This window comes from Exobacillus caeni (genome assembly GCF_005747095.1).
In the GTDB taxonomy this organism is placed as follows: domain Bacteria; phylum Bacillota; class Bacilli; order Bacillales; family Guptibacillaceae; genus Exobacillus; species Exobacillus caeni.
This window is the reverse complement of record NZ_SWLG01000024.1, coordinates 1-51,146: the sequence shown is the minus strand read 5'-3', so window position 1 is coordinate 51,146 and position 51,146 is coordinate 1. Positions and strand designations below refer to the sequence as shown.

Here is a 51,146-nt window from a genome sequence, read left to right as displayed (position 1 = left end):
AAGATCAGGGAGCAAGCTCCCATCTCTTCGCTCGACTTGCATGTATTAGGCACGCCGCCAGCGTTCGTCCTGAGCCAGGATCAAACTCTCCGATAAAAGATAAGTTCAATCTAGCTTTAAAGCTTAATTCGCTTGGCGTTTTGTTCAGTTTTCAAAGATCAATTTATTCAAAACATTGTCGTCAACAGCGACTTTATTAATATAACACAGCATCAAAAACGATGTCAACAACTTTTTAAAATGTTTTTGTGCGCCACTTCTTTGTTGTGAAGCAACATCAACTATCTTACTAGACCGTAACTCTATCGTCAATACCTTTTTTTGAGGAAATACAGGATATAAGCAAACATCTTCGACCATTATCTTTTTATAAGCATATCTGCTTGATTCTAGAGAGGGAAAATCGAAATAAAAAAAGGGCAGCCAAAAGCTGCCCCGATAAGAAACTGTTTTTATGCAAGAAAAGCAAAGTAAGCTATAAAGATAAAGAACAATGCATACATAATAGGATGTATTTCTTTTCCGCGCCCTTTTACTAGCATTGTGATCGGATACATCACGAAGCCAAGCGCAATACCGGTTGCGATGCTGTATGTTAATGGCATTGCGATGATTGTAAGGAACGCAGGAACCGCGATTTCAAATCGCTTCCAATCGATGTTCCCGAGTACAGAAACCATTAGGACTCCTACAATAATCAATACAGGTGCAGTTACTGAAGCAGTAACTACAGATAAAAGCGGAGAAAACAACAATGCTAGAAGGAAGAATCCAGCTGTAACAACTGAAGTAAATCCAGTTCTTCCGCCAGCGGCAACTCCTGATGATGATTCAATGTAAGCAGTGGTTGTTGATGTTCCAAGTGCTGCTCCGATAACGGTAGCAGATGAATCCGCGAGCAAAGCTCTTCCGGCTCTTGGAAGTTTATTGTCTTTCATTAGTCCAGCCTGCGTTGCAACAGCCATAAGTGTTCCGGCTGTATCAAAAAAGTCGACAAACAAGAACGTAAGAACAACTACTAGCATTTGAACGGTGAAAATTTCATCAAGATGCCCAAACGCTGCTCCAAATGTAGGTTCAAGGCTAGGTACAGATCCGACGATCCCATCAGGCAGGCCGATCAAACCAAAGATCATTCCGACGACTGAGGTGATGACCATTCCGTAGAAAATTCCGCCTCTAACATTTCGAACCATTAAGATAACTGTAACCACTAGTCCAAAGACAGCAAGTAAAGTTGGACCGGAAAGGAGATCACCCAGCATAACAAGGGTAGCGTCACTTTGTACGACTATTCCGGCATTTTTCAAACCGATAAATGCAATGAAAAGCCCGATTCCACATGCAGCTGCATATTTTAATTCCTGTGGTATAGCATTGATGATTGTTTCCCTTACTTTTAAAAGTGTAATAAGAATAAAAACAAGTCCAGATACCATTACCCCCGCGAGTGCCGTTTCCCACGGTACTCCCATTACTGTCACTACCGAATACGTAAAGAATGCGTTTAATCCCATTCCCGGTGCAAGCGCGATCGGATAGTTAGCCAGCACACCCATTATTAATGTTCCGGCTGCTGCAGCCACCGCGGTCGCTGTAAAAACAGCCCCCTGGTCCATACCAGCATCACTTAAGATAGCAGGATTGACAAATAAGATATATGCCATTGATAGAAAGGTTGTTAACCCGGCTATAAATTCTTTTCGAATGTTTGTGTCATTCTCCTGAAAACGAAAATAACGTTCCATTCTATTTTCCCCCTTTACCCGTACACCTGGTTTTCAGCTCTAAAATAAAAAAGTAGCTTCAGGCTTAATCTACCCGAAGCTACTACGTTTAATTAGGAAATAGGAAAACAAATAACAAGATGAGCTTAACGCTTCCTTGCCGTTTATTGTCCTGTCCCCTCGTAGTCAAGCCATTTACGGTAGCCTGGTAGAAACTCTCGAGCCTTATTCCCGATATTATACGACGGATTTCGATATAATTTTTCTCACATGGAACATTGTATCAGCAAGGATCATAAAGGTCAATAATAAATCCGAACATTTATATATAAAATAATTTATTCGTTCGTGTTTTACTCCCACTCGATTGTTGCAGGCGGTTTTGAAGTAATATCATACACGACCCTGTTAACATGATCTACTTCGTTAACAATACGAGTAGAGATTTTCTCAAGTATATCAAACGGAATACGTGCCCAATCGGATGTCATGCCGTCAATGGAAGTTACCGCACGGATTCCCACTGTATAGTCATAGGTACGCGCATCCCCCATGACGCCAACACTTCGGAAGTCAGGAAGCGCCGTGAAATATTGCCAGATCTCGCGGTCGAGGCCTGCTTTTTTAATCTCGTCACGCAGGATCGCGTCAGATTCCCGAACAACTTCTAATTTTTCTTCTGTTATTTCACCGATAACACGGATTCCAAGACCAGGTCCCGGGAACGGTTGTCTCCAGACAATTTCATCTGGAATTCCGAGTTCTGTTCCTACTTTTCGCACTTCATCTTTAAATAGCATGTTAAGCGGTTCAATTAAATCCAGTTTCATTTCTTCAGGCAAGCCGCCAACGTTATGGTGCGATTTGATCGTTTGGGCAGTTGCAGTTCCGCTTTCCACGATATCTGTGTAAAGCGTTCCCTGAGCAAGGAAAGACATGTCCTCCAGCTTTTCTGATTCTTCTTCAAACACATAGATAAACTCGTTCCCGATAATCTTCCTTTTCTTCTCAGGGTCTTTTACGCCTTTTAGCTTATTTAGGAAACGGTCTTTCGCATCGATCTTGATCACGTTCATATCAAAGCCTTCGCCGAATGTTTTCATGACACTGTCCGCTTCATTTTTTCGAAGCAGCCCGTGATCTACGAAAATACATGTCAGCTGGTCGCCGATCGCTTTATGGATTAGTACAGCAACGACAGAGGAATCAACGCCTCCGCTCAACGCACATAACACCTTTTTGTTCCCGACGTTTTCACGGATTGTCTTGATCTGTTCTTCTACAAAGTTTTCCATGGACCAGTTGCCGTTACATTCACATACGTTAAAGACAAAATTTTTCAACAGTTCGATTCCATGCTCGGTATGGCGCACTTCCGGATGGAATTGAACGCCGTAAAGGTTTCTGGATGGGTCGCTCATCGCCGCTACAGGGCATGATGGGTTATTGGCAGCAACTTCAAATCCTTCAGGAGGAGCAACGACAAGATCACCATGGCTCATCCAAACACTTTGTTCGTCAGGAAGTCCAGCGTATAAAGGAGACTGGTGTGTAACAGTTAACAGGGCTTTTCCATATTCACGATGGCGAGCCCGTTCCACTTGCCCGCCAAAATGGACAGTCATCAACTGCATGCCATAGCAAATTCCAAGAATCGGAATACCTAAATCAAAGATTCGCTCATCACAACGCGGCGCACCTTCGCCGTATACGCTGTTAGGCCCCCCAGAGAAAATGATCCCCTTTGGATTCATTTCTTTGATCTCTTCTGCTGTGATAGTGTTTGGGTGCAGTTCACTGTATACACCCAGGTCACGAATTCTTCGTGCGATCAACTGGTTATACTGGCCGCCAAAGTCCAACACGATTACTAATTCTTGCTCTTGCAACATGTTTTCCATCTTAATCTCTCCTATCCTAAACAGGAACTCCTGCCTCTATTATTTTCGGAAGCTGTGCTTTTATGCGAAAAGAACTTCACTATTAAAAAAAACTAGAATCCACCTGTATAAAGGCAGAATTCTAGTTTTCGAACAAACTATCTTCTGCCTTCATAGTCAGATCATTTACGGTGATCCGGTAGAGACTCTTGAGCCGTATTCTCAAGGATATATGAAGGAACATTCTAATTCGCTTAAACTATGGATACATTCTATCAACCCGCGTTATACCGGTCAAGATTGTAACTTACTTATTAAATTTTCCCATAATTTACGCAAATCATTCCAAGAGGAAGAAGATGGTTCATTTCGGTAGTAAGTTCGTTCATAATTCTTCGTTAAAGTTTTCATATCACTGGTTCCAAGGGCCCTGTCGACCTCTACTGCGTATTCCCTCAAGGTCTGGTCCTGCCCTTTCTTGATGCCGTGCTTATCAAGCAGCCACAGCAATCGAAGATAAGCATCGCTGAATGCATCACTGTCTTTTCTTCGATTAAACCGGAAAAGCACAAATCTCTTCAATAATTTTTTGTAGTTTTTAAACAAGATATATACAAGGACGACCAACAGTGCCACCAGTGCCAATGTATGCCATTTCGTCCAGGTGAAGGAAAAAGAGAATCCGCTTGAGCTGTCGTTTTCAGAGTTCGCCTGCAGATCTTCTTCTGGCTTTTCTTCTGGCTTTTCCGGAGTCGGCATTTCTGTATCTGTATTATTTTCCATGTTATAGTCCCGAACGAAATCAGCCCTGTTCGTAAAGCTCCTTGTCGGTTCAAACGGTACCCAGCCAACGCCAGGGAAGTATGCTTCTGGCCAGGAGTGGGCATTGGAGTTCTTGATTTCATATCTTCTGAACTCTCCCGCAGGTTCTACGAATTCGCCTTCGGTAAACCCTTTAACCCAGCGAGCCGGAATACCGATGCTTCTGAGCATAACCGTCATGGAAGTGGAATAGTTATCACAGTAGCCCATCTTTGTCTCAAAAAGAAATTGATCGACATAGTCTTCATCTTTCGCCGGTACAGCGACATCCTTCGTTTCATACACATAACCGTTTCCGATAAAATAGTTTTCGATAGCTCTGGCTTTATCATACGCATTCGTCTCTTCACTGGTTATCTCTTCTGCAAGGTCCTTGATTCTTCCGGGAAGCGAATCAGGCAGTTGCAAATATTGGCCTGAAACAGTGTCAGGATACTCCTGTCCGCTTTCGCGCAGTTCTTTTTCCGAAAAAGTAGGCGAATCGTATTTCAGCGTGTATTCGTCTAAGACGATTTCCTCTCCAAGGCTTTTCGTTGTTATTTTGCCTGTTACTTTATTTTCGTTAAGCTCCACGTTTTCCCGATCTGGTATCACTTCATTAGTCTGGCCCGGGTGAATGATAAATGGATACTTTTCTTCACCAGTCGGCATAACTTTAGCCTGTTTTTCTTCGGTTTCTACACTTCCATCGTACAGACGCTGGGTACCGCCTTCCATGTAAATAGAAGTATTATCGGATGTTTCCCAGCCTTTTCCTGTGTAAATATCTTTTGTTTCAACACGCCAGTAATGGATGTCATCGATATCGGCCTGAAAAACCGGCGTCTCATCCATAATGAAAGGACCGCCGAGGCGGCTATCATCTTCACCATAGCCGATCTTGCTGACGAAGTTCCCTTTCCTTCCGCTGTCTTCCTCGTATACGTTCGCGGTCTTTTTAATAAACGGAACAGGGTCCGGCCACTGTGGGTCTGCTTTTGGTGCGACATAACCGATCATGGAAGAAAAGCCAATGACAAGAACGAGCGGCACTAGCCAGTGGATCGGAAAGCGCGCATTATCAAAAATGACTCCTTCCTGTTCCTGTATTCTTAGAATCTGCAATAATCCCAACAAAACGAATCCAATGACGACGATACGAATGATTGCCGTTTCCGCACTGTAGGCTGTGAACGTATCGATCACCGTTATATACACGATCGTCACAAGAAGGAACAAAAAGATTCTTCTCGTCTGGATGAGCCAGTATTGCATCAAATAACTGATCAACCATAACAAAATAAAGAACAAAAGCGTCCTGTATACGCTGGATAAGCTGTTCCAATTCGCATCAAACACAAAACCGGTATTGCGTATAAAATCGGAAATCAAATAATCGAGCCATTCCCTGTCAAAAAAGGAGCCCGGGAAAAACAGGGCATGGATCGAATACAGCAATGCGACTGCTTTTAAAGGAATGGAAATCCAGACAGGCATCTGAAAATAAGACAGCAAAAACAGAAATGCTGTGAATAAAATGAATATTTCCGTCTGGTTTGTATCTGTAATCACGGTTAACGGCCTGAGCCACTCCCAGAACAATAGGAACCCAAGGGCGTATAACAATAGAGAGTTGGCCCAATCCATATTTCGATTAACTTGTTGCACGATTGCCACCTGCCTTTAAGGCCTCGTTGAAGTCATTGCCCGCTATCTCAAAGACATGGACGCCGTATTTTCTAAGCCGCATCAATGCGTTTTGGTCATCAAGAGAGCGGAACGTGTTATCGCTAATGTAGAAAAATTCGACCTGGACTTTCCTGGATACAAGCTCCTGCAACACTGCAGTCAAAGATTTCTCAAGAGACGGGCTGATGACGATCATCCCTGTTCCCGCTGGAAAATGATGGGCCTCCCTTTTAATGATTGTAGAAAAAGGCGTTTGCCCATCCGCCCATATTTTAGCCAGATGATGAAAAATCCTTCTTTTCTGCGCTTTCCCTCCATTAACCGATAGGACGGAATAATCCTTTCCTGCCGACACAAGCCCGAGCATCGAGTTCTGGTTCAATGCAGCATTTGCAATCGAAGCGGTTAAACGAACTGCTCTTTCAAACAGAGGCGAATCTTCCTCCTGGTAGTGAACCTTCGTTCGGTCAAGGAACACCATGAAATCCTGGCTGATCTGGCGCTCAAACTCCTTGGTTAATAACTTGTTGGATTTGGCCGTCGCTTTCCAGTCAATCCAGGACAACTTATCCCCCGGCACATACTCTCTCACACTGACGGCAGTCGTGACATCAAAGTTTGCCTGTCTGGAGGATTGCTTCGACCCTGATAGGTTACGCTTATATGGAACCCAGTTCAATTCCTGATAGGAAGGCAAAACATAAACGGCATGCTCGCTGTTAATGGTGCGCTCTTTCTGCACAAATCCAAACATATCTCCCGTTTTGCAGGAGATAGCATCAAGATAATACTCGCCTCGAGGCATAGCCTTAATTTTATAAGTAAAAGAAAGATGTTTTTTAAACATAGGAAGCAATAGCGCGAGCGCTCCTTTTTGGTAGTGGTCGCCGCTTCCGGTCGCAAGGCTTCTTAATCGCCTCGGCAATTCATCCTGCACAATAAGGTAAAACAGCGGGAACATGTTTTCTCTTGTGATTCGAATCGTAACTTCTAGCTCCTGTCCTTCTGTCAGCTCTCCGACTTTCACTTCCCGCTCGACCTCGAGATTGGACATCGGGTAAAACAATAAGAAAAACGTATAGACGACAAGAGGGATAAAACTGTAAAACAAAAACCAGCTGACGAATCCTCCCTGGAACATTGCATAAGCAAATGTGCTTAAAACAAGGATAAGCAGGAAAATAAACTTTAGGATTCGGTTTTGGCCGAAACGAAATTTTCTCATTTAACCCTCTCTTCTCTTCTAAGCGGCACACGGACCCGCTGAATGATCTCACCTATAATCTGTTCAGCCTGAATTCCCTCGAATGTCGCTTCTGATTTTAAGATGATCCGATGCGATAAAACAAATGGAGCAAGGTACTTCACATCATCCGGAATCACGTAGTCCCTGTTATGCATAAACGCATATGCCTGGGCAGTCTTCATCAATGCGAGTGAACCACGCGGACTTGCTCCGAGATAGACAGAACGGTTACTCCTTGTACGGTTCACGATATCAACGATGTAGCGCTTAACAGACTCTTCTACATAAACTTCTTTTACCTTCGATTGCATGTCTAATAAATCATCGATATCAAGCACCGTGTCAAGTTGATCGATCGGATGCTCGTGCTCGGTCCTGTTCAATACTTCCAGTTCCTGTTCCGGAGTTGGATAACCCATCTTCATTTTCAAAAGGAATCTATCCAGCTGCGCCTCTGGAAGCGGATACGTTCCTTCATATTCAATCGGGTTCTGGGTAGCCATAACAAAGAATGGCTTCGGAAGGATATGCGTTTCGCCGTCAACGGTTACGCTGCCCTCTTCCATTCCCTCAAGCAACGCAGACTGTGTCTTTGGAGATGTACGGTTAATTTCATCCGCTAAAACGAGGTTTCCAAGCAATGGGCCTTTACGGAATTCAAATTGCATTTCACGCTGGTTATAGATACTGACCCCTGTTAAATCGGATGGCAGCAGGTCAGGAGTAAATTGGATACGGTTGAACTTCGCCCCAACAGACTTAGCGATGGCTCTGACCATCATCGTCTTACCTACACCGGGTACGTCTTCAAGCAATACGTGTCCGCTGCATAAAAGGGCAACAATGCTTAATTCGGTTACTTCCCTCTTACCTACGATTACTTTTTCAATATTATCTATGACTTTTTGCACAGTCGGCTGGTACGTGTCAAACTCGTAAGTTGATTTCATTCTATAATCCCCCATCTTTATCCTAGTAGCTTCTTTTATAACCTGTAAGCTAAGTAATTCGACAACTTTTAACGAATCTCTTTATTTCAATAGGAAAAATTTCAGAATACTCTATCCTATTTTAACAAAAAAAGGCCTATCCCTGTATATCAGAGATAGGATTTTCCAAGTTTTTTCAATTAATATATAGTCAAAAAGATCTATGCAAGCTTATCTTCCGGTTTAATTTGTATCTTTTATAACCTCACCATTAGAATTTTGATAATCAGGGTATACCATTTTACCTCCATAATGGCCGGTAACTGATAATGTAACTACCCCAGCAAGAGCGACTAATATAATCAGATAAGAAAAAGGTTTCGGGGAGCCCTTCCATAAGCTCCACAATTTAAGGACAAGGTAACCGCCGAAAGCGACCAGGGTTATAAGAGCGAATGTCTCATGGACTTCAACCAACGAGTGGACATCACTATGTAGATATCTTTCTGCATATTCTTCCGCCCCTTCTCCTGACAGATAAGCAAACACACCTGTAATCCAGCCTATCCCTATCAAATATAAACTCGCCTTATTAAAGAATTCTTTTTTGAAAAGCGCAATGATCTCCGTGATCGTACCGATGAATAATAAAGCAATTGGAAAATGAACCAACAGTGGGTGTAATGGTGTAGCAAGCATGTTATCCACTCCTTTGTATTTATCATTCCCATTATAGAAGAGAAATCTGAAAAGAACATGAAAAATAAAACAGAGAGACAGGTTCACTGTCCCTCAATCCTCTATAATTTCCATTGCTTTTATCTCTTCATCTGTCCCTATGAATTCCTGCAGCTCCTTAACTTTTTCTCCATCCAGCATATAGGAATATCCCTTCGTCTCCCCTTTGCCGTCTTCATTAATGGCGACATTTATTTCGTTTAATAAATCCTTGAGATACTCGTGTGCTTGCTCCATCCTGTCACTCGGTTCTTTCCATTGGTCTTTATAATCGTATGGATTTTCGTTGACTAACCCTAAATGGGCATACCTCTCTTTTTCTTCAAGTACCACGATGGCAGCAAGATTTTTTAAATTCCTGAAGTCTTTTTCGATCGCAGTTCCTTCCACCTTATAAGTTGTTTCTAACCAATAGTAAAGGGAACTCGCGCCTATTCCATAATAATGCATCGGATCATCTGCGTATTGTTCCGGAAGCGGCTGCTGGTAAATTTCATTATTTTGTGCAATGAATTCATTTGCATTTTTTGGATCATTTGGTGTAGAAAATTTTTCTGTTATCGTGCGGTCCTCCCAGGCCTTATCATCTGTTGGGCCAGAACTTCCATCGGCCGTTGTATCAGGTACATCTTTATCTATATCCGGCTTCGGGCCATCTTCGGCTTCATCCCGGGCAAGTGCCTCCTCGTCACTATTTTCAGGTTGATCTACAACAGCTTCCTGATTTTTTTGAACCTCCTGATAAACAAACGTCCCCATCCCTACTAAAACGATAGCCGCAGCAGCATTTAAAGCCAGCTTTTTGACCAGTGGCATTTTACTTTTTCGTCTTTTTTTAGCAGAGGTGACATTAACAAGAACACGTTCTTTTTCTTTTTGTGAAAAATTTATTTGGCTGTAAGTTTCACGATCAAGATGTCCTTTCAGTTTTAACTCATCTTTATTACTCATAGCTCAAACCTTCTCCTTTCCAGCTCTTTTTTTAATAATTGCTTTCCACGGCTCAATCTTGTTTTTACAGTCGCTTCTTTAAGACTGGTTACTTCGCTTATCTCCCTCAGCTTCAATTCTTCATAGTAAAAAAGGAAAAGTATTTCTCTATATTTAGAAGGTAATGTCATTAATGAATTGGTAACTACGTTTCGATTACTGTTATCTATCACCGTTAACTCCGTTGTTTTTTCTTTTGAATGCGATGCAACTTTTTTGAACGGCAATATCCGTTTATAGGCATTGCTTTTTAGAACATCCTTTGAGCGATTAACGGTAATTCGATAAATCCACGTTTTGTAGGAGGATTTTTCTTTAAATAAATGAAGATGGTCGTAGCATTTTATAAATACATCCTGAGCGATATCCTCAGCCAGATCGATGTCTTTTACGTATGTATAAGCTAGCTTTTTTACCAGGTCGCCATAAGAATCCATCAGCTGAACCAGCGTTTCTTCCCTTGATAAGGCCCCTTGTTTTTCAGACGCATTAAATTCTTTCAAAATGTAAGCACCTCCTCTTGAAAAAGTCATCCTTTAGACGACGAACGGATGAAAAGGTTTCAAGAATATTCCTAATAAAAAAACGTCATGGAAATTACTCCTGACGCTTTTCTAAATTATTTATAGGATTTTATCCCAGAGAACCAAAAATAGCCAGGTCCTGATAGTCAAGAATAAACGAATAGCCGCTCCATTTTAACCTATTTTGAATATAGCCTAACGAATCTGCATGGTATCTTCCTGCGATCTGTTGAAATGCTAGTAGCTCATACACTTTATTTGAGTCCAAATCGATCGGATATAAACCACTTATAGGATCTACCCAGCCGTTGATAGGCATCTTCAGTTTTCCGTTTGTATCGTATATTTCATTTAAATATTCTGGCCCTCGCAGTGATAGATCGATAAGGTATCTTGTGTTATTTATTTTGCTTACTACTTCGACCTTGTAGTTATCTTTATAAGTTACCTCATATTGATATTGCTGGTTATATACATCAGAGTCGAATAGCAAACGTGGTGTGTTGTTAACAAAGGAATAAATATAGTTATAGGTTGTTCCGCCACTGCCGCCTGTTGGTATGCTGATTAAAATGTCGTCTACTCCATCTCCTGTTAAGTCCCCTAAAAACAGATTGGGATTATATCCAGTACTTTCTTTCAGAGGAATACGAAGAAAATTTCCTGTCGCACCATCCTGGATCACAAGCGCCATATTTTGAACAATTGAAACTTCTGACGCTTTGAACCCAGTCACGTATATATTGTCAGGAACATTGTCGCCATTTACATCTCCCTTTGCAAAAGCGACAACAACCGAATGTCTCATGTTTGTATTAAAGTGATTTTTATACATTAGAAGGCTCCCTGCATAAATTTGGTTTATGCAATAACCTATGCATTGATCTGTACACAAGTCATTTATACGCTTTCCAACAAGAATACTAATACTATGCATAAATCATTTTCAATAAAAAACACTGACAGAACGCGTTTCGTTTGCCAGTGTTTTCACCAAAATGCCGCTTTTTTAAAGTCCTTTTCGTTGTTTTTCATGTTCAAGCACTTACTACATTAAATACTAAATCTCCACAAGAATCATTAGAATACCCACCTATCATAAAATAATAGGTTACTCCTGCTGAAGCAGCAAAACTGATTTTGGATGTTCGATTTCCGCCGCTATCATCATCACAGTCTATGAATTGTAAATTATCACATGATCCTGTAAAAACAGCAAGATAGGTATCGTAATCACTACCTACTGTATCAGCAGTAATCTGCATATCCTCCGCAGGTGTATAGGTATACCATACTGAAAAATAGTCACCAGTGTCACCTTCACCACATGGATTGTGATAGTCTAGTGTAGCAGTACAGGTATTCATTGTATCTGTAAATGGAAGGGCAGCGATCGGAGTAGCTGAGGTACATAAGTCATTAGGAGGCGGAATTAACTCTAAAACATTAAATACTAAATCTCCACATGAAACCTCAGAATAACCACCTATCATAAAATAATAGGTTACTCCTGCAGACGCAGCAAAACTGATTCTGGATGTTTGATTTCCGCCGCTATCATTATCACAATCTATGAATTGTAAATTATCACAAGATCCTGTAAAAACGGAAAGAACGGTATCGTAATCACTACCTACTGTATTAGCAGTAATCTGCATATCCGTTGTAGGTTTATAGGTATACCATACTGAAAAATAGTCACCTGTGTCACCATCCAAACAAGGACTATTATAATCTAGTGAAGCAGTACAGGTATTCGTTGTATCTGTAAATGGAAGGGCAGCGATCGGAGTAGCTGAAGTGCATAAGTCATTAGGAGGCGGAATTAACTCTAAAACATTAAATACTAAATCTCCACATGAAACCTCAAAATAACCACCTATCATAAAATAATAGGTTACTCCTGCAGACGCAGCAAAACTGATTGAAGAGGTGTAATTTCCTCCGCCATCATCATTACAGCCTACGAATTGTAAATTATCACATGATCCTGCAAAAACAGATAGAACGGTATCATAATCACTACCTACTGTATTAGCATTAATCTGCATATCCACCGCAGGTGTATAGGTATACCATACTGAAAAATAGTCACCTGTGTCATCACCAAAACAAGGACTGTTATAGTCTATTGTAGCAGTACAGGTATTCATTGTATCTGTAAATGGAAGAGCAGCAATCACAGTAGCTGAATTACATAGATCATTAGGAGGCGGTGTTGGACCAACTCCCATACAAATCACCTCTCTTCTTATTGGTTTATATTAATATATGACTTTATAAATTGAATGGTATGGGTACGAATTTATTTAATAGGGCATTCACTTCAAAAATCCATACCTGTCCCCGGGCAACAACCCTTAGAATCGGCTCTAGATATGCCATATGATACCAACTTCCATCTAATGTTCTTGAATCTAAACTCGTTTATAAGCAGCTTAATATCTTCCAATCTACCTTCATGTAATAGCAAATCAAGATGAACGGACATATTTACTTCTAGCATCAGAATTTTTACGATGTTCCACTTTTCAGCCTTGAATAAGACAGCAAATACAAAAAAAGGCCCTCCACCAGTTTAGTAAACTGATGAAAGACCTTCTCGAATTTTGATATTATTGTTTAAGTTTCAACCTTATTGTTCATCTTGACGGTCAGCCACTTTTACAAGGAGCTTTCCGGTATTGTTGCCTTTAAAGAGATCAAGGAATGCATTCGGGATATTTTCAAAACCTTCACGAATGGTTTCCTGATATTTGAGCTTATCTTCCTGCAGCCATTTCCCAAGCTGCATTGAACCTTCCTGGAAACGATCTGAATAATTACCTACCGTAAACCCTTGCATGAGCGCACTTTTCTTAATCAACGTTGTTTGTACACGAGGCCCGACATCCACACTTTCCAGATTATAAGCAGAAATCGCTCCACAAACAGGTACGCGCGCAAATCGGTTCAGATTCGCTAGAACTGCATCCGACACCTCTCCACCAACGTTGTCAAAGTAAACATCCACTCCGTTTGGACAGGCCTGGCCAATTTCTTTCTTCAAGTTCGTAGCTGTTTTGTAATTAACCGCTTCATCAAAGCCCAATTCATCCTTCAAGAATGAGATCTTGTCCTCCGATCCCGCAATTCCAACTACTCTGGCGCCTTTTATTTTGGCAATTTGCCCGACAACAGAGCCGACAGCTCCTGCAGCTCCAGAGACAACCACAGTTTCTCCTTCTTTTGGCTTCCCAATATCCAATAAACCAAAATAAGCAGTTAGCCCAGTCATTCCTAAAATACCTAAATGCGTCGTAATCGGTGCTAACGAAGGATCGATTTTTCTGACTTCCTTCTCTTTAGCGACATAAGACGTTTGCCAGCCAAACATCCCGATAACGATATCACCCTGTTGAAGGTTTTCCGACTTGGATTCCACAACTTCTCCGATGGAACCGCCCTCAATCACTTTATCCAGTTGAAAAGGTTCAATATACGACTCAGCATCTTGCATTCGGCCCCTCATATATGGATCAACAGAAACATAAAGCGTACGAAGTAAAACTTCCCCTTCCTTAAGCTCTCTAATGTCCTGTTCTTTAAATCTAAATGTCTCCTCATCAGGCATACCTTTAGGTCTTTTCTCTAATACGATTTGGCGGTTTGTTTTATTCATTGCAAAGCTCCTTTCTTTTTTAAATAGATCATGTTTAACTAAACCATTATTTTTTTCGTCATGAAAGTATCATCAATCTCTTTTTATTGTGATGGATTCTATATTCTTTATCAAACAATTGGATTTCAAATGAAAGGAAAACAAGATTTTATGCAAAAGAATTTCTTTTCCATGTTAAGGGGGATATTCATAAAGCGAAATTATACAAAATAAGAAAAAGAGGATTTCCAAAAGTTCACTGAACTAATGGAAATCCTCTTCTATTTATCCTATTCATAACGAAATGGAGAGCGGTTTTACATCATGCCGCCTATTCTCTCGGCTATTGCTAACGTCTGGGGCTTTATCCTTTATTAGCTATTTCCCCACTTTCTCATTCATCCGTTCAACCCATTGATGGAGAAGGTTATTATACTTAGTCAAATTTTTGTGGATTTTAATGGCCACTTCTTCATTATAGGTATGGACGGTCAAATTACGATCATTTACCATCTCCAAAGCTAGAACGGCCTCTTCATCCTCTAACAAGTGGACCTCCCTGCAACTGCGAATGACGCTCTTCGGAGAGCCGGCATCCACCCCTTCTATGTCATATAAATATTGTTTAGCCGCTTTCCAACTAGCCTCGAAAGAGAATTCAAATCGTTGAATCGCTGCATCTCTTTCCACATCGTTAGGGTTTTTAAGATTAGTCAGCTTTTCAAAGGCAGCCAACGCTTTTTCTGCTGCTTCTAATCGTTGGCGTAATCTTTCCATAAAATTCCCTCCTCTTTCACTTGTTGGACTAGAGAGTCTTTAGCATCATGTAAATCCACTACATCTACCTTGTAAGGAATGGTAGACTCTTCGATTTTCTCGATCAATTTATTCCATCTAAAAGGAGAGATCGGGGAGTGGGATTCGATAGCGATGTCGATATCCGAACTATGTTTTTCTTCCTGTCGGGCCCAGGAACCAAATAAGTAAACGCGCGCTTTTTCCTTGCCGAGTTGTTCATTCAAAATCGATTTTAGTTGTTCTAAAATTCGCTCCCGTAAATCTGCAGGACATCCCATAATATCCCTTCCTCTTTTTTGTCCCATTATAGCATATGTATATCATCTCTTTGTTGGATTTTCCTTCTCTACTTCCCCAATCAGAAATTAGATCGCTATCAGGTCCATTAATAACTACACCAGAACCTAAATGTGGTTTGCGTTATATTAAAGATAAGCCCCCAATTGTTGAACAAGTGTTATTCTTCTTCAATATCATCTCTCTTAATCAATGTATCATTTAATTGGGTAATTACAGTGCCTTTTGGTAAGTTGGAAATTAAATTATCTAGATTTGAATATTTCTCTTCATTTGAAAACAAGTGAAATCCAGCTCCATCGTGAAGAATTGTAATAAAAGTAGTTCCTTCATCTATATTAAAAATAGGTATTGACCGTTCTCTTTTCTTTTCCATTCTGTAACCGTATTTAATTTAAACGTTAAATTGTCAGAAATAGAAATAGAATAAAACTCATTTTGAGCTGGCAGCCAAAATGTTTCATCTATTACAAGAGCTAATGAATGTGCATCTGTAATGCTTACAGTGAAGCAAGGTGGATTATATTGATGTTTTCTAAAAAAAGTAAAATATGTTCTTTTTTCCTCAAGTTGGGTTAACGTAAAAGCAATTTTATTCTCATTAAAAAAATTTATATATTCGTCTGTTTGATCATCATAAACAATAAAAGTGATAAAAAAAGGATACTTATTTTGTGACAAAAAATTCCTTTTAAAAATTTTTATTTTGTTCTACGTAATCTTCACCGTCGGCACTAATAGTATAGATCGAGCCAAGGAAAAAATGGCATAATTAAACTAAATATAAATCCAAATAAATCGATATTTTTAAAGTTGAGCTCCGTGGGACACGGTCAGGTTCCTTCTTCAAGTGATCAAGTCGCCTAGACATTTTCACCTGATAAGCGTCACCTTTATATTTCCATGTTTCCGCAACAAAATAAAGTTCAACGTTATCATTGACCCATAATTCAGGTGGTTCTTGAATGTGTGCTACTTTAAAAATATCTTCCTGTTGTTGATACTTTATTATCTTATTTAACCATTTCATATATCTTTTCTCCTCATATAAAGCTAATTGTTACTTTTATTTTAAAAGAATATATGATAATCAACCACTAGAAGTATTTACATAAATGAACTTGTAGAACCACTTTTGGAGTTTTATTACACTAATTATATTTGTCTAAGAGAGAATGATTTTGTTTTTTCCTTTTATGAGAAATTAAAGAACATTTTATTAATCCTGGTGCCCGGTTCATATTTAAGAATAAATGAAAAGCCTCTCAAAAGTTTATAAACTCTTGAGAGGCTTGTAAATTTTAGTTGAGAATTTAAAAAACAGTCAAAATCCAGTTAAATTGTTCTCAAACCCTATGTTGAAAGGGTTTTGGGCGTTATTACATCATGCCGCCCACAATATGATAAGTTGTAATATCTTTCATGTTGGGTCCCAACAGTGCGGTAAATCAATGTTTTCAGATTTTCTAACTGTAACATCTTTAACGAGATGTTACAGTTTTTACTTAATTGCGTTAGCAAATGTTAGCATAAAATTTTTATATTTTTTCACATAACAATTGGTAATTGAGTTTACCTATTTTATTTTAAATAAGTTTTTATTAGTGACCAATCAAGACATACTTCTTTCAATTTAGTAGAAGTACTCTAACAATAAATTGTTACATATACTTTCGAAATTCAATTGCTCAGTATTAAAGTATAGATATTAATCTAGGGATGAATAATTTCACTAATTTATTTACTTTAAATAATAAAACCCTAATATTCCGGAGAGGGTCTTCTTTTAGTACTATAAAGCAACCTATATTATTCTTCTCTTTTTGGATAAATCAGGTTTACTGCTATTTTAAAGCCAGAACCTGAGGTCAATCCTGCAAATTGTCCCCCATTTTTCCAATCCTCTGCCCTTACTACGCTGGAACTTAGAATGGAAACAAAATCGTTCAGAACTTCACTTATTACCCTATCCCTAGCTGCAGTATTATTCATAGTAATCCTACTACCATCTTTTTCTTTATCTTTTAAGATCATCATAATAATACGCATTATAGCATTTGCCCCTGTTGTTTTTTGTAAATAAAATCCATCAGAATATCTATATCCATATTTATCAAGTTGAGAGGAATCTTTAAAACATAATCCCCACTTTTTCTCAACTTCTTCCCAAACCTTATCTATTAATTGTGCTAATTCAAAAGAAAACTCATTTAGCCGATCTATATTAATTTTTTCGTCTGTTTGTGCCATTTCTTTGATATATTCTTTTAGCTCGCTTCTATTATAAAAGAATCTTAAAATTGGAGAGATCGCTTTTTTAAAAGCAGATACTCCAATTATTCCTTCCGTTGCTTCTACACTTCCCACTAACTGAATTGCATTTCTCCAAACTCCATTTTTAAAAAATTCATCTTCATTTAGTAGATTCGCCACGTTCATCCCTATATAGTTTACAACTCCACTATCTTTTATCGGTATGGGAGTTTCTCCTAATAAAATATATTTTGCTCTCACTAACTCAATTAAATCTGTTTTAAGTTTCTTTTGAGTAGAATTAATATCATTGAATATATTAACCTCAATACTCCTTTGTTGATTTGGAATCACTAGAATAACTACATTTAGCTTGAAATTTATAAAAGAAGGATTATTCGTTTCATCATACGCTGCCCGTAAGCCAGCTAACCTATGTTGACCATCTACTATCCTAAACAATTCATTCCCCAAATTAGATTCCTCTAAGTCCAAGTTAATGAAATTACAATCTAAATCCACAAAGGGTTTTTCAATTTTGCATACATCTTTTTCATCTATACTAAGGATAATCGAAGTAGGCAACAATGTATTATCATTGTTAATTATATTCCTTTTTATTTTTTCTATATGTTTTTCATCCAATTCTCTTTGATAACCATATTGATCCTTACCATATATAAGAACTTTAGAATTTTCATGTATTGTTTTAACAGACATTACTGTACTTAAGAACCTCAGATTATGCTGAAAATATTCTATAGCAACTATATTCAAAGATTTCACCTCTTTATTAGGCTTATACAAACTTCCTGAACATCATTTAATAATGGATGTTGAGACTTATCAAAAGAAGCTATCAGAGTTTTGAACAATTCTTCTAATTTTGTTCTTATAATCGGATAATCAATATTTTCTATGCTTATCTGATATTTATGACCTAGTTGATAAGTATCATACTTCTTATATAATTTTTTTAATGCAAATACAAGGTTAATTGCTAACAGCCCTTCATGTAGATTTGGTTCCGAATTATCATCGAAATCTTCTTCATTTTCTATTTCATCCCCATCTTCATCTTTACTTTGATCTTCGGAAGTCTGTTCTAATAGTTCCCCAAAACTTTTTTCCCATTCATCATGAACTTGTCTAAAAAATGAGCTTATTTCGTAATATTTCGAAATACTTAAATATACATCTGACACGTTAATCTCTTTGAATAACATATACCAAAAGCACTTAAAATTATCTGCTAATGCCTCTAATTTAAAAGTACGAATCAATCCATCAAGAAAATGCTCATTAAACTGGGATATATAATCATCATATGAAAACTCCCCACAAAATTTATTTTTTGATTTATACCAGAGCAAAGAAATTGCTTCTAATATTTGGATTTGGAAATCAGTATCTCTTAGCGCAATATAATGAGAATGTTCCCCGCCTTCAATTGCAGGGGGAGTATATAAGAAACCTGATTTTATTATCTTTCTAATAGCTTCTTCATCAGGCTCAATTATATCATTTAGCATATATAGAGCACCGGAAACATTGGTTAGCATTGGCTCAGCGCTAATTGTTAAACTATTTTGAATGAATTCACTATAAATATCACCCAACGTTGCTGTAAAATCCAATCTTTCTTGAATCTCACTATATTCTTTCTCTGAATTTCTAATTTTAATTAATAACTCTTCAGTTTGGTAAATCAATTTTCCCACTTCATTCATAATAGGTTGACTAGTATTTCTTATAGGATTAAAAATAAAGTTTTTATAGTATTGTTGGTGCTCCATATCAGCCCATGCAGACATTAATTGACTTTTAATCTGAAGTTCAAAATTATAAACGGTAAATGGAGATATTTTCTTTGTGTATTGACAATCTATCCTGTAAATATCCAACCCATTTTCCATGGGTTGCGGTTGCTGACTTATTTCCTTAAATATGATTTTACTATATCTATCTTCAAAAAAAGCGGAGTTTTCTTCTATTAATTTGAAGATGTTTACTTCATCAAAGTGCAAATCTCCTAAGATCTTAATTCCTATTAAATCTGTGTATCTGCCTTTCAAAAATTCTGATATCTTTTCTACTAGTATTTCTCCGTTACATTCACTCTTGATTTTAAGTAAATCACTCTTCCTAACTAGTTTTTCACCTAGACTTTTGGATTCTTTTATCCTAGAACTAATACTATAATATTTACCTTCCTTTAAACCGACATTATGTAACAAATTATATTTCTCATTTTCTGATTGTAGAATGCTATAAAAAACGTCATCTAAGAGTGCAATAATTTCTTTTGCGATGGACTCTAAATCAGTGGTCATTTTGCTATATATAGCTTCAATCTCTTCTCTAAACTTTTTATTCGTTAGGTTCTTTTCAGTCATAATCAAAACACCTACCTTTACTTAAAACCTTTTTCATACATCTTTTTAGCTTTATTATTAATATAAATTAGGTAATTTCTTAAACTAACTTTTCAATCTCCAATCATCACTTAAACTAATCCTCGCTTCCGATAAGTTTAAAAGTCGTGGGATGGAGCCACCCTTTACATAAAATTTCGACAAAATTCATTTATATTCCTTCCTTATTTTGCAGATAATGGAATTTTAGGAACCAACATCAAGAATCGTGAGAGTTTGACGGTGGACGTTAAAGATAGTAAAAATAAGAAAGACACTCTACGAAACTTAACGTAGGGTGTCTTGTTATCAAGATAATATATGCTGTTAAATCTAATGTCTTGATAGAATCAACTTTTTCCTTTACCGCCTAATAAAACCTTAACAGCTATGCCTCCTACAACTGCAACAACAGTTAAAGCACCAGCTCCAATATTCTTAAACCCTCGTCCAACACATTTTGAGCAATATGATCCAAAAGAAACCATATTAATACAGCTATCATTATGACATTTATGCGAAATCGTTTTACATTTTTGGCACTTATATTTCTTATTATCAATTGATTCAAAAATGGTTTGTTGTTGGCATTTAGGACAATTAGCATTCATTAGCTTCATCTCCATCATGTTGTAATAGTAAAATCTCACGAGGCAACTCAAAAGTTATCAATGGACCATCAAGTAATTGTTGTTTTATTTGAAGGGTTTTGTTTATACCATTTATTTCATTGTCATTTGCGGTCTTTATTGCTGCTTTTATCGGAATTTGCCTTTTATCAATTAACGGCAATATGTCTATTACTTTTCTCTGAAAATCTACGCTTTCATCATTAATATCCAACAGAAAAATAAGTTTTTTGTATAACTCTTGTGATGAATAATTTATGAGATCTTCAATCCTATCATAATACTTTTTTGCTTTTTTGTATCCTTCTATTACCTGATAGCAACTCCCTAATAATGTTTCAGCCTGAATATAACAATCTATAAGAAAACTGTATTCTTCAAGTAACTCTCTTATTTCATTAACGAACTCCTCATTATATTCATCTTTATTTTTACCAAACCATGTAAACATGCTCTCCTTAAAGGAGGCCCAGACGCTTATTGTTATTCTTTTAGAGATGATATTTTCAATAGATAATCTGAAATAGTTCGATAGATTGCCAACTTCTAGTATAGCCAGATTTATCCTCGTTAATGCGTTGCTATCTGGCAATTCTAACAATCCATCATTAATCATTTCAGTTGCCGATTGTAAAGCTGCAATCTTTTCACGCCAACTATTCTCAATAATAGAATTTATCTTTTCATCAAGTACACCTATTTTTTGGCTAATTTCAGCTAACTGTACTTGACCAGATATTGAGCATATCGCTTTGGTAACATTTGAAAGACTCGTGACCGCTTTTGAAGAATCAGTTTTATTAACCTCTGTGGGTAGTTCTGATTTCTGTAGTGTTATTTTCCCTGCGTACCGGTTAGTGTTTGCATTCCGTAAATCAACCGAACAACCATCCCAAATCAATTTTCCTGAATCAATGCCTTCTTGCAGATCAGGTCGTAAAATAACCTTAAAAAGTTCACTGGGATCTTCACTTACCTTAATTAATTTTTGTGATGCAGGATTATTTTGTAATCCTTTTACGACAGCATCCAATAAAGAATTAGGTATTTTAATTGGTTCAGAATGCTCATCTGCACCTTCTGCAAAGGGAATTACAAGATCCCCTTTAACTTCAATTAACTCATTGTTCTCCATTTTGTCTTTCCCCCTCTTCCATTCTAAAGACTGGGGTATTTGAATCAGGTTCAACGCTAGGTTTCTTAACTTTTAGAATTAGAGGTACTTTAATTTCTGAACTTGAAACAATTAGTTCTCCTTGACCTAGTTCTGGTAAATAACTAATTATATCACTGTTAGCTGATGGCATTGCATTAATCACAATTTCTTTATCCCTTTGATTTATAAGACGATGTACCAAGAAAGTACCAATTTGACTTAATGTACCTATTGGAATATCTCGAGGGAGTTGAGTACATATACATAAAAATAACCCATACTTTCTTCCTTCTTTTGAAATATTATCAAAGGCTTCCATTTTAAATGATTCATAATCATTGTTTACAGTTTTATTTAAAAACTGATGAGCTTCATCAACAATTAAGACTGTTGGTTTAGAGGTGAATTTATCTTCTCTTGCATAAGAAAGTAACATCCTTCCAATTGAATTCGCGACTACCTCCCTTATATTAAAAGCGAAAGGTAAGTCACTTAAGTCAATATAAAATAAACATTTAGTATTTTCATTAACAAATTGCTCCAATAAATCACTCGCATCATCTGTTTCATTTTCACTTGTAAAATTAAAAACCCTGTTAAACTGCCTTTCATTAATTAGATTATTAATCCTTGTAATTAAAGTTGCACAGAAACCTAAACTGCTATTTTCAGTATCACCAAATGTATTTGAACCATTTCTAGCATTTTCCCAAAAACACTCATTTTCAATCTGTGTTGCTAAACTTCTAATATCAAAATTTAAATTATCTTGAGATACCTCATTAATATAATTGTTTAATACTTGTGTAAATGGTTGTTTAGGTTGATTCTTCTTTATAACAGTTCTATTCCCCTGTTGAAATGTATGAACATAAGATTGTATTTCTTCAGAGGCTATTTCAATTAATTTTAACGATTTAATCGCTTCCTTTAGTTTAGGTAATTGGGAATTGGCTGAGGGTTTAACAAGAAAAAGCAGATCCTCTAATGTCAATTTTTTATATGAAAAATGATGGTTTTGTCCCAAGATAATTTCTTGGGTTTTGTCATTATAAGTCTCTGCAATACTTTTATATTCACCTGTAGCATCAATTAATATTGCTTTTTGATTCTTCTCTATTATATTTATAATTAAGTTAGATGTTGTCCAACTTTTTCCACTACCGGTTGTTCCAACAACTGCTGTATGCCTACTAAAAATACTTTGTAAAGAAAGATCAACTTCAGCTTCATAGCTATTAATAAGCGAGGCAAATTTGTTTGTTTTTAACTGATGTTTAACGAATTCGATTTGTTCAATATATCTATTTACTATTTGTTTTCGAGCAATATAAATTTTTGCTCCGACATTCGGGAACTCTGAGATTGATTTTTTGAAATCCATATTAAAGTAATCAAAGCACGATAATATTTCTATTTTTACTAGAGGATGAAAATCCTTCTCTTTTAATGCTTCAGTAGATATTTCAATTCGTTCCTTTTCCGGTAATTCTGTTGAAATAATTCTTCCTAAAAAGCCTAAGTTTTCTCCTTCTATAATTACAAAACTATTGATTTGACCACCATGAAATTCTTCACCATTAAAATAAAATTTGCTTATATATCTTGAAGACGGTATGTGTGCGGATACAAAGTTTGTTGTAACTTTGTTTATAAAGCCCAAGAATAACTTTTGTTGGAATATTGAATTATTAGTCATGTGCATCACCATTATTTAAAAATAGTTCATCACTATAAGCATTTTGTTTGCGAAATTTGCTTACGAATTTATTGAAGGTTTCCCCATATAACATAATATTTGTGTACTTTTTTGCTCTATCAATAAAATCCCCATACTCCTCTTTTTCTAAATCAGGTGACACTATTAAAATATTTAACCCTAAATTATTTAATAATGCATTTTTTACAATTGACTTAATATGTTTATCAGCAAAACTAAAACCTATAACAATCAGAAGGGTATTATTTTTTCTTAATTCCAACTGAAATCTTGAAAACAAATCAAAATAAGGGTTTTCATAAGACTGTTCGAACTTTGCTCTTCTTGGATAAATCATTAACGGTAGATTTTGTTCATTTGCTCCTTGGCTTTTTATAACATCTCCATAGTCATTTTTCTGCCAATCAATCGACCCATGTATTTTAAATAAATGGACTACTTTATCAACGAATTCAGGTTCATCTATAATTTTATTCTCACCTCTAACAATAAAATCATAATCAAAATACCTAGAGTTAAATTTCCTTGGTGTCTCGTATGAAAAGCCATCCACTAGAATATACTCTTCCTGTTGTAATGCTTGTTCAAATAAAGTGTCATAGTTTGTAGTAAATATTTTCACTCTACTATGTGACTTTCTTTTGGTAACTAATTTATTTATAAATTCACCATGCTTGTGAAAGGTGCACAACTTAATATCACACAAATTCCTTATTACTTTCTCAATTTCTTCTATAGTATCATCAAATTTCTCTTTTTCTTCTCCTGGGATATAATCTCTTGCGGTTTCTACTTTTGATAACAAATCTTCAATATTAAAATATTCTTCTCCAGCGTAATATTTAACTCTATCCGCCAACTCCTCTAAGTTGAACCATGATGATAGTTGGTTTAAGCGATCCGCTATTTCATTCTTTAGCTCAACAACTGTTTTACCAGAATGGGAAGATATATCTATACCTTCGGTGATTTCTTCTTCGATATCATTATCTCGCAATATAGAACTCCCTGCTCCAGTTAAGATAATTGTATTTTCATATTGCCTATTCATAAAAGCATTTAATATTTCACTTATCTTTTCTTCAGCCTTTTCTTTAATAGATTTTCCTTCTGGTGCATGTTCCTCTTCTAATTTTTTATTATTAAAAATATATGAGCCTTCATGCTCTATTTCCTGTTCTACAGTATCAGAATTTGAAATAATTAATTTCTTTTTTGGAGCCATTTAATTAATCACCCTTCTTCTAACTTTGTTAGTTTGAAAATTACTATTAGAATATTATATAGGCATATTGCTTAGAAAATATCTTTAATAAAATAAAATGCCAGCCAATACATAAAAGTTCCATTTAACAAACTTTTATAGAAATGACTGACATTGAAGGTTATTATATGTTGTATTCGCCTTTTCCTTCAGCTGCCTGCACAGCTTCCCAGTTATCTACGTCTGTATGCTCTGCCATTAGCTCTGCTTGATGCATTACTATATCTAAAGCCTTTTTAGCCTGGTCTGGTGGATAATCATACTTCCTTAATAATCGCTTAACAATACGTCTCATCCCGGCCCGTGCGCTTTTTCGAACATGCCAATCAATGGTCATGTTATGCCTAATTGCTTGAGTTAACTCATTGGCAATTTTTCGTAATACTTCATCTTCCATTAGTTCTTTGACGATAGATTCAGAGGTTAAGGCATCATAGAATGCAATTTCATCATCATTTAATCCCAGATCTTCTTCCTCTTTATGAGCTTCTCTCATATCCTTAGCCATTTGAATTAATTCTTCCATTACTTCTGCGTTTGTAATAGCTTGATTCTTATATTTATTAAGGGATTTTTTTAGTTTTTCCGAGTATTTCTGTGATTTGACTAGATTACGTTTTTCCATTGTTTTGATGTTGCCTTCTAATAATTTTTTAAGCATTTCAACAGCTAAGTTTTTATGTTCATACTGACGTACTTCTTCTAAAAACTCTTCAGATAATATAGAAACATCAGGGTGTTCTAAGCCCATTACATCAAAAACATCAACTGCCTCTTCAGAAATAATAGAGCGTTCTAGTAATTGACTTACGCGAGATTCAACTTCTTTTTTGGACTTACGCTTTGGCTGTTTTTGTTGAAGCTTGTTTAAGCTTGCTTTAACAGCCTTGAAATAACTTACTTCCAATGCTACTTGTTTGCCTTCGTCCGATGCCGCGCATAGTGAATGTGCTTTTGCTAATTCTGTTGCAGTCTGCCTAAACTCTTTTTGTTCCTTTTCACTCTTACCAAAGATTACGTTCATACCGCCAGTAATTGCCCGAATACGTCCAGCTTGTGAAGAACCCATGTATGGGGAGTAATCAAATTCGTACATCATATCTTGTAAAACTTCAAGTTTTTCCTTCATTAATGCAATTGCTGCTGATGTATCGACACCTGTTGTTTTCTTATCGCTATCGGTATATTGATTTAAAGCCTTCTTTAAGCTTTCCAATATTCCGATATAATCAACTACGACTCCACCCGATTTATCTTTGAATACTCGATTAACTCGGGCAATGGCCTGCATTAAGTTATGGCCATGCATTGGCTTATCAATATACATCGTATGCATGGAAGGTACGTCAAATCCTGTTAGCCACATATCGCGTACAATAACGATTTTTAATTCATCACTATTGTCTTTCATTCGTTTAGCCAGTAAATCGCGACGTTTTTTACCACCAATATGTGGTTGTAGTGCATCTTCATCTCCAGCACTTCCTGTCATAACCACTTTAATTTTACCTTTATCATCATCATCAGAATGCCAATCTGGACGAAGATTGATTATTTCATCATATAGTGCCACACAGATTCGGCGACTCATACTAACAACCATTGCTTTTCCATCAATCGTTTTAGACTTTTCTTCATAATGATGGACGATATCTTTAGCTAATTGTTTAATCCGATTTGGTGATCCTACAATTGCTTCAAGTCGCGACCACTTAGACTTATATTTTTCTCGTGAGGATTCTTCCTGGTCCTCTGTAATTTCTTCAAATTCTTCATCAATCTTAGCTAGTTCTTCTTCATTGGCTTCTAAGCGGATAATGCGGTTCTCATAATAAATTTTAACCGTTGCTTCATCTTCCACTGCTCGAGTCATATCATAAATATCAATGTAATTACCGAAAACAGCTGGTGTCGATTTATCTTCTAACTCTATCGGTGTTCCGGTGAAACCGATGAATGAAGCATTTGGAAGTGCATCCCGCAAATGTTTAGCATATCCATATTTCACTTCACCAGTTTTAGTATTCGTTTTTGCTGAAAGACCATATTGACTACGGTGTGCCTCATCAGCAATTATAATAACATTTTTCCGATCAGTTAAAACCGTCATTTCATCTTCTTCTGGCTTAAATTTTTGTATAGTTGTAAAAATAATACCACCAGATTGACGGTCATTTAGTAAATCATACAACCCATTAACTTCTTTTGAGTTTTCACTAGCCTGTTGTTTTTTCTGTTGTTCGCTAAGCTTACGAACATCCGCTTGTTTAGGTATTTGCCTTAATATACCTTGTGACTTTGAAAACGTTGTATATAATTGATCATCTAAATCATTGCGATCCGTTATTACCAAAATCGTTGGATTGTTAAGGTTATTAACAAGCTGAGCTGTGTAAAACACCATTGAAAAACTCTTACCAGACCCTTGTGTATGCCAAATCACACCGATTTTACGGTCTCCATTTTCACTTGTAGCTGTTTTGGTATGAACTACTGCTTTTTTCACAGCAAAATATTGATGATAAGCAGCTAAAATTTTTGCAATGGTTTTCTTATCGCCAATTTTATTGCCCTCTTCATCATTTTCTTCTTCTTTCGATTCTTGAAAAAGAATAAAGTTTTGAATAATATCAATTAACCGGTCTTTTGACAACATACCTCTCAACAACACTTCATATTGCGGAACTTCAAGGGGCTCAATATTTTCACCATTAACAGTACGCCAATTCATAAACCGTTCTTGATTAGCAGTAATTGTGCCCGCTTTCGCATTAATCCCATCTGATAGAATGCAAAACGCATTGTAATAGAATAATGAAGGGATGTCTCGTTTATAAGTTTGAATCTGAGAAAAAGCATTATCAATACTGACGTTTTCATCAGATGCAGACTTCAGTTCGATGACAACAAAAGGAATACCGTTAATGAAAATAACTAGGTCAGGACGGCGTTCTTCTCTTTCAACAACTGTGAATTGATTAACGACAAGAAACTCATTTTTAGCCGGCTCTTCAAAATCAATTATAAGAGCCTTTTTTGTTTGATTATTTCCATCTCGGTGAAAAGAAACATCAATACCTTCCGTAATTAACCTGTGAAAGTGACGATTATTTTCCTCTAAACTTGGACTGTTTAAGGCAATGATTTGGCGAAACGCTTCGTCTAATGCTTCTTGTGGCAAATGACGGTTATGCTTAAATAAAGCATCTTTAATACGATCTTCTAAAATAACTGTACGATAGTCTTTACGTTCAGGATGTTCCCCGTCATAGCTGAGGTTAGGACCAAACAGATATTCATAGCCAAGCTCTTGGAGGATTTCAATTGCTGCTTCTTCCAGCCTATCTTCCGTAAAATTTTCTAGAAAGCTCATTTATCTCTCCCCTTTCTCAACTAGAATTAATGTCTTTACCTTAACTCTTTACTTCCAAAGCCTCATCATCTAGGGGAACACGGATTTCCCCAGACATTAGTTTGGGGAGAAGTCTATCCCTAACCTGTCCAAGCTTATCATTTTCTTTTAAACTTAAGTCAATTTGGGCAAAAAAAGGATTCACAATTCTGTTAAACCTATTAATAACGTTTAAAGGTTGTATTACAATTGGCATTTTATTCAATATAGCTGTTGTCATACTGGGTACTGCTGATCCGATATTCATAGATGCAAGATCTTTTGTTTTGAGAAAACAATAAATATACTTGGCAATATCTTGTTCCTTCATTTCTGTGTAAAACATAGTATCAACAGACCAAAAAGGATGGCTTGTGTACATAACATTATTTAATGTTCCCTTTCTAGGCACTAACACTGATTCGGATGTATATAAAGCAGTATCTACAAAACGCATCACACCACCTGACCCATAAACAGGTATATCGCCATCCCTTAACTTCTTATGGTCCTTTCCATATCGAATTTCTATTAAGTCGGATAGATGACCAACTTGCCAACCTTTTGGTATCATCCCCAACTCACTATCAACCATTTCTCCACCACTTGATTTGTATGGTTCCCCATTTTCATTCGGGAACTCAAAATCGATAAACCAATGTTTAAATAATGCCTGTGCCATTTCTTCTAGCTTTTCATTGATTTGATTATTGGTTTCGAGCTTTTCGTTTAGCGTTGAAAGAATGTTCGCTATGGTCTCTTGTTCTTCCAAGTCTGGTAAATCAATCTCCAATTCGCTGATTACACTTGGTTTTATTGATGGATATGCTGAAGTGCTTGACTCCGCAATTGATTGTAAATAGTTTATAATTGAATCTTGTGTTAAATACCAATATAAGTAATCTTGATTAACCTTATCTACTTTAGGGGATAACACTGTATATCCTGTAGAAACAATTAGGTTTTCCTGACCTTTTCTAATAATCCCATAATGTCTTTGGTTAGGTCGAACTGTTGAGATTAATATATCATTAATTTTCACTTTTCTTTTAGCTCGACTAGGAATCTTGTCTTTTCCAACAATATATTTTTGAATTTCGTTTATTGATCCTCTTGTTAAATTAGATGTATCAAGATAATGAATATATTTCAAATAATCATTTTTTGAAATATTTTCTGAATTTATCTCACACAAATCTTTAATCCTATATTTCAAACCCAATCCCCCCTAAATTCTCCTTGATCTTTACTTCTAGTCGGTGGGATTTTGCAAACAAATCTCTTAATTCACTAGTGATATTTTCCATATTTTCTTCAAATGGTATGCCGTCATCCTCTATCTCACTTAAACCTACATAACGCCCTGGAGTTAATACGTATTCATTTTGACGGACATCTTTCAGTGTGGCTGATTTACAGAACCCTTTGACATCCTCATATTCACCTTCTGATTTACGCCAGTTTCGGTATGTTTCTGCAATTTTTTGTATATCTTCTTCCGTTAATTCACGCAAACGTCGATCTACCATTTGACCTAAGTTCCGAGCATCAATAAATAATATTTCATTTTCACGGCTCTGATATCCTTGACCGCCTATCTTATTCCTATTTAAAATCCATAAACTAACTGGTATGCCTGTTGAATAGAATAGTTTTTCAGGCAAAGTAACAATTGCGTCTACTAAATCTGATTCTAGTAAGTTTTTACGAATTTCTCCTTCATTTGAAGTATTAGAGCTTAAAGAACCGTTTGCTAATACAATGCCAGCTGTTCCATTTGGTGCTAAGTGATAAATCATATGCTGTAACCATGCATAGTTCGCATTACTAGCAGGAGGTGCTCCGAATTTCCACCTTACATCATCTATTAATTCACTACCTCCCCAGTCGCTGATATTAAAGGGAGGGTTAGCCAAGATATAATCTGCCTTTAAGGTTTTGTGCAAGTCATTATGAAACGTATCGGCATGGTGTTCGCCAATATTTCCTTCCAACCCACGAATAGCAAGGTTCATTTTGCAAAGTTTCCAAGTCGTTGAATTTAACTCCTGACCATAAATGGATAAGTTTTCGATTTTTCCTTGACGACGTTCTACGAATTTTTCACTCTGTACAAACATTCCACCACTACCACAGCATGGGTCATAGATTCTGCCTTCATATGGTTCAATCATCTCAACTAATGTTTTTACTACACTTTGTGGTGTATAGAACTCACCGCCGCCTTTACCTTCTGCACTTGCAAATTTACCTAAGAAGTACTCATAAACACGTCCAAGAAGATCTTTTTCTTCTTTACTGTGTAGTTTAATCGTTGAGATCAAGTCAATTAGTTCACCTAAACGACGTTTATCAAGCTCTGGACGTGCATAGCGCTTATCTAATACACCTCTTAAAGATGGATTTTCTTTTTCAATTTCAATCATCGCTTCATCTATATATTGACCAATTTTCGGATCTTTTGCATGGTCTTTTATGAAACCCCAACGAGATTGTTTTGGTACCCAGAAGATGTTTTCATATGTATATTCATCCCGATCTTCTTCAAAGCCATCGCCTTCTTCAACTAACTCATTGTATTTCGTTTCAAATTTATCTGAGATATATTTTAAGAAAATTAAGCCTAAAGTTACGTGTTTATACTCCGAAGCATCCATACTTCCACGTAATTTATCCGCTGATTTCCAAAGAGTTTCCTCAAAACCTATCTTTGCTGTTTCCATTTTTAAAACCCCTTTAATAGTTATTGTCATCTAATATTTCAAATAACTCATTTTCAAATTCATCCTGTTCATGTCCTGTTGAAACCCAATCTGGTAAAACCTCTAAATAATGTGCTAATCCTTCAATCGTCTTATGAAAAATCGATTCATGCTGTGCTTTATCTAGAAGTTCAAGTATTAATTTAAAAGTATCTAAATACGGCTGTTGTTCTACACGAGTGAGCGTTTTCTGAAATTTTTCTATAAGCTTTGCCTTTTCAATACTATGTTCAATTTGATTCAGCTCTTCTTTATCATAGACAGGAACTTCCACAAGATCATTCTCTTCACCAATTAAGAATTGTCCTTCATGCTTAGTAATGACCGGTTGCAGATCACGCTTAAGTTTTTCTTTTTGGATTTCAAGCTTTTCTAACTCCGTTAACACTTTTGAAAAGTATATTGCTTCCACCCCAAAGATCTTCTCTAAGGTAGGTATGTGCTTTTTAGAAATGTTTTGTTTGCCTTTAATCCATAGATTAATATTTTGCTTTTTAATTCCAAGCTTCTCAGCAAGCTCAATCTGCTGCATTCCATATAGTTCAAGAATATATTCTAAACCTTTCAATTGATCACCTGCCAAATTATTGTCTTGGTCAATATTATTTTATTATGTAAATAAGTTCCAGTCAAGGTTTCATTAAAAACTCAACTTATATAAATAATGGAAGTTAATTAATATAGAATAGTAATACGAAAGTCGGTACTATTTAATAAATTAAAAAAGTGAGATAAAGTGTCTTTGTTGTGATGGAGAAGTTTCGTGAAGTGTACTACTGAAATCGAATATGGTCGACTTGATGAAGAAAATGCCCGCTTGGGAGAATGGGTGGATAACATGAAGCTGCAGAATTAAAATGTTATTTAGAATATAGGAACTATAGGGAAATTGAAAACAAGGTCTCAGAACTCACACGAGAAAAAAACAAACAATTGATAACATAATAAATAAAGAAACAGTTAAGCATTCAACGGAGTATTTACCTATGAATGGGGAAGATTGTGCTTTTGTTATGCAACTTTTGGTAGAGAAAAAAGTAGTATCGAAGTTAGAAAGGGAATATCAGAGATTGTTAGGTATATAAAGGGATAAACAAAAAATGCCTTAGATTGAAGTTCCTTCCAAGAGTCATTTATGTTTTTATTCTTAATTTATAAACAATAAATAGTATTCCCGTTAGATGGGAATACCCTCTCATGTCAGATTTCGAATTACTATACATCATTAAAGCATCTTAGTACTAAGCGTATCTATAGTCTCTATAGTTATCATCATATTCCAAGTTCTTATTTATTAATCAATCTTAAGAAATTGAAATTATAGATTTATCATATAAACATCTTAGGAAATCTATGCAAGAATGGGAGCTAAATGCTGATAATCGCTTAATTTAAGGTTAGGAAGATATTAATGTATTATTGTAAAATTATTTTTATAAAACTAGGGAGGCGATTTAATGAGCGTAATTCCTGTATATCGAAAGCCAAAAGCTGAATATACGGTGGTATCGAATCAAAGCAGAACGAGGCATTACAGGGTTTGTTTTGGAGAAGTAGATTGGGGAAGGAATGGAGAAACTGAATTTGCAGTATATACTCGTATAGTTCTTATTAAAAATGGTGAAGCAGAGTATCAAAATTATGCAGCACATATCTTAGTTACTCCTGGAGAAGATGGTAGAAGCGATCTAGACAATGTTATGGAAAAGTTAGAGCTTTTAAAAAATGAGCATCTAAGGTAGTTTAAAACATGAAAAAGATAAAGGCTGAAGTGGTTCTCACAATTCTCTAGAAGATGTTGTTCTTATATCAAAAGCAAAGTATGAAAAACGAAAGTGTAATTGATATAAAAAATAGTCGATTTGAGAAATATAGATTCTCCCTGTATCAAAATAAGGATAATGGATGTAGAATTTAAAGCAATCTAAATTCCAGGCCTGTCTGAGCTGCAAAACACTGTATAATAAACAATACAAAATAAAAAAGTCTCTTTATATTTTTTAAAATTGATCATAAAGAACATCCCCTCTATGAAACAGGAGTGATAGTATTGTTAAGTCAATGGTTAAATGAATCTAATTATACAGTTATATTTTCTGGTGCAGGAATGTCTACTGAAAGTGGATTACCTGATTTTCGATCTACAAATGGTTTATGGAATAAGAAAGATACAAGCCAAATTGCCAGTGTGGAGTCATTAAATCAAAATGTTGATGAATTTATAGAATTTTATAGAGAAAGGGTATTATATGTCAAGGAGTATAAGCCACATAGAGGTCACGAAATTCTTTCTAAATGGGAAAAGAAAGGGATTATTCAAACAATCATTACACAAAACGTTGATGGTTTTCATCAAGAAGCAGGCTCTCACCAAGTGGCAGAATTACATGGTACAATTCAAAAGTTGCATTGCCAGGACTGCAGAAAAGAATATAGTAGTGAGGAATATGTCAATCAGACTTATTATTGTGAATGCGGTGGTGTATTGCGCCCATCCATTGTATTATTCGGTGAAATGTTGCCAGAAATAGCTTTTCAATTTGCTTTTGAGGAATCTAAGAAAGCAGAACTATTTATTGTTTTGGGGTCTTCTTTAAGTGTGACACCCGCAAATCAATTTCCCTTAATCGCAAAGGATAATGGTGCAAAATTAGTAATTATCAATAAAGAAAAAACAGATTTTGATCGCTTTGCTGATCTTGTCATTAATGACAAAAAGATTGGCGACTTTTTACAAGAACTTGATATAAGGAACTAACATGCTAAACCATTCTTTATAAAGTGTATTTGGCATTTAATTAGGAAATGGCAGTATAATTTTTGCATAACTAAAAGACCAACAATTACAAGGAATGGATAAAACCTTGTATATTGATGGTCTTTTATATTACTTATTCCGTTAAAGCACCCGAATGTGGAATAACTAATTCACTTTTAGAAGAGTTACGCAGTATCGTTGTACTGCGCAATAAATATGTTGCTTTGGTCTTGCTTATTCAATTTAACGCCACTATTGTGCAAGAATAGAGTTATTCAGAAACTACTTGTAGCCCGACTCACCGTTATGTATCTAAATTAGTTTTTTAGACTCTCTGTTAATTGCATACTAAGACCTTCCACTCGTCTGTAAGCTAAGTTCCCCATGTCTAGATTATAATCAAGGTTTTGCCTTAACTCTGATTCAAGATGAACAGTATTTCGATATTTATATAGATTTATTAGGTCACCTTTTAGTGCAGAATCAATTAAGTTTAATTTAAAACAAGCCTCAACTTTTTGGTCATATCTTATTTTGGTTTTATCAACTGGCTTTTTTTCTTTGAAGTAAGTTAAGATTTCCTTACCATCATGAATTAATTCTCTTTTCAATTTTTCTTTTTTATGACTTGGAATCATAATCTGTGTAGTCCTATCTTGAAACAAGAGTTCCTGCACAGGATCTTTATCTTCTAATAAGTTAAAAAGAACATAATTAACTACAGCTTCCTGTATAGAAACATACATAATAACTTGTGTTTTTATTTGCGCTAATAATAATTCATCTTTTGCTTGAAGACCCTCAAAAATTTTATAAATAACACGACTATTTTTATACTCAACAATTAACCTTTCTCTCAAAGTTTCATCTGTTATAAATGTATAAAAATTTTCTTCATTCCACTCTTCTCCAGGTAGATGTCCATAGACATAATCTAAGATCTTTTCTTGTAATTCATCTGAAAACGGCACTGTTTTACCTCCTTGTCCTTCTACTATTAATCTTTAATAATTTGGTTGTCTAGATGTATTATTTCAATTAACTCATTTGAAACTTGTTCTTTATGAAAATAATCGGCCAGTAAGTTGAACCAGGATTCTTTTGCATTGAAACTACTATGCTTTTTATTTTCTAGTGCGTATTGTATATAATAATCAGACTTACTGATTATTATGGCAATAATCTTTATAAAAACCTCTAAGTCCGTCTTGCCTTTTGCACTTTCCTCAAACGGATCAATCTCATTTCTAAAAAAATAATCATCAATATAATCTAATCCATCATGGACGAATTCATTTCTCGATTTACATACTTTTTCAATTAGACTAGTTTGATTTAATCCCTCTAGGTTAACTAAATTATCTAACAAAAAAGTCAGTTTCTTTTTCCTAGTATGTCTATCTTCATTTTTCTTTAATAGCATTACTTCTGCTGCAATATTGATGTATAAAACAGCATCTGATTCACTGTCTAATGAGTTGGATCCTATACCGAAATTAATTGCCTTCATAAAAAACTTTATAGTTCTTAAAAATCTGTCCTTTAATTCATCAACACACCAAAAACGGTTGCATCAGCTCGAACCATTATCGTTGAAGAAGATGTCATTGAGGTACTTAAAGAATTGAAAGCGACTCAGGAAAAAGTTAAAGAACGCTTATGCGATGATTATGTGGATCAAAACTTTGTGTTTGCTAAAACGGAGCGACACCCAGGTTACCCTATCGTCATTAAGACGGTTGAAGACCGAATGAAGCGCTTATTAAAATTAGCAGGGTTAAATAAAACTTTAGCCCTGCATTCTCTGCGTCACACGCACACATCTCTTTTGGCAGAAGCCGAAGTTCCGTTAGAGGAATATCATGGAAAGACTGGGACATACCGATGACGACACCACACGACTTGTCTATCGTCATGTAACAAAAGAAATGAAGAAAAAGGCTTCCCGCAAGTTTGGTCAACTCTTGGGAAGCCTCCGTTAAGGCCATTTATGTTAGCAAAAATGTTAGCATTTTGCTTTTCATTACTTAAAAGCCTTATATATCAAGGGTTGAGGGGGCAGATTACATCATGCCGCCCATGCCACCCATGCCGCCCATGCCGCCCATGTCAGGCATGCCGCCGCCATCGTTTTCTTCAGGCTTATCTGCGATTACTGCTTCAGTAGTAAGAAGCATTGCAGATACGGATGCAGCGTTTTGAAGTGCAGAACGAGTTACTTTTGTAGGGTCAACGATACCAGCGTCAACCATGTTTACCCATTCGCCAGTAAGCGCGTTGAATCCTATGCCAACTTCTTCGCCTTTTAAGCGCTCAACAACAACAGATCCTTCAAGGCCAGCGTTGTGAGAGATCTGGCGGATTGGCTCTTCAAGCGCACGCAATACTAGTTTCACACCAGTTTTTTCGTCGCCTTCCGCTTGAACTTCTTGTACTGCTTTGATTACGTTAACAAGTGCAGTACCACCACCGGATACGATACCTTCTTCTACTGCAGCGCGAGTAGAGTTAAGGGCATCCTCGATGCGAAGCTTGCGTTCTTTTAGTTCTGTTTCAGTAGCAGCACCAACTTTGATTACTGCAACTCCGCCAGCTAGTTTAGCAAGGCGCTCTTGTAATTTTTCTTTATCGAATTCAGAAGTAGTTTCTTCTAATTGGCCGCGGATCTGGTTTACGCGAGCAGCGATTTTCTCAGAGTCGCCGTTTCCTTCAACGATTGTTGTGTTTTCTTTTGTAACAACAACTTTAGAAGCGCGTCCAAGTTGAGTGATGTTAGCAGATTTAAGGTCAAGGCCTAGATCTTCTGTGATCACCTCTCCGCCAGTTAGTGTAGAGATATCTTCAAGCATCGCTTTACGACGGTCACCGAATCCAGGAGCTTTAACAGCTACTGCATTGAATGTTCCGCGCAGTTTGTTCACTACTAATGTAGCAAGAGCTTCCCCTTCCACATCTTCAGCGATGATAAGGATCGGCCTACCCTGCTGTACTACCTGCTCAAGAACAGGAAGTACTTCCTGGATGCTTGCGATCTTCTTGTCAGTGATAAGGATGTAAGGATCTTCAAGTACAGCTTCCATCTTGTCGGAGTCTGTAACCATGTAAGGAGATGCATATCCGCGGTCGAACTGCATACCTTCTACTACTTCAAGCTCAGTAGCGAATCCTTTAGATTCTTCCACAGTGATAACGCCGTCGTTACCAACGCGTTCCATTGCTTCCGCGATCAATTGTCCGATTTCTTCTTCAGCAGCAGAGATCGCAGCAACCTGAGCGATTGATTCTTTGCCTTCGATCGGCTTAGAAATCTTTTTCAATTCTTCAACAGCTGCTTTTGTCGCTTTTTCGATACCTTTACGAAGGATCATCGGGTTAGCGCCGGATGCAACGTTTTTAAGACCTTCACGGATCATCGCTTGAGCAAGAACAGTCGCTGTAGTCGTACCGTCACCAGCAACGTCGTTCGTTTTGCTTGCTACTTCTGCAACCAGTTTTGCACCCATGTTTTCGAAAGCATCTTCAAGCTCGATTTCTTTCGCGATTGTTACACCGTCATTTGTGATTAAAGGAGATCCGAATTTCTTTTCAAGTACTACGTTACGGCCTTTTGGTCCAAGCGTTACTTTAACAGCATTTGCTAGAGTATCAACACCACGGAGCATCGCGCGGCGTGCGTCTTCACTAAACTTAATGTCTTTTGCCATTAATTTAAACCTCCCTAAAATTTATGTAGGCTATTTATTGTTTTAATTTTGATTTTTTTACTTTACTACAGCTAAAACGTCGTTTTCACGAAGGATTAAGTATTCTTTTCCGTCATACTTCAATTCTGTACCAGCGTACTTAGAGAAAATGACAGAATCGCCTTCAGCAACTTCCAATGCAACACGTTCACCATTGTCAGTTAAAACTCCGCTTCCAACAGCGATTACTTTGCCTTCTTGAGGCTTTTCTTTTGCTGTATCTGGAAGTACGATACCGCTTGAAGTTTTTTCTTCAGATTTTACAGGTTCTACAACTACACGATCACCTAAAGGCTTTAACAACTTAAACACCCTCCTCAGTGGATATAAAAAAATAGTTTTATTAGCACTCGCTCACGATGAGTGCTAACACAATTATTATAATAATGAATCAATCTTTCTTTTGCAAGTAGAAACCTTTCCTTTTTCTAAAAATTTTTTTACCCTGTGAGCCTTCCCGGGCACGTCCAAAAATAAGATGTGTTAAAATGGAACAAGTATGCGAAACTATATAAGAAAATCACTTGTTCAAAGGGAGAAAAACGTTGGCTAAAAATTACTGGGCTATACTTATAACTTATATACTCATGCAATTGTCAGGCTTTGTCGGCATTCCGTTAATGAACGGACTCGGAGTCAATAACCCGATTGTAATGTGGAGTGTCGTCAGTTTTCTTGGAGCACTGATCATCATTCTCTTTCTTATAAAAGCAACACCGAATGAACCTTTCATGCGATCGGATAGGATGCCTGTAGACAGAGCGATCCTCTGGAGCATCATCGGTGTATTCCTCGCCTATGCAGCCCAAATAGCTGCCGGTATTATTGAGACCGAGCTTCTGGGCATTAAACCAGGCTCAGAAAATACGCAAGCTTTAGTCGAGTATGCAAAAGCGGCACCGATCTTCATTGTTGTGACATCTGTTTTTGGCCCGATCCTGGAGGAGATCGTCTTTCGGAAGGTCATTTTCGGATCATTATATAAACGGTTTAACTTCTGGATATCGGCTTTATTAAGCTCCCTCATATTCGGTGCAATACACATGGAGCTGGTCCATCTATTGATGTATTTCTCTATGGGGCTCGTCTTTGCTTTCCTATATGTTAAAACAAAGCGCCTCATCGTACCTATCATTGCACACGTAACGATGAATACGATTGTCGTCCTGATCAATGTCTTTCTCGGCGACAAGATCATGGAGATGCAAAAACAACTCGAACAGTTGGAATCGTTTATTGGAGGCTTTTGGCTATGAGATTTTCACCAGTGTTTATGGGTATCTTTTACGGAGGGCTTGGAATGTTGTTTACGTTCCTTGCGATTCAAAGCGCGAACACTTCCGGGGACATGTGGAACTTCATCACTATCCTGCTGATGGTTCTCGCCACAGTGGACTTTGTTTACGCAGTCCGTTTCTTTATCCTTAAACGTAAAATAGATAAAATGAAGGGCAAGAAGTAATAGAAGCGATTGGCATAACGCCAATCGCTTCTTTTAATGTCCGTATAGCAATGTCTTTATTCGCTTGTTTCCATTTGTTCTTCCAGCTGCTGCTTCGCTTCAGCTTCCAACCTTTTTCGATAGGCATACCTGGAAACGATGATACTGAATTCATACAGCAATAACAGCGGCAGGGTTACCATCATATGCGACAAAAGGTCTGGCGGAGTTATGACCCCCGCAATAACAAGAAGAACGAAGTAAGCGATCCTTCTTGATTTTACAAGCAAACCGGGGCTTAAAATTCCAAGCCTGGTGAAAAACATGACGATAACAGGCAACTGAAATAGAAAGCCAAACGGCAGCGTTAATTGAAACAAGAAGGAAAAGTACTGGTTTATTCCGTACATCTCCTGAATATTCAGGCTTTCTGCAAGATTCCCTACAAAATGCACGATATAAGGGAACAGCACAAAGTATGCGAAAGACAGACCTGCCGCAAACAGTAAGACCGCTGCAGGAATATAAGATAGTGTTACTTTACGCTCGTTTTCATACAAACCCGGCGCAATAAAAGCCCATAATTGATAAAGAATGACAGGTGAAGTCACGATAAAAGCAATTAAGAAGGCAAATTGAAAGTAAACCTTTAAAGGATCGACCAGATGAAACGCGTTCATCGGTATATCCTGTGCCACCGGGGCCTGCTGCAAAAACAGTATGATTGGTTTTGCCAGAAAAAGGCCGCCAAACAAAGAAAGAACAAAGAAAGCGAAAGTAATAATGATCCGCTTTCTTAATTCTTCGATATGTTCATAGATGGATTGGGTACGCTCATCCATAATCTATCCGTCCTAACCGTTACTCTTTATCTTTCTTCTTATCATCATCTTCTTCATCATCCGCTAAGCCTTTTGTTGCATTCTTAAACTCGCGGAGTGTATTACCTGCTGCTTTACCAAGCTCAGGAAGTTTTTTCGGTCCAAAGATAATCAAGGCAACAATAGAAATGATAACAATGCTTCCAGCTCCTAAACCCATTACTGTCACCTCCTTAAAGTGCTTTTATCCAATCTTGTCAATCCATCGGATAATGTTTCATAAAATATACGAGTGCTTGAAGTTCAACGGCCAGATCAATATGGTGGACCCGTATGTGATCAGGGACCGTCAGTCTTGCTGGTGTAAAGTTAAGAATCCCTTTGATTCCGGAATCCACTATTTTATCGGCAATCGTTTGTGCAGCTGAAACCGGGACAGTCAAGATTGCAACGGTTACATCTTCACTTAATTTCTCTTTAAAGTCATCCATATGGTATATCGGCACGCCGCCGATCTCTTTTCCGACTTTTTCCGGTGAACTATCAAACGCCATTTCTATCTTTGTATTATTGTTCTTTGTGAAATTATAATGCAAAAATGCAGTTCCCAGGTTTCCGACGCCGATCAAGGCAACCTTCGTCACTTCGTCCTGGTTTAATGTCTTACGAAAAAATGATAACAAATAGTTAACGTTATACCCATAACCTTTTTTTCCCAGCGCCCCGAAATAAGAGAAATCCCGTCGAATCGTAGCCGAATCCACTTTAACGGCCTGGCTTAACTCGGCTGAGGAAACCCTCTGTTTTCCAGACATGCTCAGGTTTTTCAGGAAACGATAATATAATGGTAACCGCTTAGCAGTTGCCTGCGGAATTTTTGTTTGATCTATATCCATAAACACCCTCCGCAATAATGAGTGACCGTATTTTTTTAATGGTCCTCTCTACGGTAGTCACCGCTTTTGCCTCCGGTTTTTTCAACCAGGTAGGTAGGACCAATCACCATTCCTTTGTCTACGGCCTTGCACATGTCATATACTGTGAGTGCCGTTGCTGAAGCTGCAGTCAGGGCTTCCATTTCAACGCCTGTGCTCCCTTTCGTTTTCACTTCAACCGTTATATACAAGAGAAACTCTTCTTCAGAAGTTTTCCAATCAAAGGAAATATCCACACCCGTCAAAGACAGCGGATGGCACATCGGAATCCAATCCGATGTCTTTTTTGCAGCCATAATCCCGGCCACCTGCGCGACAGCAAGAACATCTCCTTTTTTCAACGTCCCGCTGGAGATCTTTTCATAAATCTCTTCACTCACCTGAACACTTGTCTCGGCAACAGCTGTTCTAACGCTTTCGCTTTTATCCGAAATATCAACCATCTTCGCTCTTCCCTGCTTATTAAAATGAGTGAACGATCCCATAAACAGATCTCCTTTCGCTGATGTTGAATTTTATATTTCTAAAATGGTACCTCGAAGCAATACCTCTTTGCTCTCCCTAAAAAACAGATAATGAATCTGTTTTGTCAGAGCGAAGCGACAAGGCTCGTTGTATTCCCCGCTGCGTCATGCTCGCATGTAAGAAGCCGGGAATACAAAAGAGCCGCCGGGAGAGCAAAAACCGCCCCTAAATTCCGATAAAAACCCACTATTGAGACTATACAACATTTTGTAAGGTTTTGCCGACTTTTTTCACAAAATTTATTGCGATTTCTTGAACAATCGTTTTGTTGCCCAATGATTCCTAACTGCGATAAACTAAAGGTATTGAAACTGAGGTGAACGAAATGATTGTCCTACAAGTAAACGATATCACCAAATCTTTTGGTGCTGACCTTATTTTATCGAATATTAAACTAGAAGTACAATCCAAGGACCGAATCGCCCTTGTCGGCCGAAACGGCGCCGGCAAGTCTACTCTATTAAAGATTATTACCGGACAGATGGGCTACGATTCTGGAGACATTATTAAACCGAAACAAGTATCGATCGGATACCTTGCGCAGAATACCGGCCTTGAATCCTCTCTATCGATCTGGGAAGAAATGCTGACGGTCTTTAAAGGCCTGCGGAAGATGGAAAAAGAGTTGCGAGCGCTTGAAGAAAAAATGGGGAATCCTTCAATCTATGACAATGAAACGGAATACCAGCGGATTCTAAAAGAGTATGACACGCTACAGGTTGCTTTTAAAGAACAGGGCGGTTACCAATATGAAGCAGATATCAGAGGGGTCCTCCATGGATTAAATTTTGATGACTTCGATTACAATACTCCGATCTCCACCCTGAGCGGCGGCCAGAAAACCCGTCTTGCTCTGGGTAAACTGCTTTTGACGAAGCCTGACATTCTTATACTGGACGAGCCTACTAACCATCTTGATATTGAAACGATGACATGGCTTGAAGGTTATCTGCAGGGTTATCCTGGCTCTCTTTTACTCGTATCACATGATAGGTATTTTCTAGATAAAATCGTTACGAAGGTGTACGAGATATCACGAACAAGAACAACGAAGTATGACGGAAACTACAGCCATTATCTTGAACAGAAAGCGCTGCGCTATGAACAGGAATTAAAAGAGTTCGAGAAGCAGCAAAAAGAGGTTGCCAAGCTTGAAGATTTTGTTCAGCGAAATATTGCCCGCGCCTCTACTACAAAACGGGCTCAAAGCAGGCGCAAGCAGTTAGAGCGAATGACCCTGAGGGACAGGCCTCAAGGCGATGAAAAATCAGCCAGCATGTCTTTTGCCATCGATAGACAAAGCGGCAATGATGTATTGAAGGTTAACGACCTTGCTATCGGTTATGATGAGGAAATCCTCGCCACCGGCCTTACTTTTGATTTAAACCGCCAGGAAAGCGTCGCGCTTGTCGGACCGAACGGAATCGGAAAATCGACGTTGCTTAAAGCCATCGTACAGGGCGGTACTATCATCTCCGGCGATATTAACTTTGGAAGCAATGTACAGATTGGTTACTATGATCAGGAACAGGCGAACCTTACTTCTAACAAAACTGTTTTAAACGAGCTGTGGGACGACTTCCCTTTAATGCAGGAAAAAGATATCCGCTCTGCCCTTGGAACCTTTTTGTTCAGTGGCGATGATGTTCTTAAAAATGTCCGCGATTTAAGCGGCGGGGAAAAAGCCCGCCTCGCACTGCTAAAGTTGAGGTTGAAGAAAGCAAACCTGCTTATCCTGGACGAGCCGACTAACCATCTTGACCTGGATAGCAAAGAGATTCTAGAAGAAGCGCTGATCAATTATCCAGGTACGATCCTCTTTGTATCACATGACCGATATTTTATTAACCGGATCGCTACCCGGGTTGTCGAATTATCTGAAGCTGGAATAACAAACTATCTTGGCGATTACGATTATTTTGTCGAGAAAAAGCTCGAACAAGAAGAAATCGAAAATCTGAACCGAATAAATAATCCTGTCGAACATCAAGCAGAACAGGACAGTGCAAAGTCAGACTTTGAACAAAGCAAGCAAGCCAAACGTCTTGAAAGGCAGCGTTTAAGAAAGATCGAAGAACTGGAGCTGGAAATCGAGCAATTAGAAGAGGTGAAGGCTGAAAAAGAAGCTGTACTTTGCGAACCGGAAGTTTTTGAAGACCATGAAAAAGTCCAGAAGCTAAACGAGGAACTCGAGTCTCTTCAACAAAAACTCGGAAGTTTGATGGAAGAGTGGGAAGAGCTCCAACTCGAGCTATCCGAATAAAACTGTATAAAACCAAAGAGCAGCCAGGTGCTGTTCTTTTTTTTATAAGTTTTCTTTACAAATGTTACTATTCACATTATCCACAATCTTATACACAATTCCATCCCGTTAAAATCGCTTTTCCTCATTTATATCCACATTATCCACAGCCGGTTGTTAACTTATCCCCATTTATCCACAACTAATTATAAACACCAAAAGATTTCGGGAATACTGGACTAGTACTATTTCTCCACAAAAACAATCGGCATGTGGATAACTTTTTTCCACAGAAAAAGGCTGATCATTGAAGAATCAGCCCTGGGTTTGCATTTAGTTTTAAGTCAGATCTCTTCCCTTTTCGATAAGCTATGCTTCCCGCTGCGCCAATCATCGCTGCATTATCGGTGCACAACTGCAACGGTGGGATCAGCAAATCTGCTGAAAGATCCTTAAACCTTTCTTCTAACTCTTTTCGGAGGCCTTTATTTGCAGCTACTCCTCCAGCTAACACAACCTGTTTTACGTTATGCTCCTTTGCAGCCCTTACCGTTTTTTCGACGAGAACATCGATAACACTTGCCTGGAAGCTTGCTGCTAGATCCTCCGGTTCAATCGTTTCCCCTCTTTGCGCGGCATTATGAACGGTATTGATGACCGCTGATTTTAGCCCGCTAAAACTGAAATCATAAGAGCCTGGTTCTAACCATGCCCTGGGCAAGTCGATTGTTGGCGAACCCTCCTGGGCAAGCTTGTCGATATGCGGTCCTCCAGGATAAGGAAGCTTAAGGGTTCTTGCCACCTTGTCATAAGCTTCACCGGCTGCATCATCGCGAGTTTCTCCGATTACCTGGTATTCCCCTTCTGCCTCCATCAAAACAAGCTCCGTGTGGCCTCCGGAAACAACGAGGGCCAATAGAGGGTATTCCAGCTCTTTTATCAGCTGATTGGCATAGATGTGGCCAGCTATATGGTGAACGCCAACTAGCGGTTTTTGGTGGGCAAATGCAAGCGCCTTTGCAGTGTTAACCCCTACCAATAGTGCACCTACTAATCCCGGTCCTTCTGTTACGGCAATCGCGTCTACTTCGTCCATCGTGATAGAAGCTTCTTTTAGTGCTTCTTCTAAAATCAGCGTCATCTGCTCAACATGGTGCCTTGAAGCGATTTCCGGGACAACACCGCCAAAACGTTTGTGGCTCTCTATTTGAGAAGCTACTACATTCGATAATACTTCCCTGCCGTTTTTCACGACTGCTACTGCTGTTTCATCACAGCTTGTTTCGATTGCTAATATAATTTCATCATGTTTATCACTCATTTAAATTCACCCACATCACTAATGCGTCCTCCGAATTGTCGGAATAATAGTTTTTCCTGATTCCGCCGTCTTGAAAGCCGAGCTTTCGGTACAGCCCCTGAGCAATATAATTTGATACCCTTACTTCTAACGTGACTTTCTCTGCGCCGAGTTCCTTTGCTAAATTGACCATCTTCACCAGGAGCATTTCGCCGATCTGCCTTCCTCTATATTCCGGAAGCAGTGCAATGTTAGTAATATGTGCTTCATCGACGATAACCCAGACTCCGCAATACCCGGCGATATTCCCGTTTACTTCCACTACCATATAAGTTGCAAAGTGGTTTGTCACAAGCTCATTGTAAAAGGCGGTCCTGCTCCACGGGTTCGGAAAGGACTTATTTTCAATTTCTAATATTGCATCAATATCTTCTATTGTCATCAACCGAAAAGTTATTTGATCGTCCATCCTACTCTCCTACTTTTTTTGAGAGGCTAACCATTTTGCTTCTGCTTCAGCAAGCCGAATATAGTTTGGAGTAAATGCATGAACACTTGTGTCCGGTTCTCTATTTAATCCAAGAAAAGCTAACTCAGCTGGCCTGGCATTATGATCGGTAACAGAAGCAAACAAAGCTTGATCTCCGAGTATATCGACAATTACTTCTTTATGCAGTTCAAGATCATTACTAATAAAGAGGTACTCCATCTCTGTCTGTTTTAACTCCTCGACCCACTCTTCTATCATAATAATCTGATCTTTTTTATAGGTAGCCAACCCATTTTTCTCTTTTTTATATAATCCGGTATAAACCTGCCCTCTTCTCGCATCAAAAAACGGGACAATTCCGCCTTGAAAGTACTTTCCGTTTTGCGCAAGCACCTCCAGGCTTGAAACCCCGACTAAAGGGATTCCCAATGACCAGGCAAGAGTCTTGGCGATACTGACGCCTATTCTTACTCCTGTATATGACCCCGGCCCGTTTGCCACAACAATACGATCGAGTTCAGAGGGCTTTACGCTTACTTCTTCCATTATTTCTTCAATGGCGGGCATCAGCCGAACAGAATGGTTCTTTTTTAAGTTTGTAATTAATTCCCCAAGAACCTTCCCTTCTTCTATTACTGCCACTCCCATCACATAGTTCGATGAATCTATCGCCAAAGCTTTCATTGCTGCAACTCCTTACATAACGCTTCATAATAGCTTCCAATAGGCCTTAGCTGGATCCTTCTTACCGATTCACTCTCATGATAAATTTCTATCATCAGTTTTTCCTCAGGAAGGACAGCTTTAATGAACCTTGCCCATTCGACTACTGTAACTCCTTCTCCATCAAAATACTCTTCAAACCCAAGATCATCATCACTATCCTCGAGACGATACACATCCATATGATAAAGAGGGATTCTCCCTTGATATTCTTTTATGATTGTGAAGGTAGGGCTGTTTACCACCCGCTCTACACCCAATCCAACAGCAAGGCCTTTTGTAAAAGTCGTTTTGCCGGCTCCTAAATCCCCTTCTAAAGTCAACACACTGCCAGGCTCAAGCATTTCTCCAAGTCTCTTGCCCAGCTTATGCGTTTCTTCAGGAGATTTCATGATGAATACATAATCCTTCATCTTAATCACCTATCTTTACTTTGAAAAATGGTTAAATCCTGTTTTTCCTAACATGCCTGTTTGATTTCCATGCTTTAAAATAACCCCGGGTTTTCCTCTTGTCGCATTCCCAACCCTATAAACGGCAAGTTCCTGTTCTTTAAACGCTTCTACTAGATCATCCCACTTATCAGCCGAGATAGTGCCCACGAGTTCATAGTCTTCCCCACCGTATAATACATGACTTTTCTGCTCTTCAACAGAAAAAGAAGCATGTCCGTCATATTTCGGAATATTTTCATACTCTAACTCGATGGTTAGTTCGCTTGCCTCAGCTATTTCGTTGGCTTCGCTTGCGATTCCATCACTAATATCGTTTAACGCAACCCTGGCATTTGTTTTAGCCAGAATTCGCCCTGCATCCACTCTTGGCTGAGGCATTTGATGGGCATCCACCAGTTTTTTTTCTTCAGGGTTGAATGGATAACCAATCTCTTTTTCCAGCAACAACTGCAAGCCTGCCGCCGAACCTCCAAGGGGACCTGTTACGAAAACAACGTCTCCGTCTCTAGCGTTTTCTCTAAGAAGGTGCCTTCCCCTCTTAACTTTTCCCATCACAGTGACTGTAACAACTAATCCTCCGCTTGTCGAAACGGTATCTCCGCCGATCAAGTCCATTTTATAAGACTCACTCAACTCAGCCATCCCTCTATAAAGCTCAGACAACTCCTCCTCTGTCCAGCCTTCTTTTGGAATAGCAACGGACACCAGGTAAAAAGAAGGATCGCCACCCATTGCTGCGATATCGCTAATATTGGAAGCAAGAGCTTTATAGCCAGTATGATACGGACTCATCGTCTCCTTTTTAAAGTGGACCCCTTCGGCCATCGTATCCATGCAAATAATATCTTCCAGTTCTGATGAACCTCTGACAAGGGCTGCATCGTCTCCAATCCCTTGCACTAAATCCGTCCGATTCGTTTTTGTCGGAGAAATGGACTTTATAAATTCAAATTCATCTCTCAACAGGATTCCCACTCACTTTCATTTTTCAACATATTTTATCATTTATTTATAAAAAAACCTTAGGAATGAAAGTCCTAAGGCAACGTCTCTATCTATAAGTTTATCTTATTTTAATGAAAAATCCTATTTTCTGCAAAAAAAAAGCGAAACCTTAATGGTTCGTTTTGTTTAAATGGCGGTCCCGACCGGATTTGAACCGGCGATCTCCTGCGTGACAGGCAGGCATGTTGACCCCTACACCACGGGACCTCTATTAAATTGGTTCACCTATGGCACTACGATTAAAATTCAGCTAAGAAGTTAATCGACGTAATTTAATTTTATTGGTTGCACCTATGGCACTACGATTAAAATTCAGCTAAGAAGTTAATCGACGTAGTTTAATTATATTGGTTGCGGGGGCAGGATTTGAACCTGCGACCTTCGGGTTATGAGCCCGACGAGCTACCAGACTGCTCCACCCCGCGATGATGTGAAATGTTGTCCCTTTCTCTACTAGCTTATTCTAACGTTGTAATCTGCGTCGGGACATGTCGCTGATTGATCATGGATGTAACGCTCCATGCTCCACCCCGCGATGATGTGAATATCGGATTTTTGTTCGACCGACATATATAAGCATAACAGGAAATATAGGAAGATGCAAGTCCTTTTGGCGTAAAAAAAACCCCTTATTAGGAAAGGGATTTTTTAACAGCATTTTTAAATGCTTCAACTATGTCTTTGCTGTCTTCGATACCAACTGAAACTCGTAGAAGCTGTTTGTTTATTCCAAGCCGTTGTCTTGTTTCTTCAGGAATAGAACGGTGTGAGGTAGCGATTGGGTATGATACAGAAGTATCAACACCAGCTAAGGTTGCAACGAATTTCACCCAGTCTAATGACTTTACGAAGTTTTCAACAGGCACCTGTTCTTCCAGCTCGATCGTTACAATTGCCCCGTTCCCTTTCTCTGAAACAAATTCGGGGTAATACACCTTTTTAATTCCTTCCGTCTCACGCAAGGAAGCTGCAAGAAGTGCTGCATTCTTCACATGGCGTTCCATTCTAACGCTCAATGTTTTTAAACCTCTGCATGCCAGCCATCCATCAAACGGTCCTAAATTAGATCCCAGGTTTATTACTTTCGCTTTCGCTTTTGCTACAAGGTTTTCTTTCCCAGCCAAAACTCCAGCGGTCACATCACTATGGCCTCCAATATACTTGGTAGCGCTATGGACAATCAGATCCACTCCCTGCAAATATGGTTGAACCAAATAAGGAGTCGCAAACGTGTTATCAACCATTGTGTATAAGTCCATTTCTTTTGCCAGTTCTACAATCGAATCGATATCCTCCACTCTTAGCAGGGGATTTGTTACAGACTCGGTATATAATAGCTTTGTATTCGGTTTAACTGTATTTCTGATCGCTTGTTTATCCGTAAAATCAACGAAAGATACTTCTATTCCAAAGTCCGGTAGCTCCTCAGAAAGCAACGTATATGTACCACCATATAGATCATCGCATGCAACGATATGATCACCGCTTTTTACGGCTGATAGAATTCCTGCCATAATCGCGGAGATGCCAGATGAAGTTGACAGCCCTTTTGGCGCCCCCTCTAATTGAGCAACTCCCTCACCAAGATCATCTGTGTTTGGATTTCCTACCCTTGTGTAAAGATAATCGTTTTTTCCTTTATAAAAGTTTTCTAGATCCTCTATATCTTCAAATGTAAATGCTGAAGTCTGGTATATTGGTGTAGCTTTGGTTGCAGGTTGTCCACTTTTTTTCTTCTGAAAATGTACGGTTTTAGTGTCAAAATTAAAGTCCACGGTCTCTCTCCTTTGCTGAAATCTTTTTTAGTAATAACATTAATTCTTTTTGGTTATTATATCAAGCATTTGTCCTTATGTTTGGTTGGGGGGTTGTATTTTAGAGATCCAGGGCGGTATAGGTCATATGGTTCCTTATTTTGATAAAAACAAGCTATTTAATTTTTTATAGGACATCTGTTCCTCTATTCACTGAAATTTTAGTGTGAAGGAGAGAAAAACGGGCAAATAGCGGAACAGATGTCCTCAAATATCTTCAAAACCCCTCTTTTAGACGAAATAAGGGATCAGATGACCTATAATTTTTTGCCATACAAAAAAAAGAACAGCTCCCTCAGCTGTTCTTTCCTTATTGCCCGGCGACGTCCAGTCAGCTTCGCTCGTTCTGTCCTCACAACGGGGGACCGTCAGGAAAATGCAGATTTACAACGTTAAAAAATTTTTATTATTAAAAAGCCCAACTTCTCTGCAAATGAAAATAGGGAAATTGGGCTTTTCCGTTATTTCGTTAAAGAGCTCGATTGCGGAAGATCGTTCTCAGTTCTTTTATAGAAACTGACCATCTGGAAAATCAAGATTAATGGTAGTCTGACGCAAAATCGGTTCATGAGCCTTGGCTTTTTCTGAAAACAAACGCATCAGAACAACAACGTCTAAGGATTCGCTAGATAAAGCATCCTCCTCTCGACTGCCAATAAGCACCACATCTGGTACAACTAGCCAAGCACCGGCACGATTATAGAAAGAAGCTAAAGATGGTTTACAGGTGAATATGCCAAAATCTATGTCTCTTTGTTTTTCAATCCATTGAGTAGCGACAGTGACTGTACGTAACCCTAACCCTTGACCTTGATACCCGGGAACAGTAGCCACACAGCTGAGTCCAGCAATATTGAATGTTTGTCCTTCGTGCTTGATATTCTTATGTACCACACCTGCATAGCTGACCAACTTTCCATCTATGTAGGAATAAAACGAGCGGGCATTCAGTTCCTTATCGTGAGCTTCCGGAATTGTTGCCCCTGGTATTGGACAAGCATCTGGCCAAACCTGATGTAACATTACAGCAATCTCACGTTGTAACGTATTAGGTGCTTGATTATAATAGATTGATTGCACGATAGTTGCCATAGGTTTATTCCCCCTCCTTCTAATATATAAAAACCCTTATTGTGTTTATTTATCTTCAATTCAATCGTTCTCCTTAAAATAAGTAATTTTACTTTAACTTTATTCATTCTTAATACTCACAGTCCTAAAAACTCGTTACCCATATTTTTACATGAATAATTTTTAACTATCGCAGCTCAGTGGGTCTTCTTCAATTACCTGGCCCTTAAATGGAATAAGGAATGACTTTTTGTTCCCTTCCGACAGCTTTCTTCACAATGAAGTCCTGGACAAATTTGTAATTTCACAAATCTGATTTACAGTCATATCTCCTTCTTTGTATAGCTTTACTGCATAATTCATTCCTGCGTGATTTTTATGATATTTCTTTAAGCCCCCTTTAAACTTGCTTTCTTTCTTAGCCAGCTCTATCCCTTCACGTTGACGCATACGGATAAGTCTCGTTCTAATTGATTAACACCAGCCATTACCGTAATTAAGAATTGAATGTATGGATTATCTTCTGATAAATCCAGCCATAACGAGGGAATCGTCTTTATTTTCCTGACGGTATCCCACAACGATCAGTTGTTCCGGGCCTCTCTCCCTTTGCTTCTATTCGAAGATGCTTTTCTAATTCCTTTAAGGCTTTTTCACGCACAAAAAAAGAACAGCTCCCTCAGCTGTTCTTTCCTTATTGCCCGGCGATGTCCTACTCTTACAGGGGGAGATCCCCCAATTACCATCGGCGCTGAAGAGCTTAACTTCCGTGTTCGGCATGGGAACGGGTGTGGCCTCTTCGCCATCATCACCAGACTATGTATTTATCAGGGTTTGCTCCCTGAAAACTAGATAACGACTAGACACCTTTAATGAATTGGTTAAGCCCTCGATCGATTAGTATCTGTCAGCTCCATGTGTTGCCACACTTCCACCCCAGACCTATCAACCTCATCATCTTTAAGGGATCTTACC

Annotated in this window: 46 protein-coding genes, 2 tRNA genes, 3 rRNA genes, 1 pseudogene and 2 riboswitches; of the genes and pseudogenes, 6 read left to right on the top strand and 46 right to left on the bottom strand. The window is 38.0% G+C overall.

From position 1 onward, the window contains the following. The 26 genes from FCL54_RS21315 to FCL54_RS21190 form a co-directional block, all read right to left on the bottom strand. Positions 1-96 (bottom strand): 16S ribosomal RNA (locus FCL54_RS21315); the annotation flags it as partial. A gap of 356 nt (positions 97-452) precedes the next feature. Then, positions 453-1,748 carry an NCS2 family permease gene (locus FCL54_RS21310; RefSeq protein WP_138129205.1) on the bottom strand — a complete coding sequence of 432 codons (1,296 nt, stop codon included), beginning with the start codon at positions 1,746-1,748 and terminating at the stop codon, positions 453-455. Between the two features lie 142 nt (positions 1,749-1,890). Further along, positions 1,891-1,992: riboswitch (purine riboswitch) on the bottom strand. Between the two features lie 88 nt (positions 1,993-2,080). Next, on the bottom strand, positions 2,081-3,619 hold the full coding sequence (gene guaA, locus FCL54_RS21305; protein WP_138129210.1) for a glutamine-hydrolyzing GMP synthase: 1,539 nt from the start codon (positions 3,617-3,619) through the stop codon (positions 2,081-2,083). A 142-nt stretch (positions 3,620-3,761) separates the two neighbouring features. Next, positions 3,762-3,863, bottom strand: a riboswitch (purine riboswitch). 38 nt (positions 3,864-3,901) lie between these two features. Continuing rightward, complete coding sequence (locus FCL54_RS21300) at positions 3,902-6,076, bottom strand: DUF4129 domain-containing transglutaminase family protein (RefSeq protein ID WP_171016960.1); 2,175 nt, start codon at positions 6,074-6,076, stop codon at positions 3,902-3,904. After that, on the bottom strand, positions 6,063-7,322 hold the full coding sequence (locus FCL54_RS21295; protein ID WP_138129203.1) for a DUF58 domain-containing protein: 1,260 nt from the start codon (positions 7,320-7,322) through the stop codon (positions 6,063-6,065). The genes FCL54_RS21300 and FCL54_RS21295 overlap by 14 nt, the downstream gene beginning before the upstream one ends. Then, the gene (locus FCL54_RS21290) at positions 7,319-8,293 is read right to left on the bottom strand and encodes an AAA family ATPase (RefSeq protein ID WP_138129202.1); all 975 of its coding nucleotides are present in this window, start codon (positions 8,291-8,293) and stop codon (positions 7,319-7,321) included. The genes FCL54_RS21295 and FCL54_RS21290 overlap by 4 nt, the downstream gene beginning before the upstream one ends. A gap of 222 nt (positions 8,294-8,515) precedes the next feature. Then, positions 8,516-8,971: a DUF2231 domain-containing protein gene (locus FCL54_RS21285; protein WP_138129201.1), complete on the bottom strand. Its 456-nt coding sequence runs from the start codon at positions 8,969-8,971 to the stop codon at positions 8,516-8,518. 93 nt (positions 8,972-9,064) lie between these two features. Next, positions 9,065-9,961, bottom strand: coding sequence for a hypothetical protein (locus FCL54_RS21280; protein ID WP_138129200.1), 897 nt, complete (start codon positions 9,959-9,961; stop codon positions 9,065-9,067). Further along, positions 9,958-10,503: a sigma-70 family RNA polymerase sigma factor gene (locus FCL54_RS21275; RefSeq protein ID WP_246055399.1), complete on the bottom strand. Its 546-nt coding sequence runs from the start codon at positions 10,501-10,503 to the stop codon at positions 9,958-9,960. The genes FCL54_RS21280 and FCL54_RS21275 overlap by 4 nt, the downstream gene beginning before the upstream one ends. A 130-nt stretch (positions 10,504-10,633) precedes the next feature. After that, positions 10,634-11,359 (bottom strand): VCBS repeat-containing protein, encoded by a 726-nt coding sequence (locus tag FCL54_RS21270; RefSeq protein WP_138129198.1) that lies wholly within the window; start codon positions 11,357-11,359, stop codon positions 10,634-10,636. A gap of 202 nt (positions 11,360-11,561) precedes the next feature. After that, positions 11,562-12,758, bottom strand: coding sequence for a hypothetical protein (locus FCL54_RS21265; protein ID WP_138129197.1), 1,197 nt, complete (start codon positions 12,756-12,758; stop codon positions 11,562-11,564). A 401-nt stretch (positions 12,759-13,159) separates the two neighbouring features. Continuing rightward, on the bottom strand, positions 13,160-14,185 hold the full coding sequence (locus tag FCL54_RS21260; RefSeq protein WP_138129196.1) for an NADP-dependent oxidoreductase: 1,026 nt from the start codon (positions 14,183-14,185) through the stop codon (positions 13,160-13,162). A 357-nt stretch (positions 14,186-14,542) separates the two neighbouring features. Then, on the bottom strand, positions 14,543-14,941 hold the full coding sequence (locus tag FCL54_RS21255; RefSeq protein ID WP_138129195.1) for an HI0074 family nucleotidyltransferase substrate-binding subunit: 399 nt from the start codon (positions 14,939-14,941) through the stop codon (positions 14,543-14,545). Beyond that, complete coding sequence (locus tag FCL54_RS21250; protein WP_171016959.1) at positions 14,917-15,240, bottom strand: nucleotidyltransferase family protein; 324 nt, start codon at positions 15,238-15,240, stop codon at positions 14,917-14,919. The genes FCL54_RS21255 and FCL54_RS21250 overlap by 25 nt, the downstream gene beginning before the upstream one ends. Before the next feature lie 179 nt (positions 15,241-15,419). Further along, positions 15,420-15,635: a hypothetical protein gene (locus FCL54_RS21245; RefSeq protein ID WP_138129193.1), complete on the bottom strand. Its 216-nt coding sequence runs from the start codon at positions 15,633-15,635 to the stop codon at positions 15,420-15,422. Positions 15,636-16,031: 396 nt separating this feature from the next. Next, on the bottom strand, positions 16,032-16,289 hold the full coding sequence (locus tag FCL54_RS21240; protein WP_138129192.1) for a hypothetical protein: 258 nt from the start codon (positions 16,287-16,289) through the stop codon (positions 16,032-16,034). A 779-nt stretch (positions 16,290-17,068) separates the two neighbouring features. Further along, positions 17,069-18,289, bottom strand: a complete 1,221-nt coding sequence (locus FCL54_RS21235) for a DGQHR domain-containing protein (protein ID WP_138129191.1) — start codon at positions 18,287-18,289, stop codon at positions 17,069-17,071. Positions 18,290-18,294: 5 nt separating this feature from the next. Continuing rightward, positions 18,295-19,908: a hypothetical protein gene (locus tag FCL54_RS21230; protein WP_138129190.1), complete on the bottom strand. Its 1,614-nt coding sequence runs from the start codon at positions 19,906-19,908 to the stop codon at positions 18,295-18,297. A gap of 368 nt (positions 19,909-20,276) precedes the next feature. Continuing rightward, a complete protein-coding gene (locus FCL54_RS21225; protein WP_138129189.1) occupies positions 20,277-20,537 on the bottom strand; it encodes a hypothetical protein in 261 nt (86 codons plus the stop codon). Beyond that, positions 20,527-21,690 (bottom strand): hypothetical protein, encoded by a 1,164-nt coding sequence (locus tag FCL54_RS21220; RefSeq protein ID WP_138129188.1) that lies wholly within the window; start codon positions 21,688-21,690, stop codon positions 20,527-20,529. Before FCL54_RS21220 ends, FCL54_RS21225 begins: the two co-directional genes overlap by 11 nt. Further along, positions 21,677-23,410, bottom strand: a complete 1,734-nt coding sequence (locus FCL54_RS21215; RefSeq protein WP_171016958.1) for an ATP-binding protein — start codon at positions 23,408-23,410, stop codon at positions 21,677-21,679. Before FCL54_RS21215 ends, FCL54_RS21220 begins: the two co-directional genes overlap by 14 nt. Further along, the gene (locus tag FCL54_RS21210; protein WP_138129186.1) at positions 23,403-24,656 is read right to left on the bottom strand and encodes an SIR2 family protein; all 1,254 of its coding nucleotides are present in this window, start codon (positions 24,654-24,656) and stop codon (positions 23,403-23,405) included. Before FCL54_RS21210 ends, FCL54_RS21215 begins: the two co-directional genes overlap by 8 nt. 163 nt (positions 24,657-24,819) lie before the next feature. Next, the gene (locus tag FCL54_RS21205) at positions 24,820-28,068 is read right to left on the bottom strand and encodes a type I restriction endonuclease subunit R (RefSeq protein WP_138129185.1); all 3,249 of its coding nucleotides are present in this window, start codon (positions 28,066-28,068) and stop codon (positions 24,820-24,822) included. Between the two features lie 40 nt (positions 28,069-28,108). Beyond that, a complete protein-coding gene (locus tag FCL54_RS21200) occupies positions 28,109-29,302 on the bottom strand; it encodes a restriction endonuclease subunit S (protein WP_171016957.1) in 1,194 nt (397 codons plus the stop codon). Then, entirely contained in the window at positions 29,292-30,809 is a 1,518-nt protein-coding gene (locus tag FCL54_RS21195; protein ID WP_138129183.1) for a class I SAM-dependent DNA methyltransferase, read from the bottom strand. Before FCL54_RS21195 ends, FCL54_RS21200 begins: the two co-directional genes overlap by 11 nt. 13 nt (positions 30,810-30,822) lie before the next feature. Further along, positions 30,823-31,416: a helix-turn-helix domain-containing protein gene (locus tag FCL54_RS21190; RefSeq protein ID WP_138129209.1), complete on the bottom strand. Its 594-nt coding sequence runs from the start codon at positions 31,414-31,416 to the stop codon at positions 30,823-30,825. 889 nt (positions 31,417-32,305) lie between these two features. Here FCL54_RS21190 and FCL54_RS21185 point away from each other — a divergent pair. Next, a complete protein-coding gene (locus FCL54_RS21185) occupies positions 32,306-32,590 on the top strand; it encodes a hypothetical protein (RefSeq protein ID WP_138129182.1) in 285 nt (94 codons plus the stop codon). Between the two features lie 308 nt (positions 32,591-32,898). Next, complete coding sequence (locus FCL54_RS21180; protein WP_138129181.1) at positions 32,899-33,606, top strand: NAD-dependent protein deacylase; 708 nt, start codon at positions 32,899-32,901, stop codon at positions 33,604-33,606. Between the two features lie 317 nt (positions 33,607-33,923). On the opposite strand, the gene FCL54_RS21175 is transcribed toward FCL54_RS21180, so the two are convergent. Next, positions 33,924-34,577: a hypothetical protein gene (locus FCL54_RS21175; protein ID WP_138129180.1), complete on the bottom strand. Its 654-nt coding sequence runs from the start codon at positions 34,575-34,577 to the stop codon at positions 33,924-33,926. Between the two features lie 26 nt (positions 34,578-34,603). Beyond that, positions 34,604-35,116: a hypothetical protein gene (locus FCL54_RS21170; RefSeq protein WP_138129179.1), complete on the bottom strand. Its 513-nt coding sequence runs from the start codon at positions 35,114-35,116 to the stop codon at positions 34,604-34,606. A 114-nt stretch (positions 35,117-35,230) separates the two neighbouring features. Between FCL54_RS21170 and FCL54_RS24505 the strand changes: the two genes are divergently transcribed. Continuing rightward, positions 35,231-35,494 carry a tyrosine-type recombinase/integrase gene (locus FCL54_RS24505; protein WP_246055397.1) on the top strand — a complete coding sequence of 88 codons (264 nt, stop codon included), beginning with the start codon at positions 35,231-35,233 and terminating at the stop codon, positions 35,492-35,494. Positions 35,495-35,669: 175 nt separating this feature from the next. Here the strand turns inward: FCL54_RS24505 and groL are convergent, their stop codons facing one another. Further along, on the bottom strand, positions 35,670-37,310 hold the full coding sequence (groL, locus tag FCL54_RS21160; RefSeq protein WP_138129178.1) for a chaperonin GroEL: 1,641 nt from the start codon (positions 37,308-37,310) through the stop codon (positions 35,670-35,672). 57 nt (positions 37,311-37,367) lie between these two features. Continuing rightward, complete coding sequence (gene groES / locus FCL54_RS21155) at positions 37,368-37,652, bottom strand: co-chaperone GroES (protein ID WP_138129177.1); 285 nt, start codon at positions 37,650-37,652, stop codon at positions 37,368-37,370. Positions 37,653-37,894: 242 nt separating this feature from the next. On the opposite strand from groES, the gene FCL54_RS21150 reads away from it, so the two are divergent. Together FCL54_RS21150 and FCL54_RS21145 are read left to right on the top strand one after the other, a co-directional pair. After that, positions 37,895-38,605 carry a CPBP family intramembrane glutamic endopeptidase gene (locus tag FCL54_RS21150; RefSeq protein WP_138129176.1) on the top strand — a complete coding sequence of 237 codons (711 nt, stop codon included), beginning with the start codon at positions 37,895-37,897 and terminating at the stop codon, positions 38,603-38,605. Further along, positions 38,602-38,811 (top strand): YdiK family protein, encoded by a 210-nt coding sequence (locus FCL54_RS21145; RefSeq protein WP_138129175.1) that lies wholly within the window; start codon positions 38,602-38,604, stop codon positions 38,809-38,811. The genes FCL54_RS21150 and FCL54_RS21145 overlap by 4 nt, the downstream gene beginning before the upstream one ends. A gap of 56 nt (positions 38,812-38,867) precedes the next feature. On the opposite strand, the gene tatC is transcribed toward FCL54_RS21145, so the two are convergent. The 4 genes from tatC to moaC are packed head-to-tail and all read right to left on the bottom strand — an operon-like array spanning position 38,868 to position 41,031. After that, positions 38,868-39,632, bottom strand: a complete 765-nt coding sequence (tatC, locus tag FCL54_RS21140; RefSeq protein WP_138129174.1) for a twin-arginine translocase subunit TatC — start codon at positions 39,630-39,632, stop codon at positions 38,868-38,870. A gap of 19 nt (positions 39,633-39,651) precedes the next feature. Further along, positions 39,652-39,831 carry a twin-arginine translocase TatA/TatE family subunit gene (locus FCL54_RS21135; protein ID WP_138129173.1) on the bottom strand — a complete coding sequence of 60 codons (180 nt, stop codon included), beginning with the start codon at positions 39,829-39,831 and terminating at the stop codon, positions 39,652-39,654. A 37-nt stretch (positions 39,832-39,868) separates the two neighbouring features. Beyond that, entirely contained in the window at positions 39,869-40,501 is a 633-nt protein-coding gene (locus FCL54_RS21130; RefSeq protein WP_138129208.1) for a redox-sensing transcriptional repressor Rex, read from the bottom strand. A gap of 41 nt (positions 40,502-40,542) precedes the next feature. Then, a complete protein-coding gene (moaC, locus tag FCL54_RS21125) occupies positions 40,543-41,031 on the bottom strand; it encodes a cyclic pyranopterin monophosphate synthase MoaC (protein ID WP_138129172.1) in 489 nt (162 codons plus the stop codon). A 365-nt stretch (positions 41,032-41,396) separates the two neighbouring features. On the opposite strand from moaC, the gene FCL54_RS21120 reads away from it, so the two are divergent. Beyond that, on the top strand, positions 41,397-43,334 hold the full coding sequence (locus FCL54_RS21120) for an ABC-F family ATP-binding cassette domain-containing protein (protein ID WP_138129171.1): 1,938 nt from the start codon (positions 41,397-41,399) through the stop codon (positions 43,332-43,334). 283 nt (positions 43,335-43,617) lie between these two features. On the opposite strand, the gene tsaD is transcribed toward FCL54_RS21120, so the two are convergent. From tsaD to FCL54_RS21060, 12 genes and pseudogenes are all read right to left on the bottom strand, one after another. Then, positions 43,618-44,634, bottom strand: coding sequence for a tRNA (adenosine(37)-N6)-threonylcarbamoyltransferase complex transferase subunit TsaD (gene tsaD / locus FCL54_RS21115; RefSeq protein WP_138129170.1), 1,017 nt, complete (start codon positions 44,632-44,634; stop codon positions 43,618-43,620). Further along, positions 44,627-45,082: a ribosomal protein S18-alanine N-acetyltransferase gene (gene rimI, locus FCL54_RS21110; RefSeq protein ID WP_138129169.1), complete on the bottom strand. Its 456-nt coding sequence runs from the start codon at positions 45,080-45,082 to the stop codon at positions 44,627-44,629. The genes tsaD and rimI overlap by 8 nt, the downstream gene beginning before the upstream one ends. Positions 45,083-45,091: 9 nt before the next feature. Beyond that, complete coding sequence (gene tsaB, locus FCL54_RS21105; RefSeq protein WP_138129168.1) at positions 45,092-45,787, bottom strand: tRNA (adenosine(37)-N6)-threonylcarbamoyltransferase complex dimerization subunit type 1 TsaB; 696 nt, start codon at positions 45,785-45,787, stop codon at positions 45,092-45,094. Then, complete coding sequence (gene tsaE, locus FCL54_RS21100; protein ID WP_138129207.1) at positions 45,784-46,239, bottom strand: tRNA (adenosine(37)-N6)-threonylcarbamoyltransferase complex ATPase subunit type 1 TsaE; 456 nt, start codon at positions 46,237-46,239, stop codon at positions 45,784-45,786. The genes tsaB and tsaE overlap by 4 nt, the downstream gene beginning before the upstream one ends. Positions 46,240-46,254: 15 nt before the next feature. Beyond that, positions 46,255-47,244, bottom strand: coding sequence for a thiamine-phosphate kinase (gene thiL, locus FCL54_RS21095; RefSeq protein WP_342773911.1), 990 nt, complete (start codon positions 47,242-47,244; stop codon positions 46,255-46,257). 173 nt (positions 47,245-47,417) lie between these two features. Further along, positions 47,418-47,493 (bottom strand) — tRNA-Asp (locus FCL54_RS21090). Between the two features lie 141 nt (positions 47,494-47,634). Next, a tRNA-Met gene (locus tag FCL54_RS21085) sits at positions 47,635-47,711 on the bottom strand. Positions 47,712-47,918: 207 nt separating this feature from the next. Next, positions 47,919-49,061 (bottom strand): trans-sulfuration enzyme family protein, encoded by a 1,143-nt coding sequence (locus FCL54_RS21080; protein WP_138129167.1) that lies wholly within the window; start codon positions 49,059-49,061, stop codon positions 47,919-47,921. A gap of 546 nt (positions 49,062-49,607) precedes the next feature. Further along, positions 49,608-50,192 carry a GNAT family N-acetyltransferase gene (locus FCL54_RS21075; protein WP_138129166.1) on the bottom strand — a complete coding sequence of 195 codons (585 nt, stop codon included), beginning with the start codon at positions 50,190-50,192 and terminating at the stop codon, positions 49,608-49,610. Positions 50,193-50,444: 252 nt separating this feature from the next. Further along, positions 50,445-50,713, bottom strand: a pseudogene (locus FCL54_RS21070) (helix-turn-helix domain-containing protein); the annotation flags it as partial. A 157-nt stretch (positions 50,714-50,870) separates the two neighbouring features. Next, positions 50,871-50,987, bottom strand: a 5S ribosomal RNA gene (gene rrf / locus FCL54_RS21065). A 61-nt stretch (positions 50,988-51,048) separates the two neighbouring features. Next, a 23S ribosomal RNA gene (locus tag FCL54_RS21060) occupies positions 51,049-51,146 on the bottom strand; the annotation flags it as partial.

Excerpts from the sequence above, each read along its gene's own strand:
- FCL54_RS21310 (WP_138129205.1), bottom strand. The coding sequence starts at position 1,748 with ATGGAACGTTATTTTCGTTTTCAGGAGAATGACACAAACATTCGAAAA.
- guaA (WP_138129210.1), bottom strand. The coding sequence starts at position 3,619 with ATGTTGCAAGAGCAAGAATTAGTAATCGTGTTGGACTTTGGCGGCCAG.
- FCL54_RS21295 (WP_138129203.1), bottom strand. The coding sequence starts at position 7,322 with ATGAGAAAATTTCGTTTCGGCCAAAACCGAATCCTAAAGTTTATTTTC.
- FCL54_RS21290 (WP_138129202.1), bottom strand. The coding sequence starts at position 8,293 with ATGAAATCAACTTACGAGTTTGACACGTACCAGCCGACTGTGCAAAAA.
- FCL54_RS21285 (WP_138129201.1), bottom strand. The coding sequence starts at position 8,971 with ATGCTTGCTACACCATTACACCCACTGTTGGTTCATTTTCCAATTGCT.
- FCL54_RS21280 (WP_138129200.1), bottom strand. The coding sequence starts at position 9,961 with ATGAGTAATAAAGATGAGTTAAAACTGAAAGGACATCTTGATCGTGAA.
- FCL54_RS21270 (WP_138129198.1), bottom strand. The coding sequence starts at position 11,359 with ATGTATAAAAATCACTTTAATACAAACATGAGACATTCGGTTGTTGTC.
- FCL54_RS21265 (WP_138129197.1), bottom strand. The coding sequence starts at position 12,758 with ATGGGAGTTGGTCCAACACCGCCTCCTAATGATCTATGTAATTCAGCT.
- FCL54_RS21260 (WP_138129196.1), bottom strand. The coding sequence starts at position 14,185 with ATGAATAAAACAAACCGCCAAATCGTATTAGAGAAAAGACCTAAAGGT.
- FCL54_RS21255 (WP_138129195.1), bottom strand. The coding sequence starts at position 14,941 with ATGGAAAGATTACGCCAACGATTAGAAGCAGCAGAAAAAGCGTTGGCT.
- FCL54_RS21250 (WP_171016959.1), bottom strand. The coding sequence starts at position 15,240 with ATGGGATGTCCTGCAGATTTACGGGAGCGAATTTTAGAACAACTAAAA.
- FCL54_RS21245 (WP_138129193.1), bottom strand. The coding sequence starts at position 15,635 with ATGGAAAAGAAAAGAGAACGGTCAATACCTATTTTTAATATAGATGAA.
- FCL54_RS21240 (WP_138129192.1), bottom strand. The coding sequence starts at position 16,289 with ATGAAATGGTTAAATAAGATAATAAAGTATCAACAACAGGAAGATATT.
- FCL54_RS21230 (WP_138129190.1), bottom strand. The coding sequence starts at position 19,908 with ATGACTGAAAAGAACCTAACGAATAAAAAGTTTAGAGAAGAGATTGAA.
- FCL54_RS21225 (WP_138129189.1), bottom strand. The coding sequence starts at position 20,537 with ATGAATGCTAATTGTCCTAAATGCCAACAACAAACCATTTTTGAATCA.
- FCL54_RS21220 (WP_138129188.1), bottom strand. The coding sequence starts at position 21,690 with ATGGAGAACAATGAGTTAATTGAAGTTAAAGGGGATCTTGTAATTCCC.
- FCL54_RS21215 (WP_171016958.1), bottom strand. The coding sequence starts at position 23,410 with ATGACTAATAATTCAATATTCCAACAAAAGTTATTCTTGGGCTTTATA.
- FCL54_RS21210 (WP_138129186.1), bottom strand. The coding sequence starts at position 24,656 with ATGGCTCCAAAAAAGAAATTAATTATTTCAAATTCTGATACTGTAGAA.
- FCL54_RS21205 (WP_138129185.1), bottom strand. The coding sequence starts at position 28,068 with ATGAGCTTTCTAGAAAATTTTACGGAAGATAGGCTGGAAGAAGCAGCA.
- FCL54_RS21195 (WP_138129183.1), bottom strand. The coding sequence starts at position 30,809 with ATGGAAACAGCAAAGATAGGTTTTGAGGAAACTCTTTGGAAATCAGCG.
- FCL54_RS21185 (WP_138129182.1), top strand. The coding sequence starts at position 32,306 with ATGAGCGTAATTCCTGTATATCGAAAGCCAAAAGCTGAATATACGGTG.
- FCL54_RS21170 (WP_138129179.1), bottom strand. The coding sequence starts at position 35,116 with ATGAAGGCAATTAATTTCGGTATAGGATCCAACTCATTAGACAGTGAA.
- groL (WP_138129178.1), bottom strand. The coding sequence starts at position 37,310 with ATGGCAAAAGACATTAAGTTTAGTGAAGACGCACGCCGCGCGATGCTC.
- FCL54_RS21145 (WP_138129175.1), top strand. The coding sequence starts at position 38,602 with ATGAGATTTTCACCAGTGTTTATGGGTATCTTTTACGGAGGGCTTGGA.
- tatC (WP_138129174.1), bottom strand. The coding sequence starts at position 39,632 with ATGGATGAGCGTACCCAATCCATCTATGAACATATCGAAGAATTAAGA.
- FCL54_RS21135 (WP_138129173.1), bottom strand. The coding sequence starts at position 39,831 with ATGGGTTTAGGAGCTGGAAGCATTGTTATCATTTCTATTGTTGCCTTG.
- moaC (WP_138129172.1), bottom strand. The coding sequence starts at position 41,031 with ATGGGATCGTTCACTCATTTTAATAAGCAGGGAAGAGCGAAGATGGTT.
- FCL54_RS21120 (WP_138129171.1), top strand. The coding sequence starts at position 41,397 with ATGATTGTCCTACAAGTAAACGATATCACCAAATCTTTTGGTGCTGAC.
- tsaD (WP_138129170.1), bottom strand. The coding sequence starts at position 44,634 with ATGAGTGATAAACATGATGAAATTATATTAGCAATCGAAACAAGCTGT.
- rimI (WP_138129169.1), bottom strand. The coding sequence starts at position 45,082 with ATGGACGATCAAATAACTTTTCGGTTGATGACAATAGAAGATATTGAT.
- tsaB (WP_138129168.1), bottom strand. The coding sequence starts at position 45,787 with ATGAAAGCTTTGGCGATAGATTCATCGAACTATGTGATGGGAGTGGCA.
- tsaE (WP_138129207.1), bottom strand. The coding sequence starts at position 46,239 with ATGAAGGATTATGTATTCATCATGAAATCTCCTGAAGAAACGCATAAG.
- FCL54_RS21075 (WP_138129166.1), bottom strand. The coding sequence starts at position 50,192 with ATGGCAACTATCGTGCAATCAATCTATTATAATCAAGCACCTAATACG.